Origin of the sequence: Caenimonas sp. SL110, assembly GCF_001044395.1 — a bacterium.
In the GTDB taxonomy this organism is placed as follows: Bacteria; Pseudomonadota; Gammaproteobacteria; order Burkholderiales; family Burkholderiaceae_C; genus Ramlibacter.
In genome coordinates, this window is the sequence record NZ_JANU01000027.1 from 1 (window position 1) to 57,671 (window position 57,671).

Genomic DNA, 57,671 nt, shown 5'->3' on the forward strand with positions numbered 1-57,671 from the left:
GGAGCCGCTCCAGCGGCGGCTCCTACGGCGGCTATTCGGGTGGCGGCGGCCACAAGTAGCTTCATGCAAACACAACGGATTTTTCTGGAGAAGCATCATGGGCATTGAGTGGCTGAAACCGGGCGCCTTCTTCGGCTCCATCCTCTACGCATTGATAGGCGTGGCCATCTTCTGGCTGACCTTCCTCATCATCGACAGGATCACGCCGTACGATTTGTGGAAAGAGATCGTCGACAAGCAGAACGTGGCCCTGGGCATCGTGGTCGGTGCGATGGCGCTGGGCATCTCGATCATCGTTGCTGCGGCTGTGCACGGATAAGCTGGTGAATGCCATGGAGCAGGCGCGGCCCGTGGCCCCGGCCACGCAGCACGCGCGTGGCGCACCGCGTCCGGTTGAAGTTGCCCTGCTCGCCTCGGTGTTCGTCGTCGCGGCCTGCGGGCTCGTGTACGAACTGGCGGCGGGCGCGCTGGCCTCGTATGTGCTGGGCGATTCGGTGCTGCAGTTCTCCACCATCATCGGCACATACCTGTTTGCGATGGGCGTCGGCTCGTGGCTCTCGCGCTACTTCGAGCGACAACTGCCCGCGCACTTCCTTCGAATCGAACTGCTGGTGGCGCTCGTCGGCGGCTTCCTGCCCGCGCTGCTGTTCATCGCCAACGCCTATACGCCGCAAGCCTTCCGCGGCCTGCTCTACGGTCTCGTATTCGCGGTCGGCACGCTGGTGGGGCTGGAGATTCCGCTGGTGATGCGCATCCTCAAGCGCAACGCCCTGCTCAAGGATCTCGTGTCGCAAGTGCTGACCTTCGACTACCTCGGCGCGCTGGCGGTGTCGGTCGCGTTTCCGCTGGTGCTGGTGCCGCACCTGGGGTTGATCCGCACGGGATTGTTGTTCGGCTTGATGAACGCGGCCGTCGCGCTGTGGGCGGTGTGGCTGTTTCGCCATGAGCTGCGCAGGGTCGCGGCGCATGTTGTCGCTTGCGTGGCCACGCTGCTGGTGCTCGTGACGGGCTTTGCCTTCGCGCAGAACATCACCTCGCTGGCCGAAGATCACTTCTACCAGGACCCGATCGTGTTCACCGCGACGTCGCCCTGGCAGCGCATTGTCGTGACGAAGGGGCGTGCGGGGCACCGGCTGTTCCTCAATGGCAACCTGCAGTTTTCCGAGCGCGACGAGTACCGTTATCACGAGGCTCTGGTGCATCCTGCGATGGCTGCCCATGGCGCTGCGCGAAAGGTCGCGGTGCTCGGTGGCGGCGACGGCATGGCCGTGCGGGAGATCCTGCGATATCCCGGCGTGGAAAGCGTGACGCTCGTCGAACTGGACCCGCACATGACGCGGCTTTTCTCGTCGCACGAAACACTGGCGCGGCTCAATGGTGGTGCCCTCGCATCGCCCAAGGTGAAGATCGTCAACGCCGACGCCTTCCAGTGGCTGCAGGAGACGAATGAGACGTTCGATGTGATCGTGGTGGACTTTCCGGATCCGACCAATTTTTCCGTCGGCAAGCTCTACACGACTTCTTTCTACGCGCTGATGGAGCAGCGGCTTGCCGCAAGTGGTTATGCGGTGGTGCAAACGACCTCGCCACTGGTAGCGCGCCAGAGTTTCTGGACGGTGGTGAGCACGCTCGAATCGGTGGGCCTTGTCACCGCGCCGTATCACGCGAATGTGCCGAGCTTCGGCGAATGGGGCTTTGTGATTGCGGGCCGCAGGCCCTACCGCATGCCAACAGAGCTGCCACAGGGCCTGCGCTTCCTGGGCCTTGCCGGCTTGCCCCAGCTCTTTGATTTTCCGAGGGACATGGCGCGCGTTCCTGCTGAAGTCAATCGACTGTCCAACCAGGTACTCGTGACCACCTACGAGCGCGAGTGGGGCAAGGTTACGCCGTGATCGCACGCCGCGCTGTACTCGCGTCTGCGGCGGCGCTTGCATTGCCCGCGTGCGAAACGAAACGAGAAATCACCGGAGCGCTGCTCGGCGCCGACGCTGAACGCGGGCATTGGCTGCGCGACACGAGCGCGCGTCAGCAACCAGCGGCATCCCGGCAGACACGCGTCGTGATCGCCGGCGGCGGCATTGCGGGGCTGGCTGCCGCGCGCGCCCTGCGCAAACGCGGCATCGAAGACTTCGTGATGCTGGAACTCGAAGACGCGCCAGGCGGCAATAGTCGGGGCGGCGAGATCGCCGGGGTTGCTTGTCCGCTCGGCGCGCACTACCTGCCTGTGCCGGGTGACGCTGCGCGCGAGGTGCAGCATTTCCTCGAAGACACGGGGCTGCGCAAACGCGTCGCGGGACGATGGGTGTACGACGAGCGGCATCTGTGCCATGCGCCGCAGGAGCGACTGTTTTTTAACGGTGTATGGCAAGACGGCCTGTTGCCGCTGCAGGACGTGGGCAGTGCAACGCTCGCCCAGTACGAGCGCTTCTCGCAGTTGGTGACACGCGCGCAGCAGCAGAGTCCGTTCAGCATGCCGGTAGCGACGACCACGCCGAGCGCATCGCATCTGTCACTCGATGCAATGACTTTCGATGCATGGCTGCTTCGTGAGGGGCTGACCGATACGCACCTGCGGTGGTACCTGGACTACTCCTGCCGTGATGACTACGGCGCGGGGCTTGCCGCCGTCTCGGCCTGGGCAGGCATTCATTACTTCGCGAGCCGCCACGGCTTCCAGGCACCCGGCCATCAGGCGGAACAGGCGGAACAGGCGGAACAGGCGGATCGGGCGGACCATGCTTCAGCGTCGACCGAAGGTGTTTTGACGTGGCCTGAAGGCAATGCATGGCTGGCGCGCAAGCTGGTCGAAGGACTGGGCGACCGGTTGCAAACGGGCCGCGTCGTGACGCGCATTGAAGAGGGTCGGCACGGCGTCACCGTCGATGCATTCAACGCTGGCGCCAACGTCATGGAGCGTTGGCAGGCCCAGCATTGCATCGTCGCGTTGCCGCTTTTCGTCGCCGCTCGTACGGTCCAGAACGCGCCATCGCTGTTGGTCGAGCGCGCGCGTGCAATACGCTACGCGCCTTGGGCGGTGGTGAACATGCACCTGCGCGAGCCGCTACGCGATCGCCCCGGCGCGCCGCCATCGTGGGACAACGTGGTCTATGGCTCGCGCGGTCTGGGCTACGTTGATGCGCGTCACCAGAGCATGGACCCGCGCCCCGGGCCTACGGTGCTCAGCTGGTACTCGCCGCTGCCCGAAGGTGACCGCGCCTTGCTGCTGTCACGCAGCTGGTCCGACTGGTTGCAGGTGGCACAAGCCGAATTGGCCGCGCCGCATCCGGACCTGCGCGAGCGCGTGACACGCGTGGAGGTGGCCCGCTACGGACATGCGATGGCAATACCTTTGCCCGGGATGCTGGGGCGAACCGCGGCCGGCCTGCCGCAAACAGCCCGCCTGTCCTATGCACACGCTGACTGGGCGGGCTATTCCGTGTTTGAGGAAGCCTTCACCGCCGGCCACCGCGCCGCCATGCGGGTGCGATGAGGCGCGGGTCTCCCCCATTGGTACCCATAGCCTTTTGTTGGATGCCCGCTGCGTGGGTGCATCCGTAGAGTCGGACCGTCTCAGATAACGAAAGGTCCGACCATGCTAGCCAGATGCACAGACACGCCTATTCATCCAGCGCGGTACGCCACGCCGCCGGACATGCCGACGCAGCAACTGGAAGAATGCGTCGGGCCATCTCAGGAGATCGAATCTCCCGATGTCATGGCGGCCCGAATGATGGAAGCTTCGACTGCAACAGCGATCTTCGACAGGATTGCCGAGGCCCGCCACGACCAGGCGCAGGCCATGGCGCTTAGCCAGTCGGTTGCGCGTGGGACGGGCTCTCTCGATGGAATTGACCGTGTGCAACGCCTTGCATTGATCCGCGCGCACACGGACATCTACGTGCGGGTCGCTGACCAGAGCCGCATACTGGAGCAGCAGCGCCTGCTGACCCACTGCATCGCACTCGAGATGGATCGCGGCTCGGTTGCGTGGACAGAATTGGCCGCCCACCTCGGCGCGAGCGAGTCGGCTGTCCGATGGGCTCACGCATGCGGCCAGCCGTGGCCGGAGATCGAAATCCTCCATGAGTCCCCCGCAGGGCAGGCGCTGATTGAAATCCACCGGCAGCGTGAGCGCTTGCAAGCGGAGTTTGAAGCACTTACCGCCGATATTGCGCGGCGGCGCGAGCAGTTGACTGCTGCGCTTCCCGTGAGTTCCTGCGGCCCCGCGCAGGCCGGGGGTCAGCTGCCGCAGCCTCAACCCGAAGGCAAACTCGAAGAGCCTAAAAAAACCGTGGCGCTCGCAGCCGACGATCGCCGCTCAAAGCTTGAAGCCAAGCTCGAGGCCCAGCGGGGGCATTTTGAAGGAGCCAAGCGAAAATTGAACCAGGCCCGTGACAGGGACCTGGAAACTCATCATGAACTGCGCAAGTTTCTCAATTTGAGGTGCCGGGCCGGAGACTTCGAGGATTCAATAGACATCGTTTCCTTCGGCGCGCTGAAGGGCTACTCGAACCTGAGCGACAAGGCCCAGAAGATGTCGGTGGTTTGGGATCGGATGAACGAGGCGGAGAGAGCGTGCCAAAAAACCGAGCGTCAACTGGCGTCGCTACCTTTGTCGCCTGCAGTCATCCACGTCTAGCAACGCAGGAGTGAAGGCCTGATCTCGCTACCCGCGCATCAGCGCTTCAATCTCGTCGGCCTTCACAGGCACGCCGCGCGACACCAGCTCACAGCCGGCATCCGTGACGATCGCGTCGTCCTCGATGCGAATGCCGATGTTGTGGAACTGCTGCGGCACACCCTCACCCGGCCGCACGTAGATGCCGGGCTCGATGGTGAGAACCATGCCGGGTTGGAGGATGCGGCTCGGCCGGTTCTTGATGATCTCGCCCGACAGGGGGTCCTTGCGCTCGCTGACTTCGCCTGCCTGTGACGGCTCGACATAGCTGCCGCAATCGTGCACGTCCATGCCGAGCCAGTGGCCGGTGCGGTGCATGTAGAAGGGGAAGTACGCGCGCTTCTCGATCACGTCTTCCAGCGTGCCGACCTTGTTTTTGTCCAGCAGCCCGACATCGAGCATGCCCTGCGCGAGCACTTTCACGCTCGCATCGTGCGGGTCGTTGAATCGCGCGCCTGCCTTCGTCGCGGCGACGGCTGCTTCCTGCGAAGCCAGCACGATCTCGTACAGCGTGCGCTGGGGTCCGGTGAATTTTCCGTTTGCAGGAAAAGTGCGCGTGATGTCGCTGGCGTAACCGTCGAGCTCGCAGCCTGCATCGATCAACACCAGTTCGCCATCTCGCACCGGCGCCATATCGGCGCGGTAGTGCAGCACGCAGGCATTCGCCCCGGCCGCAACGATGGATGTGTACGCCGGATACTGCGAGCCGCCCATGCGGAACTCGTGAAGCATCTCTGCGTCGAGATGGTACTCACGCACGTCCTTGCCCTCGCGCAGCATTTGCGCGGAGAGCTTCATGGCGCGGATGTGCGCGCGTGCGCTGATCTGTCCGGCGCGACGCATGATGTCCTGCTCGTGCGCATCTTTGACCAGACGCATTTCGTCCAGGATGCTGCACAGGTCGCGTTGCGTCTCGGGGCAGATCGCGCCATAGCGCACGCGGCTGCGAACCTTGTTGAGCCAGCCGCCCACGCGCGCTTCCAGGCCTTCGTGAATCGCGAACGGATACCACACGGCGCTGCGGTTTTCGAGCAGCCTGGGCAGTTGCGCATCGAGTTCGTCGAATGAATACGCCGCCTGCACACCCAGCGCAGCAGGCGCTGCATCCGGCCCGAGGCGATAGCCGTCCCAGATCTCGCGCTCCAGGTCCTTGGGTGCGCAAAACAATGTGCTGCTGCCGTCCCCCGAAATCACCAGCGCTGCATGCGGCTCCGAGAAACCGGTGAGGTAATAGAAGTAGCTGTCGTGCCTGAACAGAAAATCGCTGTCGCGATTGCGCGGACGCTCCTGCGCGGTCGGGATGATCGCGATGTCGTTCTTGCCGAGTTGTTGCGCAACGCGAGCGCGCCGTGCGGCATAGAGGCTGGTCGGGTTCTTGGTCATGCAGAAGCTTTCTGTTGTGCGCCCGGTGATGCCAGGCTTTCCAGTTGCGCCGGCGTGCCCAGGTTGTGCCAATCGCCCCGCCAGACTTCGACGCTGATTCGTCGTTCGCGCATTTTCTCAAACAGCAGCGGACCCAGTGCAGCGCGCTTTCCCTCGGGGATGTGCGCGCAGAGTTCCCTGCGAACCAGGGCGAAGTTCGCGAACGTCCAGCGAAGCCCATCGGGTCCCGCCTCGTCTGCCAATCCGAGCCCGTCTTCACCGATGCCGAAATCACCTTTCAGGTGGAAATCAGGGTTGGGCACCAACCACAAATGCGCCAGCAAATCGCCCTGCGCAAACTGCTCCTGCTTCGCAGGATCAAAAACGAAGTCGGGCGCGAAGATGTCCGCCGACACCACCCAGAACGTGTCGTCCAGCAGCGGCAGCGCCTTGGCAATGCCGCCCGCCGTCTCCAGCGCGCCGCCGTGGTCGCGCCCCTCCATCGAATAGTGAATATGCAAGCCCCAGCGCGAGCCATCGCCCAGCGTGGCCGGGATCTGCTCTTCCAGCCACGCGGTATTGATCACGACGCTCTTGACGCCCGAACGGGCCAGCGCCTCCAGGTGCCATTCGATCAGCGGCTTGCCGCGCACCTTGAGCAGCGGCTTGGGGCATGAGTCCGTCAGCGGCCGCATGCGGTCGCCGCGACCGGCGGCCAGGATCATCGCAGTGGCGCGCATCATGAATCTGCGTCCCCGCGATCGAGCGAGCGCTGCTCCGTCCACTCCGGCTGGAAGCGATTGACCAGTGCGGTCATCACACCGCGCGCCTTGGCCGAATGATCCGCGCCGAAGTTGCACACATAAACATCGATGGTCACTGCGCGCTGCTCCGGCCAGGTATGAAGACACACATGCGATTCGGCCAGCAAGATGGTGGCTGTCACACCACCGGGCCCGCGGTCAGTGCCGGGGAATGTGTGAAACAGGCGATTGACCGCCTGCAACCCGGAGGCTTCGACGACTTTCAGGCACCAGTCGCCCAGTTGCTGCGCGTCGGTCAGCCACAGCGCTTCGCAGCGGCAGCGGTAGAGGTCGGCGGTGAGGTGAAGCCCTTGCATGGCAAGAATGTAGACGAAGCCGGTAGCAGAACTCACCAGAACCCCGTGCAACGGCCGGGTTCGCGCACCTCGTTAAAATCTGGGGTTTCCCCTGATCAACCCTCGGAGCCCTGCCCCCATGGCCAAAGATTCACCCGTGGCGAACGACGATCGCACCAAAGCACCAGCCGATCACGCCAACATGGCCAATGCAATCCGGGCACTCGCCATGGATGCTGTCCAGGCAGCCAATTCCGGCCACCCCGGCGCCCCGATGGGCATGGCCGACATCGCAGTCGCCCTGTGGGGCAACCACCTCAAGCACAACCCCCGCAATCCGCACTGGTTCGACCGCGACCGCTTCGTGCTGTCCAACGGCCACGGCTCGATGCTGCTGTATGCGCTGCTGCACCTCACCGGCTACGACCTGCCGATGCAGGAACTCAAGAACTTCCGCCAGCTGCACAGCAAGACGCCCGGCCACCCCGAAGTGGACGTGACGCCCGGCGTCGAGACCACCACCGGCCCGCTCGGCCAGGGCATCACCAATGCCGTGGGCATGGCACTGGCAGAAAAGCTGATGGCCGCCGAATTCAATCGCGACGGCCACACGGTTGTCGATCACAACACCTACGTGTTCATGGGCGACGGCTGCCTGATGGAAGGCATCAGCCACGAAGCCTGCGCACTGGCTGGCGCGTGGAAGCTGGGCAAGCTCATCGCGGTCTACGACGACAACGGCATCTCCATCGACGGCCAGGTCGCACCCTGGTTCGTGGATGACACCCCCGCCCGTTTCCGTGCCTATGGCTGGAACGTCATCGGCCCGGTGGACGGCCACGACGTCGCTGCTGTCGACAGAGCCATCGGCGATGCGCGCCGCGGCGGTGTCGACAAGCCCACGCTCATCGTCGCCAAGACACACATTGGCAAGGGCAGCCCCAACCGCGCCAATACGGCCAAGGCGCACGGCGAAGCGCTCGGCCTGGAAGAAGTCAAGCTCACGCGTGAAGCCATCGGCTGGCCGCATGAGCCCTTCGTGGTTCCCGCTGGCGTGTACGGCGATTGGGACGCCAAGGCCAAGGGCGCAGAAGCTGAAGCAGCGTGGGACAAGCGTTTTGCGGCCTATCGCAGTGCGCATCCCGAACTGGCCGCTGAGTTCGTGCGTCGCATGAAGGGCGAGTTGCCGAAGAATTTCGCGCAGGTGGCGGTCGATGCGGCCGTGAGCGCGCAGGCCAAGGCCGAGACGGTAGCGTCGCGCAAGGCCTCGCAGATCGCGCTTGAATTCTTCACCGCAGCGCTGCCTGAAATGCTCGGCGGCTCGGCCGACCTCACCGGCTCCAACCTCACCAACACCAAGGCCACGGCGCCGCTGCGCTTTGACCTGGCTGGCGACGTCAAGAAAACCGAAGAAGGCCAGATCGGCCGCCATATCAACTACGGCGTGCGCGAATTCGGCATGGCCGCAGTGATGAACGGCGTTGCACTGCACGGCGGCTACATCCCTTACGGCGGCACCTTCCTGACCTTCAGCGACTACAGCCGCAATGCAATCCGCATGGCTGCACTCATGAAGCGCCGTGTGATCCATGTGTTCACGCACGACTCGATCGGCCTGGGCGAAGACGGCCCGACGCACCAGTCGGTCGAACACGCAGCCAGCCTGAGGCTCATCCCCAACCTGGACGTCTGGCGTCCGGGCGACACGGCCGAAACGGCAGTGGCCTGGGCGGTCGCGCTGCAAAACGCCAATCGCCCCACGGCACTACTCCTTTCGCGGCAAAACCTGCCTTACGCACCCAAGGCCAGCCTGGATGAAATCAGCAAGGGCGCGTACGTCCTGGCCGAGCCCAGCGAAGTCGGCATCTCCAAAAAGGCGCAAGCCGTGATCATCGCGACCGGCTCCGAAGTGCAACTCGCGCTCAAGGCGCAAGAGCAACTCGCGGCCAGCGGCATTGCGGTGCGCGTGGTTTCCATGCCCAGCACCAACGCATTCGACCGCCAGGATGTCGCCTACAAGCAAAGCGTGCTGCCCGCAGGCATCCCGCGCATCGCAGTGGAAATGGGCGTGACCGACGGCTGGTGGAAATACGGCTGCGCGGCAGTCGTCGGCATCGACAGCTTCGGCGAATCGGCTCCGGGCAATGTGCTGTTCAAGCACTTCGGGTTCACGCCCGAGAACGTGGCCGATACGGTGCGGACGGTGCTGCGCAAGTAAAGCGGTGTCATGCCGGACCCGATCCGGCATCCATGAATTTCCGGATTTTTGATTCACAGGAGAATTTTGAAATGACCATCAAGATCGGCATCAACGGCTTCGGCCGCATTGGACGCAACGTGCTGCGTTCCGCCGTGCAGAATTTCAGCGACATCGAAGTCGTCGGCATCAACGACCTGCTGGAGCCGGAGTACCTCGCGTACATGCTGCAGTACGACAGCGTGCATGGCCGTTTCAAGGGCGGCGAGATTTCGGTCGAGGGCAACAACCTGGTCATCAACGGCAAGAAGATTCGCCTGACGCAAGAGCGCGACCCGGCCAACCTCAAGTGGAATGAAGTCGGCGCCGAGGTGGTCATCGAATCCACGGGCCTGTTCCTGGACAAGGAAGGCGCAGGCAAGCACATCGCAGCCGGCGCGAAGAAGGTCATCATCTCCGCGCCGTCAAAAGACGACACGCCGATGTTCGTCTTTGGCGTGAACGACAAGACGTACAAGGGCGAGGCGATCATCTCCAACGCCTCATGCACCACCAACTGCCTGGCGCCGCTGGCCAAGGTGCTCAACGACAAGTGGGGCATCAAGCGCGGCCTGATGACCACGGTGCACGCAGCGACCGCCACCCAGAAGACGGTGGACGGACCTTCCAACAAGGACTGGCGCGGCGGCCGCGGCATCCTGGAAAACATCATTCCGTCTTCGACCGGAGCGGCCAAGGCTGTCGGCGTGGTGATTCCTGAACTGAACAAGAAGCTGACCGGCATGAGCTTCCGGGTGCCGACTTCCGATGTGTCGGTCGTTGACCTGACGGTGGAGCTCGTCAAGGAAGCCAGCTACAAGGAAATCTGCGCCGAGTTCAAGGCGCAATCCGAAGGCGCGCTCAAGGGCGTGCTGGGCTACACCGAAGACAAGGTGGTCGCGACCGACTTCCGTGGCGATGCGCGCACTTCCATCTTCGATGCCGATGCTGGCATCGCGCTCGACGGCACTTTCGTCAAGCTTGTGAGCTGGTACGACAACGAATGGGGCTACTCGAACAAGTGCCTGGAGATGGTGCGGGTGGTGACCCGGTAGCCATGATCGCATGGCAAAAAAAACGCGCCTTTGGCGCGTTTTTTTTTGGCCAGCGTTCGCAATGAAGAACCTACGCCGGCGTCTCTTCCCGCCCACCCGGATGCTTCGCAAACCGCGGCACCTCGCGCCCATGCACCGGCGCGCTGTCGGCAAACGGCCAGCCGCCGAACTGGGTCCGACGGTAATCCTGCATCGCCTGCATGATCTCGGCCTGCGTGTTCATCACGAAGGGGCCGTACTGCGCGACCGGCTCGGCAATCGGACGGCCCTGCAGCAGCAGGAACTCGCCGACTGTTTCGCCGTTGAACAATTCCACAGACGCATCGGCCCGCAACTCGATCGCGCTCGGGCTGTTCACAGTCTGGCCCGCCACCTGCGCGCTCGTGCCCTTGAAGAAGTAAAGCGTGCGCTTCGTTCCCTTGCCCAGCGCGGCAGGCAGGGTCCAGCGCGCGCCCGGCGTCATCCGGACGGTCCAGATAGCCACGTCGGATTCAGGCTGCGCCGCCCATGAATCAGGCGGCGGTGGCAAGGGATCGGCAGCGCCAGCCAGGCGTCCGGCAACCACGGACACCTTGGTCTCCAGACCCGCCTCGTCCTTCGTGACGAGCTGCGGAATATCCTGCGACCAGAACATCGTGAAGTGCGCAGGCGCCATCTTGTTCTTCGCGGGCAGGTTCAGCCAGATCTGGAACAGCTCCAGCGGGTTGTCCTGAGCCTGCTCCAGCAGCGGAAACATCTCGCTGTGGACGATGCCCTTGCCTGCAGTGACCCATTGCGCATCGCCTTGACCGAAGCGCGCCGTCGCGCCAAGCGAGTCGGAGTGGTCGATCAGCCCCTTGCGCACGACAGTGACGGTCTCGAAGCCGCGATGCGGGTGCGCGGGAAAGCCCGGCACGGTGTCGCCGTGGTACATGCTCCAGCCGTCCTTGCGGCTGAAGTCCTGGCCGATGTCGCGGCCCGCGAGCGTGGCGTCCGGTCCCATCGCGGCATTGCCCTGGGGGTAGGCATCGTCGTGGTAAGCGCAAAAAAGAAATGGGTCCTGGGTCGCCCAGGGAAAGCCGAGCGGCTGGACAGAGACGACAGCGGAAGGGGTGGTTGCAGTGTTCATGGTCGTCAGTTGGGGGCGCGAGCGCCCATCAGAAGTCGCACCAGCAGGACGGTGAGTTTCACGGCGCCACAGCTGCGCTCAATGATGATGACCGTGCTCGCCATGCACATGGCGATGCGCGATTTCTTCTGCACTCGCTGCACGCACGCCCAGTACCTTCAGCACGAACTTGAGTGACTTGCCTGCCAGCGGGTGGTTGCCGTCCAGCAGCACCGTGTCGCCCTTGATCTTCGTGACATGAAAGACATGCGGATCGCCGCCATCGGTGCGGCCTTCCAGCTGGCCGCCCACCTTCACGCCGGGTGGGAATTCTTTCTTGGGGATGGTGCGCAGCAGCGATTCGTCGCGCTGGCCAAAGGCATCGTCGGGCTCCAGGTTGAGCGTGACTTCGTAGCCCGCTTCACGCCCGTCCAGCGCCGCTTCGATCTTGGGCAAGGTGTTCTCGTACCCACCGTGCAGGTAAACCATGGGCTCCTTGCTTTGCTCGATGAGCTTGCCGGTGGTTTCGGCAACTTTGAAGCGCAGGGTCACCACAGTGTCTTTTTCGATTTTCATGGGATGGATTTTGCCCAAAGAAATTGCGTACAGTCCTAGGATGACCGAGAGCCCCACCGAAATCGAAACGACCCAGGCGCAGCAACCCGCGCCTGCCGAGACAAAACCCGCCGCCCCCACCCGGGCGCCCCGCAACATGCAAGCCGCTCACGCCGTGCTGGAGCGGCTGTTCCAGCTGTATCCGAAAATGTTCGGCGCGAAGTTCCTGCCGCTCAAGCTGGGCGCGTTCCAGGACATCCTGGCGCGGCATCCGGATGACTTCGCCAAGGAAGACCTGAAGCTTGCCATGGGTCTTCATGCGCGATCGACCCGCTACCTGGAGAGCGTCGCTGCAGGAAACCCGCGCCACGACCTGGACGGCAATCCGCTGGAGCCGGTGGCGCCTGAGCATGTGCACCATGCCATCTGCGAGATCTTCCGGCGCAAGTCGGGCCGCAATCTCGAAGAGGCACAGGCCTGGCGCAAGAAGCGGCTGGTAGCCGCCATCGCGGCGTCGGGCCTCTCGCGGGAAGACTACGAAGCCCGCACAGGGATCAAGGACGAGGCATCGCAGGCGGCAGTCGACGAGGCGTTTGCCGATATCGCCGAGCGGGCGGCCCGGCATGAAGCCCTCAAGCGCGCCTTTGCCGCCAGCGGCCAGACGGTCGAGCAATTTGCAGACACCTACGGCATGAAGGTGGGCGCCGTCCGCGAGGCGCTGGGACCTGATGCCACGACCCACGCAGCAAACGTTCCAGACCCGACGCCAGCCCCGGTCTGACGGCACGGCCGCGACCTTGCCAAAGCCGCCGTCACAGTCATCGCCACAGTGTCATCGCCACAGAAGGGCCGCCCGTCATGCTGAGTTTTGTCACCGTCTGCCGCAGCCGGCTTCATCACCTGAAGCTCTCCCTGCCCAAAATGGTGGCCCAGCCGGGGGCTTCGGTTTTCGTCGTGGACTACGGCTGCCCGGACGGCACGGGCGACTGGGTCCGGGCGAATTTTCCGCAGGTGACGGTGGTCGCGCCGCAAGACGCGTCGAAGTTCGAACTGGCGCGCGCCCGTAATCTTGGCGCAGCGGCTGCCATCGCAGCCGGGGGGGAGTGGCTGTGCTTTGTCGACGCCGACACGCTTCTTGCGCCGGACTTCACGCACACCGCCATGCCTTTCCTGGAGCGCGGCGCGTTCTACCGGCCCAACAGTGGAATCGGCGACAGCGTCGGGATGTGCATCTGCCATCGCGACGACTTCAGCAAGGTTGGCGGCTACGATGAAGTGCTGCAGGGCTGGGGCATGGAAGATCGCGACCTCTACACCCGGTTCGTGATCGAGGGGCTGCCCCGTCGGCGCTTTCCGGGGCATGCGTTCGAGATGATCCGGCACAGCGTTGACCTGCGCGTGCAGCACTACGACATCAAGACGCCTGAGCTCAGCAGCACGCTCAACCTCGTTTACTGCACAGCCAAGTGGGATCTGATGCGCCTGGAGCTTGCCAAGCTCAACCTGCAGCGGCGCAAGTCGCTGTATCGCCAGGTCTCCAGGCTGGTGCTGGATGCGCACGAAAGGAATGCGCCGTTCGTCATGCGGCTATCCGTCTCGTCCAGAAAGAGCGTCGCCGGTGTGACGCTGACCTCGCAACTGGTCTACCGGATGGACAAGACCACCGACGAGTCCGGACAGCCCCTCATTGCAGACAGCGGCCACATCCGCAGTTACGGCGACGACGATTTCACCGTCGCAGGGGAAACAGCGCAAGACGTAGGGAGCGCAAACCGGGCGCCAGCCTAGGCTTCTTCCTTGATCCGGTACTGCGAGGCCAGCTGCGCCTGCACGCCGGGCGGCACGGCCTCATAGTGGCTGAACGCCAGGGTGTACCGGCCCTGCCCGCCTGTCAGTGCATTGAGCCTTGACTGGTAGCTCGCCAGCTCCGACAGCGGCGCCTGCGCCAGCACAGCCAGCCCGGTGGCAACCGTCGCCGTGCCGCTCACCTGCCCTCTGCGTGAAGCCAGGTCGCCGGTGATGTCGCCGATGTTGTCCTGTGGCGCCGCGATCTCGACATTGACGATGGGCTCCAGCACGCTGGGCCGAGCAGCTTGCACGGCTGCGATCAACGCCCGCTTGCCCGCCTGGATGAACGCGATCTCCTTGCTGTCGACGCTGTGGTGCTTGCCGTCGTACACGATCACGCGAAGATCGGTCACCGGGTAGCCGGCCACCACGCCTGATTCGAGCGCCTGCCGCACGCCCTTCTCGACGGCGGGCATGAAGTTGTACGGAATCGCGCCGCCCTTGACCTGGTCGATGAACTCGAACCCCGAGCCGCGCGGCAAGGGCTCGACCTTCAGGAACACTTCGCCAAACTGCCCGGCACCACCGGTCTGCTTCTTGTGGCGATGATGCCCTTCGGCTGGCGATGTGATCGTCTCGCGATAGGCAATGCGCGGCGGACGTGTGAGCACCTCGCACTTGTGTACCTCGGTGAGCCGGTCGAGCAAGGTGCGCAGGTGCAAATCGCCCAGGCCGTAGACGACGGTTTCATTGGTCGTTGCAGCATGCTCCAGCCGCAGGCAGGGATCCTCGCTCACGAGCTTGAGCAGGATGTCGTGCAGCCGCTGCTCATCGCCCCTTCGCCGGGGCTCGATCGCAAGGCCGTGCACAGGTACCGGAAACTCCAGCGGCATCAGGTGAATGTGGTCATCTTCGGCCGCGTCATGCAGCACGGCATCGAAATGCAGTTCCTCCACTTTGGCGATGGCGCAGATGTCACCGGGCAGCGCGCGTGGAATCTCCTTGAACTCTCGGCCTTGCAAGCTGAACAGGTGGCCGACCTTGAACGGCCTTCGCGCATCGCCGACATAGAGCTGGCTGTCGCGCGTGAGCGTGCCCTGGTGCACACGAATCACGCCCATCTTGCCGACGTACGGGTCCTGCGTGACCTTGAACACATGAGCCAGCACATGCTTGCTGGCGTCGGGCAGCGCGTGCATGGGTTTGGCACCGGGACCTTCGCCGTTCAGGAACTGCGGCGGGTTGCTCTCGGTCGGATCGGGCAAGAGGCGGGTGATGACATCCAGCAATTCCGGCACGCCCGCGCCGGTGCGCGCCGATACAAAACAGATGGGAATCAGGTGCCCCTCGCGCAGCGCCTGCTCCAGTGGCGCATGCAGCTCCTGCGGATCGACGTCGCCATCATTGAGGTAGCGCTCGACGAACGCCGCATCCACCTCCACGACCTGCTCGACCAGCGCGCGATGCGCTGCTTCCACCGATGAGAAATCCGTGCCGGCATCGTCCTGCGACCGATTGAAAAAACAGTCGACAACTCTCGTGCCGTTGTGCGCCGGCAGATTCACCGGCAGGCATTCGCGCCCGAAGGCGGCCTGAATCTGTGCGACAAGCGTTTCCAGGTTCACACCCTGCGCGTCGATCTTGTTGACGATGATGATGCGGTCGCGCTCGCGCTGCGCAGCCCACGTCATCATGCGGTGCGCCATTGGCTCCACGCCGGCCTGCGCGCTGATGACGACAGCGGCTGTCTCCACCGCTTCCAGTGCAGGCAGTGACTGGCCCAGGAAATCTGGCGCGCCGGGTGTGTCGATCAGGTAAGCGTGAACACCGTTGTGCCGCAACCCCAGCACCGACGAGTTGAGCGATCGCTGGGCCTTCTTTTCAAGCGGGTCGTGATCGCTGACCGTCGAGCCGCGCTCGACCTGACCCGGCGCACCGATGGCGCCGGACTTCCACAAGAGCGCCTCCACCAGGCTGGTCTTGCCCGACGTCGCAGGGCCGACCAAGGCCAGCGTGCGAAGCGAGGCGATATCGACATTGGCCACGGATGTGGGCATCGCGATCTCCTGTGCAGGGATGAACGCGCATGTTAAGCCCGGGGCCAGCGATCGTGCAACGTCACCTCTACCGTGTCACCCCACAGGTCGATCTGCGCGGGACTCGCGTCGTGTGCGACGTTCGCTGCCGCGCCGCGCACATAGCCCAGCGCAACGCATGCGCCTGCGAGCGGGCTGTAACCGGCAGACGAAATTTCGCCGACAGTGACGCCATCGACAAGAATCGTCTCGCCACCCCACACGTAGACATCGGGCGGCAGCAGCAAGCTCACCAGCTTCTTGCGAAGCGGCAAGCCGTGGCTTTTGCGCAGGGCCGCCTGGCCGATGAATGAAGACGGCTTGTCGAGCTTGACGCTGAAACCCAGACCTGCTTCCCACGGTGACTCATCGGGGCCGAGCTCCGCGCCCCATGCACGGCGACCCTGTTCGATGCGCAGGGCGTCCAGCGCGTAGTAGCCCGCGTCGCGCAGGCCCAGGTCCTTGCCGGCTTCGCACAGCGCGAGGTAGACATGGCGACACATCTCCACCGGCACATACAACTCGAATCCCGGCCCGCCGACGTAAGCCATGCGCGCGGCTCGAACACGCGCAAGTCCCAGATCAATCTCTTTGGTCCACGAGAACTTCAACGCTTCGGGCGAAAGATCGTCCGGGCTGACGCGCGCCAGCAGTTCGCGCGCCTTCGGACCCATGAGTCCCAGCACGCAATACATGGTTGATACGTCGGTGAGTACGACATGCTGGTCGCCAGTGATGTGACGATTGATCCAGTCTGCGTCGCGGGTCGCCTGCGCCGAGCCTGTGATGATGAGGAAGCGATCGCTCGCCTGCCGGATGACGGTGAGATCGCTCTCGATGCCGCCGCGCTCGTCGAGCATCGGCGTGTAGACCATGCGGCCCGTGGGCACGTCCATCTCGTTGGCGCACAGGCGCTGGAGCAGCGCGAGTGCATCGCGGCCTTGCAGCAGCAGCTTGGAGAATGAACTCTGGTCGTAGATGGCGACGGCTTCGCGGGTGGCGCGCTGTTCTTCGATCATCCAGGGGAGCCAGCCCGGTGTGCCGAGTGTGTGGTCGGGTCGGGGAGCCCTCACCCCCGCCCTCTCCCGCAAGCGGGAGAGGGAGTCGTCCAGGCCCAGAGTCCCGTGTGCAGACGAAGAGTCTTGATTGCTCCCTCTCCCGCTTGCGGGAGAGGGTTGGGGTGAGGGTGCCAGCGGCCTGAAATAATTCGCCCGCTCCCACCCGTTCTTGCTGCCAAACTCCGCGCCCTTGTCCTTGAGCAGGTCATACAGCGGCGATGTGCGCAGCGGCCGCGCCGTCTGCAGTTCCTGCCGGGGCCAGCGCATCGCGTAGTGCAATCCCAGCGTCTCCGCCGTGCGCTCGGACAGCGCCTTGCGATTGCCGGTGAAGCTGCCAAAGCGGCGAATATCCACATCCCACACATCGGTGCTCGGCTCGCCGCCGATGATCCATTCGGCGATCAACCGCCCCGCTCCACCGCTGTTGGCAATACCTGCCGAATTGAAGCCCGCGCACACGAAGTAATTGCGCAACTCCGGCGCTTCACCCAATATGAAGTTTCCATCGGGCGTGAAGCTCTCGGGTCCGTTGAGCAGCATCTTCACCTCGGCCGTCTCCAGGCAAGGCGTGCGATGCATCGCGTGGGTCATCAGGATCTCGAACTGGTCCCAGTCTTCATCCAGCAACTGGAACTGGAAGTCGCTCGGAACCGGGTCCATCTTCCACGGCTTGGCATGTGGCTCGAAGCCGCCCATCACCAGGCCGCCGACTTCTTCCTTGTAGTAGATGAAGCCGTCGGGGTCGCGCATGACCGGCAGCATCGGATGCACGCCGGGGATCTTGCCGGTGACGATGTAGAAATGCTCTGCAGAAAACAGCGGCACATTCACACCCGCCAGCACGCCGAACTGGCGCGCCCATTGCCCCGCGCAATTGACCAGCGTCTCGCACTTCACGAGGCCCTGCGCAGTCTGCACACCGGCTACGCGGCCCTGCTCGATCACCACGCCGGTCACTTCGATGTCTTCAATGATCTTCACGCCGCGATTACGCGCGCCCTTGGCCAGTGACATGCACAGGTCCGCCGGATTCGCCTTGCCATCACCGGGCAGCCACAGCGCGCCCTGCAGGTCGTCGATGCGAAGGATGGGGTATTTCTCCAGCGCTTGTGCAGGCGATATCTCATGGCACTCCACACCGAAACTGCGCGCCATCGCGAGTTGCTTTCGCAGCACCTTCATGCGCTCGGGCGTCTTGGCGACGTTGACGCTTCCGCACTGCTTCCAGCCGGTTGCAAGACTGGTCTCGGCTTCGAGCGTGGCGTACAGCTCGATGCCGTACTTGCTCATCTGCGTCATCGTGCGGTTGGGGCGCATCTGGCCGACCAGCCCCGCCGCGTGCCATGTCGTGCCGCTGGTGAGCTTGCCCTGCTCCAGCAGCAGCACATCGGTGATGCCCATCTTTGCCAGGTGATACGCAGTCGAGCAACCTGCGATGCCGCCGCCGACGATCACAACCTGCGCCGATGAAGGCAGTGCCATGAGAAACCTCCTGATGTTGAGCGGCCTACGCGATTCGAAGCGCCATCACGCCCGCGACGATGATGGCCGTGGCCGTTGCGCGCCGCGCGGTAAACGGCTCTTTGAGAAACCATGCACCGAGCAGCGCGGCGAACAGCACGGACGTCTCGCGCAAGGCCGCCACGGTCGCAACCGGCGCACGCGTCATCGCCCACAGCGCAATGCCGTACGAGCCAAATGAAGCCAGCGCGCCCATCAGGCCTACCGGCCAGCGCGCGCGCGCATAGGGCCAGACGACCGATCCGCCCCGACGCACGAACACGATGAGCGCGAACGACCAGCCATCGAGTGCGAACAAGGCGATGACGTACTGCAGCGCATTGCCGCTCTCGCGCACACCCAGTCCATCGACGACGGTGTACATGGCAATCACCACCGCGTTGCTAAGCGCGAACGCAACCGCGCGTGGCGATTCGAGCGCATGGCGCGACAGGCCCAGCGCCAGCACGCCGCAACTGATGCCCAGGATGCCTGCCCATGCCATTGGCGTCAGCGTCTCGCCCAACGTGAACGAGGCTGTCAACGCCACGAGCAGCGGCGCCGTGCCGCGCATCAGCGGATAGGTCAGGCCCAGGTCGCCGTGCTTGTACGCGCCGGTCAGCGCGATGTAGTAAGCGATATGAATCACCGTCGATGCGATCACATAAGGCCACGCGGCGACAGGCGGCAGTCCGACGATGAACACCACCGGGATGGCGACAAGGGAGCCGATCAGGTGGATCAACGCGGTGTCGAGCGCCTTGTCCTTGCTCGACTTGACCAGCGCATTCCAGCTCGCATGCAACAGGGCTCCCAAGAGCACGGCCGCAACGACCGGCCATGTCAGCGTCATTGGGCTGTGCCCGCGGGCAGCGCGCAGCGGCGGGCGCGTTCAAGAAAGTGAGTCAGGGGTGGTGTGGGTAGCCCTGCCGTCTTGGCCAGGTCATCCCAGATGCGCAGTCGCACCGCGTCCGCTGCGCCGCCTTGCGAGATGAAGGCCTGCGCCTGTTCTTCGTTGTAGATGCCGCCCTGCAAGCCCAGCGAACGTTTGGAGTCGTCGGACAGCTCGGCGAAATAACCGGGGCGCACGGCGCACAGGTAACGCTTGGCATCGACATGCAGCTTGATCGGCTCGATCACGTCGTCGCCAAAGAGTCCGCGCAAAAATGGCAGCGCGCGGTATTGATGAACGTCGTCAATGCCTTGCAGCGTCGGCGACGGCCCGAGGTCATGGAGCAGATGGCCCAGATCGTGCAGCAATGCTGCGGTGACAAGCGCGTCGCTCGCGCCTTCCTGCTCGGCGAGCAGCGCGCTTTGCAGCGCGTGCTCCAGCTGCGTCACGGGCTCGCCCGTGTACTGCTCTGCGCCGCGATCGGCGAACAGCTTCTCGATATCGGACAGTGTCAGGGCCACGGTGACGGCTCCAGGCTCACTGCCAGGGCAGCGAGTAGGTCTTGAGGTTGGTGAAGCTCTTCATCGCTTCCTGCACGCCTTCCTTGTAGCCCAGGCCCGAGTCCTTGATGCCGCCGAAGGGCGTCAGTTCGAGCCGGTAGCCCGGCACCTCGCGCACGTTGACCGAGCCGACATGCATCTCGTTGATAAAGCGCGTGATGTAGTCGAGCCGGTTGGTGCAGACCGAGCTGGAAAGGCCGTACGCGGTTCCGTTCGAAATCGCGATTGCTTCATCGATGCTGCTGAACGTGATGATGGGCGAGACCGGCCCGAAGGTTTCTTCGCGCACGACGGTCATCTCGGGCCGTACCGCGCCGAGCACGGTCGGTGAATACAGCGCGCCATCGCGCACATTGCCGGCCAGCAGCTTCGCGCCCTGCGCCACCGCTTCATCGACGCGCGCTGCAAATGATTGCGCAGCGGCTTCATCGATGACCGTGCCCATGTCGCTCGACTTGTCCTGCGGGTCGCCGTGCTTCCACGCTTTTGTCTTGTCGACAACCATGTCTGTGAAGCGCGCCGCAACGGACTCGTGCACCAGCATGCGCTTGACGGCGGTGCAGCGCTGCCCGGAGTTCTTGTAGGAGCCCTGCACCGCGAGCGACGACGCTTCGTCGAGGTCGGCATCTTCCATCACGATGATGGGATCGTTGCCGCCGAGTTCCAGCACCACGCGCCGATAGCCCGCCTTCGATGCGATGTACTTGCCGATCGCGACGCCGCCGGTGAAGGTGACCAGATCGACACGCGGATTGGTGATCAGCTCGTCGGCGATCTCGCGCGGGTCGCCGGTGATGATGCTGAGCATCTCGGGTGGCAGCCCCGCTTCATACAGGATGTCGGCAAACAAGATCGCGGAAAACGGCACCTTCTCTGACGGCTTGAGCACCATGCGGTTGTTGGTCGCGATGCTGGGAACCACCTTGTGCGCCACCTGGTTCATCGGATGGTTGAAGGGCGTGATGGCGCTGATGACCCCCAGCAGTGGCGAGCGCTGCGTGTACACGCGCCGCTTCTTGCCGTGCGGCGTCAGGTCGCAGCTGAAGATCTGGCCGTCGTCCTTGAGGACTTCATTCGCGCCGAACAGCAGCACGTCGCTCACGCGGCCCGCTTCGTAGAGCGAGTCTTTCACGCACAGGCCGGACTCGGCGGTGATGAGTTGGGACACCTCGCCCAGCCGCTCGCGGATGATGGCTGCGGCCTTGTTCAGGATGGCAGCGCGTTCGTAGCGCGTGAGTCTGGGCTGGTACGCGTGGGCCGCTTCAAATGCGGACTTCACTTCTTCGAGCGTCGCCTTCGGAACGCTGCCGATGCGCTCGCGGGTGAAAGGATTGAAAACCTCGATGACGCGTTCGCGCCCCGCGCCTACTTTGGCGCCCGCAATGCGCATCGCGTCGAGTTGATGCGTGCGTATGAAGTCAGCAATCATTGCAGAACCCCTCCCCCGTCTGTCATGCCGGACTCGATCCGACATCCACCGCGAAGCGGCTGCGGCCGTCGAAGACATGGATTGCGGATCAAGTCCGCAATGACAGCCTCCTCGTTGGCAAGGACGGCCCTCTTGTTGGCAATGACAGCCTTATGGTTGGCCAGTCTGTCACTGCGCATAGTTCAACGCCAGGTCAAACGCATCGAAATTGCGGAACCTGCGCGTCATGTCCAGCCCGGGCAGCTTGCGATTCAAAATCAGCGGCACGCGTTGCTCGCTGATACCGCCGTGCGAACGCAGCGGTGCATCCAGGCCCGACAGATCGTGACGGCTTGCAGAAGTGCCGATCACGGTGAAGCGCTCCGACACGCACACGATGTCCCCGATGCGATCGGCAGGCAACTCGAATCGTTCGGCCGCCGCTGCCCGGTCCAGCACGACTTCCATCCCCTTGAGCGCCTGCAGTTGGGCAACCACCGGTGCCGCGGCCATGCCCTCGGGCAGATAGATCGTTGCGAACGACCCCAGCGCGCCGTGATGCACGACATACGGATCGGTGATGGGAAGGATTACCCGTGCCTTTACAGCGCCCAGCGTCCTGTCGCACCAGTCCTGCAGATAGATCACGTCGGGCGTGCCGTCCATCGCGACCTTGGCGTTCATGCCGTGGTCGGCGGTGAGTGCGATCACGCAACCCAGCTCGTCGAGCTGGCCGAGGTAGCCATCCATCATCGAATAGAAATCGTTGGCGCCTTCAGTGCCCGGGGCGTGCTTGTGCTGCACGTAGTCGGTCGTCGAGAGATACATCACGTCCGGGCGATTGCGCTGCATCAGCTTCACACCGGCGGCGAACACGAACTCCGAAAGATCGGCGCTGTAAACACTCGGCACCGGCAGGCCGACGATGGAGAGCACATCGTCGATGCCGTTCTCATCCATCGTCACCTCGTTGGACTTCTCCGATGAAAAGCAGATGCCGCCTTTCATGCCGTGGCCGAGCAAACGGCGCAGCTTGTCCTTGGCGGTGATGATGGTGATCGATTTGCCCGCCTCGGCCAGCGCCGCGAAGATGGTCGGTGCGCGCAGCCACTTCGGATCGTTCATCATCACTTCGGTCCCCGTTGCGGTATCGAAGAGATAGTTGCCGCAGATGCCGTGCACCGAAGGCGGCACCCCGGTCACGATGGACAGGTTGTTGGGGTTGGTGAAGCTGGGCACCACGCAGTCGGCGACCAGGCCGGTGCCGCCCGCCAGCGTGCGCTTGAGCCACGGCATGCGGCCATTGGCCACGGCCTGCGCGAGGTAGTCGGGTTCGCATCCATCGACGCAGACGATCACGGTGGGCCGCGTGGGCAACTTGTATTGGCGTTTATTGACTGTCAGCACTGCGGGCTTTCGTGGGTTGGGCGCTTTCACCGGCATCGGCTCGCGACTGGCGGCGCAGGTCGTTTTCGATGGTGCGTTCCTTGCTGTCCATCGCGTGGTCGAACATCGCCTTGCCTGCGGCGTCCGGGTCGCCCGAAGCGATGGCTTTCAAAATGGCGCGGTGCTCACCGGCCGAGATCGGCAGCAGCCATCCGTCCGCCAGGTTCAGCCGCCTGAACAGCGACAGCTCCTTGATCAGCTTGCGGTAGATGGAAGTGAGCTTGCTGTTGCCCGCCATCTCGACCAGCCGGTCGTGGAACTTGAGGTTGAGCAGGTGGTAGTTGTAGGCGTCTTCGGCCTTGACAGCCTTTTCCATGGAGTCGACCAGCGCCTTGACTTCCTTGAGCTGCGCAGGCGTGATGTGCTCGGCCAGACGCCGGCCTACCAGCTGGTCCATCGTGGCGCGCAGGTCGAAGATCTCGACTGCTTCATCGATCGGAATATCGCGAACGAAGACGCCGCGATTTTTCTCGTTGCGAACCAGGCCCGCCTCTTCGAGCATGCGAAAGGCCTCGCGCACCGGCCCGCGCGACACGCCCATCTTCTGGGCGAGCGTCGCCTCGATCAACTTGCTGCCGGGCGCGTATTCGCCCTGGAGGATGGCGCGCTCGATCTCGTGTTGCACCACTGTGGTCAGAGAGCTGCTTTGAAGCAGCGCTATGGTGGGGTGCAGGGCGGCATTCATGCCCCGCATTAGAGCAGCATCACGCCGATTGTCAACAATCTGCAAAAAACAATTGACAAGGTTTTACACCGGGCGTCAAATGAATCTCATCGGCGAGGGGCCGGTCACGTCATGTCATCAAAGAAGCGGGGCGTCACGAAACCGTCACCCGCGGTCCGCAGTATCGAAACCTTTTGTCCTTGAGGAGTTCACCCATGCGCACCCGTTTTGTCCTGAAGTCCGTCCTGCTCGCCGGCCTCGCAGCCTGCGCCGGCCTGGCCTTCGCCCAGAAGACCCAGTTGCTGGTTTACACGGCGCTGGAGACCGACCAGCTCAAGGCCTACCAGGAGGGCTTCAACAAGTCCAACCCGGACATCGAAATCAAGTGGGTGCGCGATTCGACCGGCGTCATCACCGCCAAGCTGCTCGCCGAAAAGGGCAACCCGCAAGCCGACGCCGTGATGGGTGTGGCCGCTTCCAGCCTTGCGTTGCTCGACAAGAACGGCATGCTCGAGCCCTATGCGCCGATCAACCTCGACGCCATCATGAGCCAGTACCGCGACAAGAAGAAGGTGCCGGCATGGTTCGGCATGGACGTGTGGGGCGCGACCATCTGCTTCAACACGGTTGAAGCGCAAAAGAAAAACATCCCCAAGCCAGAGACCTGGAAAGACCTGACCAAGCCCGTCTACAAGGGCCAGATCGTGATGCCCAACCCGGCATCGAGCGGCACCGGCTACTTTGACGTGACGGCATGGCTCACGCTCTTTGGCGATGACAAGGGCAAGGGCGGCGGCTGGAAATACATGGACGGCCTGCACGAGAACATCGCGCAGTACACGCACTCGGGCTCCAAGCCCTGCAACATGGCTGCCGCTGGTGAATACGTGATGGGCATCTCGTTCGAATACCGTGGCAACGCCAACAAGGCCAAGGGCGCACCGATCGATCTCGTGTTCCCCAAGGAAGGCCTCGGCTGGGACCTGGAAGCATTCGCAATCCACAAGGGCACCAAGAAACTCGCTGCTGCGAAGAAGCTGGCTGACTGGGCTTCGAGCAAGGATGCGATGCTGCTGTACGGCAAGAACTTCGCGATCACCGCGCAGCCCGGCATTGCACCGCCGCTGGCCAATGTGCCCAAGGACTACGAAGCACGTCTGGTCAAGATGGACTTCAGCTGGGCTGCGGAAAATCGCGAGCGCATTCTTGAAGAGTGGACCAAGCGCTACAACGCGAAGTCGGAGAAGCGCTGAGCGAATTGATGCGGCCTCCAGCGGCTGTCATCGCGAGTCCCACTGGTTGTCATCGCGGCCCCACTGGCTGTCATTGCGGACTTGATCCGCAATCCATGCGGGCGACGAGTCAAGCGCCGTCGTCGCTTCGCGATGGATGCCGGATCAAGTCCGGCATGACAGCCGGGTACAGCGCCCGCGTGACAGCCGGGTAAATGCCCGCATGACAACCCGGTACAGGTCCGGCATGACAGCCCCAGTTGCAGTACAGCGTTTTAAATGACCCCCAATCTCTTTCTCGACCTGCGCCACATCCGCAAGGAGTTCGGCGCTTTCACTGCACTGCACGACGTCAGCCTGGGCATACAGAAGGGCGAGTTTGTCTGTTTTCTCGGGCCGTCGGGCTGCGGCAAGACGACGCTCTTGCGAATCATCGCGGGGCTCGAAGTGCAGACGGCCGGCGAGGTGTGGCAGGCCGGACGCGACATCTCGCGCCTGCCGCCCGCCGAGCGCGATTACGGCATCGTCTTTCAAAGCTATGCCCTTTTTCCCAACCTCAGCGTCGCCGATAACGTGGCCTACGGCCTGGTCAATCGCAAGACGCCTCGCGCGGACATCGCCAAACGCGTCACCGAACTGGTGAAGCTGGTGGGACTGCCGGGCAGTGAAGGCAAGTACCCCGCGCAACTGTCGGGCGGCCAGCAGCAACGCATTGCATTGGCGCGGGCGCTCGCCACCTCGCCGAGCCTGCTGCTGCTGGACGAGCCGCTTTCAGCGCTCGATGCGCTGGAGCGTGTGCGGCTGCGCCAGGAAATCCGCGCGTTGCAGCAAAAAGTCGGCGTGACCACCATCATGGTGACGCACGACCAGGAAGAGGCGCTGTCGGTTGCCGATCGCATCGTGGTGATGAACCACGGCTCGATCGAGCAGGTCGGAACGCCACTCGATATCTACCGCGAACCGGCGTCGCCGTTCGTCGCCGATTTTGTCGGCAAGGTCAACACGATCTCGGCCCGGGTGCGCTCCGGCGCGCTGGAGTTCGGCAGCCTGAGCATTCCGTGCGAAGGCGCCGATCGCGATGCGCGCATTTACCTGCGGCCCGAAGATGTGCTCGCGCGCCCGATCAACGACGGCGACCTGCATGTGTTCGACGCGAACATCGAAAAGATCGAGTTCCTGGGTTCCTACTGCCACGTGCGGGTGGCTTCGCCTGCGCTGGACGGCAATCCGCTCACGGTGTACCTGTCGCTCAATTTCCTGTCGGAGCAGTCGCTGGAAGTGGGCTCACCGCTGCGCCTGAAGCTGCTGCCCGAACGCATCAAGGTGTTCTGATCATGAGTGCCGTGTTGCCAGCCGCAATTCGCGCACCGGTGAGGCAGTCGTCCCACTGGACCGACCGGGTGGCCCACCTCGCCTTGCTGGTGGTGGCGCTGCTGCTGGTTGCGTTCCTCGCGCTACCGCTGCTCACCATCTTGCTGCAGGCGCTACAGGGCAAGTCCGAAGAGTTCGTCGGGCTGCGCAACTTCATTGAATACGCACAGACGCCTTCGCTGCTCACCAGCTTGTGGAACAGCATCTGGGTGTCCTCGCTTGTCACGGTGATTGCGGTGCCGCTCGCGTTTGGCTTCGCTTACGCGCTCACGCGTTCGTGCATGCCGCTCAAGCCGCTGTTTCGCGGCATCACGCTCATCCCGCTGCTTGCGCCGTCGCTGCTGGCCGCCATCTCGCTGATCTACTGGTTCGGCAACCAGGGCGTGCTCAAGAGCTGGACCACGTTCTTTGGCTGGGGCGAAATCTACGGCGCACCGGGCATCGTCATCGCCGAATGCTTTGCCGTTTTTCCGCACGCGCTGATGATTCTGGTGACGGCGCTCAGCCTGGCAGATGCCCGCCTGTATGAGGCGGCCGACGCCATGGGCACGAGCAGCGCACGCAAGTTCTTCACCATCACCTTGCCGGGCGCGAAGTACGGTTTGATCTCGGCGGCGCTCGTCACCTTCACGCTGGTCATCACCGACTTCGGCATTCCCAAGGTGATCGGCGGCAGCTTCAACGTGCTGGCAACCGATGTGTTCAAACTGGTCATCGGCCAGCAGGACTTTTCCAAGGGCGCGGTCGTCGCCATCTTGCTGCTCGCGCCGGCCATCATCACGTTCGCAGTCGATGGCTACGTCAGCCGCAGGCAGACCGCGATGCTCACCGCGCGCGCTGTGCCGTACCGCCCAAAGCCCTCGCGCGGCTATGACGCCCTGATGACGCTGTACTGCTCGTTCATCGCATTCCTGGTGCTGGCGATGCTGGGCATGGCGGTGTTCGCATCGTTTGCCAGCTTCTGGCCCTACAACCTGTCGCCGAGCCTGCGCCACTACGTGATGGGCCTGGTCGATGCAGAGGTGAGCGTTGGTTTCGTCAACAGCCTGAAGATGGCGGCGGGCACTGCGTTGTTCGGAACGGCGCTGGTGTTCTGCGGCGCCTACCTGCTCGAAAAAACCAAGGGCATGCAGGGCCTGCGCGGCATCGTGAAGCTGCTCGCGATGCTGCCGATGGCGGTGCCGGGCCTCGTGCTCGGGCTGGGCTACATCTTCTTTTTCAACGAGCCGGGCAATCCGCTCAACGGCCTGTATCACACCGTCGCGCTGCTCACCATCTGCACCATCGTGCACTTCTATACGACCGGGCACCTCACCGCGGTGACAGCGCTCAAGTCGCTCGATGGCGAGTTCGAGGCAGTGAGTGCATCGCTCAAGGTGCCCTTCTTCAAGACCTTCTGGCGCGTCACGTTGCCGATCTGCACGCCCGCGCTGGTGGATATCGCGCGCTACTTCTTCATCAATGCGATGACGACGATTTCTGCCGTGGTGTTTCTCTATTCGCCCGAGACCAAGGTGGCATCGATCGCCATCCTCAACCTCGACGAGGCCGGGGAGATCGGCGCGGCTGCCGCGATGGCCGTGCTGATCGGCGTCGCATCGACGATTGCCACGCTGATCTTCATGGCGCTGGCGTGGTGGGTGAACCGGCGCACGCAGGCCTGGCGCACCACGGACCGATAAGAACGACGGAGACACATTCATGGACCGCGACAAGATCCTCCTCACCCCAGGGCCGCTCACCACCACGCTGCGCACCAAGCTCGCCATGCTGCGCGACTGGGGATCGTGGGACAGCGACTTCAACGAAGTCACCGCGAAACTTCGCGCCAGCCTCCTGAAGATCGTCCACGGCGAAGATACGCACGTTGTCGTGCCGCTGCAAGGCAGCGGCACCTTCAGCGTGGAAGCCGCGATTGCAACCCTGGTGCCGCGCGACGGCCACGTGCTGGTGCTGGACAACGGCGCGTACTGCAAGCGCGCGGGCAAGCTCACGTCGATGATGGGCCGCAACAGCACGCTCATGCCTTTCGATGAGGCCGGGCAGGTGTCGCCTGTCGCGCTCGAAGAAAAGCTCAAGTCCGACCAGAGCATCACCCATGTGGTGCTGATCCATTGCGAGACGGGCGCTGGCGTATGGAACCCGCTGGAGGCCGTGGCTGAGGTTTGCGCACGTCACGGCAGGGGCCTGATCGTGGACGCGATGAGTTCGTTCGGCGCACTGCCCATCGACGCGCGCGAGACACGATTCGACGCGCTCATCGCGGCCAGCGGCAAGTGCCTGGAAGGTGTGCCCGGCATGGGATTCGTGCTGGTGCGCAAGTCGGTGCTGGAGCAATGCGCGGGCCGCAGCCAGTCGCTGGCGATGGACCTGCACGACCAGTATGTCTACATGGAAAAGACCGGGCAGTGGCGCTTCACGCCGCCGACCCATGTGGTGGTCGCGCTGTGGGAAGCTGTGCAGCAGTTCGAGGCCGAAGGCGGTCAGCCCGCGCGCCTGGCCCGCTACACGAGCAACTACCAGACGCTCATTGACGGCATGTCACGGCTGGGCTTCATGCCCTTCCTGGACCCTTCGATACAGGCGCCCATCATCGTGACGTTCAACGCGCCGGGCGATGCGCGCTATGACTTCAAGACCTTCTACCAGGCAGCGCGTGCACGCGGTTTCATCCTTTATCCCGGCAAGCTCACACAGGTGGAAACTTTTCGCGTAGGCTGTATCGGCGCGATCGGCCCCAATGAAATGGAGCAGGCCGTGAACGCGGTAGCGCTGGCGCTCCAGGACATGGGTATTGCATCGGGTGAGCCGGCGATCTGATCTTTTCATTGCTCTGAGGACAACAAGAAGATGGCAACCAAGGTCCACCCCGCGCTCGCCGCAATCAAGAAGTCCGGTGCCCGCAAGGTCAAGGTCGCCTGCAGCGACATCGACGGCGTGCTGCGCGGCAAGTACCTGCACAGTTCCAAGTTCGAAGGCGCGGCCCAACAGGGGCCCGGTGGCGGCTTCGGCTTCTGCGATGTGGTGTTCGGCTGGGACTCCAGCGACAACGTCTACGACAACACGCAGGTCACCGGCTGGCAGCACGGCTTTCCTGACGCGCTCGCGCGAATCGACCTGGACACGCACCGCAATGTTCCCTGGGACGGTGGCATCGATTTCTTCCTCGGCGAATTCATCAACGCAGACGGCACGCCCTATGCCGTGTGTCCCCGCCAGACGCTCAAGCGCGTGCTGGCACGCGCAAAGAAGCTCGGCTTCGACGTGATGACGGGCATGGAATACGAGTGGTTCAACTTCCTGGAGACGCCGCAAAGCTGGGCGGCCAAGAAGGGTGTAGCACCCGAGACACTGACGCCGGGCATGTTTGGCTATTCGCTGCTTCGCGTGAACCAGAACCGCGAGTTCTTCAACGCGATCATGGATGAGATGCAGGCCTTTGATGTGCCCATCGAGGGCCTGCATACCGAGACCGGCCCCGGCGTCTACGAAGCCGCCCTGGGCTTTTCGGAAGCGTTGAAGCAGGCCGACCGCGCCATCCTCTTCAAGACCGGCACCAAGGAGATAGCCGCGCGCTTTGGCATCATGCCCAGCTTCATGGCCAAGTGGAATGCGCAGCTGCCGGGCTGCAGCGGTCACATCCACCAGAGCTTGTCGGATGGCAAGACCAACCTCTTTTATGACGCGAAGAGCCCGCGCAAGATGAGCAAGCTCTTCGAGAGCTATGTGGCCGGACAGGTCGCCTGCCTGATGGAGTTCGCTCCCATGTTCTGGCCGACGATCAACAGCTACAAGCGGCTGGTCGATGGCTTCTGGGCGCCGGTCAAGCCGACCTGGGGCATCGACAACCGCACCGCAAGTTTTCGCGTGATTGCAGGCAGTCCCAAAGGCACACGGCTGGAGACGCGGTGTCCGGGTGCCGATGTGAATCCGTACCTCGCGATGGCGGCTGTCATTGCGGCAGGCCTGTATGGCGTCGAGAAGGGCCTGAAGCTGACGGCGCCGCCGATCACCGGGACCAACCAGGGCGCAGACGACATTCCCCGCGCGCCGCGCACCTTGATCGAGACCACGCGCAACTTCAGCAATTCGAAGATCGCGCGCGACATGCTGGGCGACACCTTCGTCGAGCACTTTGCGGCGACACGCGACTGGGAGTGGCGCCAGTGGCTCGATGGCGTGACGGACTGGGAAATGAAGCGCTACTTCGAGATCATCTAGCCGCCAGCTCTTATGAAGCGGTTTGCCGTCGTCCTTGCCAGCGCCTTGCTTGTTGCGGGTGCAGCGCAGGCGCAGCTCAGCGATGTCGAGCAGCGCATCGTCGCGGCTGTGAAGCAGCGATCCGCGCAAGCGGTGGACCTGCTGGAGAAAATGGTTCGCGTCAACAGCGGCACATTGAACGTCGAAGGTGTGCGCGAGGTGGGCCACATCACCCGCGCCGAACTCGATGCCATCGGCATGACCACCCGCTGGGAAGAGATGCCTGCAAGCATGCAACGCGCAGGCCATCTTGTCGCCACGGTGGACGGTGGCAAGGGCCAGCGTGTGCTGCTGCTCGGCCATCTCGACACCGTGTTCGAGAAAAACAGCAGCGTCGCCTTGTGGGAGCGGCGCGGTGACCGCGTGCGCGGCCAGGGCGTGGGCGACATGAAGGGCGGCAACGTCGTCATCCTCGAAGCCCTGCGTGCGCTGCACAGCGTGGGCGCCCTGCGTGAAGCACGCATCGCCGTGCTGTTCACCGGCGATGAAGAGCGAACCGGTGCACCGCTGGAGCGTTCGCGCGCGACGCTTGTCGAACTGGCAAAGCAAAGCGATGCGGCTTTGTCGTTCGAGGCGAGCACGCGGCTGGGCGGCAACTACGCAGCAAGCATTGCGCGGCGGTCATCGGGCGGCTGGACGCTGTCCGTCAGGGGCCGGCCCGGTCACAGCGCTGGGGTGTTCGCACCGGGGCAAGGCTACGGCGCGATCTATGAAGCTGCGCGCATTCTCAATGCGTTTCGCGAGCAGGTGGCCGAACCCAACCTCACCTTCAATCCAGGTCTCGTCATGGGTGGCACCAGCATTTCCTATTCCGACGAGACCGCAACGGGCGCCGCCTTCGGCAAGACCAACGTGATCGCGCGCGATGTGATGGTGCGCGGCGACCTGCGATTTCTCTCACCGGAACAAGGCGAGCGGGCCAAGCAGCGCATGCGCGAGATCGTGGCCGCGAACCTGCCAGGCACCACGGCGACGATAGAGTTTCGCGACAGCTATCCGCCGATGCCGCCGACCGAGGCGGGACAGCGATTGCTCGGTGCCTATTCAAGGGTCAGTGTCGATGCGGGCTTCGGTCCTGTGGTTGCATTCGACCCGGGCATGCGCGGCGCAGGCGATATTCAATTCGCTGCCCCCTATGTGCCGGGTGTGGATGGCCTGGGCGCACTCGGCTCGGGTTCGCACACCGACGACGAAGACCTGGAAGTCGCCTCGATCGAGCGCGGAGCGATTCGCGCCGCATTGATGATCTATCGATTGACCCGGCCCTGATGGCCCGCCAACCCACATAAACGTATCTCGACCTCAACACATTCATCATGAGCATCAACGGATTTGCATTTCCCACACCCATTCGTTTTGGACCCGGCGCCCGCAAGGAAGTCGCAAAACACCTGCTGGACAAGGGCTTCAAGCGGCCCCTGATCGTCACCGACAAGGCGCTCGGCGCACTGCCGGTGCTCGCGGAGTTCAGGAGCCACTTGCAGGGGCTGGATGTCGCGGTGTACGCGGGCGTCTTTGGCAACCCGGTGGCCAGCCAGGTGATGGATGGCGCTGCGGCCTACAAGGCGCACAACGCCGATTGCGTGATCGGCTTTGGCGGCGGCGCGGCGCTGGACGTCGCAAAGGTTGTCGGGCTCGCGGCGACGCATGAAGGCAACATACTCGAATACGCGTGGGACCATCCGCAGGTGCGCGCCATCGACAAGGCGTTGCCGTATTTCGTCGCGCTCCCCACCACGTCTGGCACCGGTTCCGAAGTCGGTCGCTCATCGGTCATCAGCGAAGACGACACGCACCTCAAGAAGATCATCTTCAGCGCCAAGGTGCTGGCGCGCTGCGTGTTCGCCGACCCCGAGCTCACCCTGGGCCTGCCGCCGCATGTGACGGCAGCCACCGGCATCGATGCCCTCACGCACAACATCGAAAGCTACCTGTCGCCGGCCTACCACCCGCTGTGCGATGGCATCGCGCTGGAGGGCACGCGCATTGCAGCACGCTCGCTCGAAAAAGCCGTGAAGGAGCCATCGAACATCGAGGCGCGCGGCGACATGATGATGTCTTCGATGATGGGCGCCATCGCGTTCCAGAAAGATCTGGGCGCAGTCCATTCGTGCGCGCATGCGCTGGGCGCGGTATGCGATCTGCATCACGGCCTGGCCAACGCATTGATGATCGACACGGTGCTCGCGTGGAACTACGAATCCGCGCCCGCCAAGTTCGATGAGCTGGCGCATGTGTGCGGCGTGCAAGGTGGCGGCACGCAGTTCGTGCCGTGGCTGCGCGCGTTGAAAGCCCGCATCGGCTTGACCGGCAAGCTGGGCGCGCATGGCGTCAAGCCAGAGCAGATTCCCCGCCTCGTCGAGATCGCCGTCGCGGACATCTGCCACCAGACCAATTCCCGGCCCGTCACCGCGCAGGACTTCCAGCGGCTGTTCGAGGAGGCCATGTGACCGGACAGGCCGATCGGCTCAAGATCGGCATCTCGGCGTGCTTCATGCATGCCGATCCGACGCGGCCGCTTTTCACCGGCAAGACGCTGCAGTACGTCGAGCAGTCGATTGCGCATTGGGTCATGTCAACCGGTGCGCTGGCCGTCATGATCCCCAGCCCCACAGGAGCCACGCAGCGCGGCGATGTCACGCTCGACCACTATGCGCAGTGGCTCGATGGCCTTGTGCTGCATGGTGGAGCCGACGTCTCTCCGCTCAGTTACGGCGAACAGCCGCTGCAGGAAAAGTGGTCGGGCGACAAGATTCGCGACGAATACGAGATCGATCTTGTTGCTGCATTCGAGCGCGCAGGCAAACCGGTCTTTGGCGTGTGCCGGGGCTTGCAGCTGCTGAACGTCGCGTTTGGCGGAACGCTCTACCAGGACATCGCCACGCAGCTGCCCGATGCGCTGACGCATCGCGATGCCACCACTTACGACAACAACTTCCACACCGTGGACATCAGGCGCGATTCGCGGCTGGGCCAGTTGTATCCCCAGCTCACCCGCGCCAGGGTCAACAGCATTCACCACCAGGCCATCAAGGATCTCGCTTGCGGTTTCGTCGTGGAAGCGGTGAGCAACGAAGATGGCATGGTCGAGGCCATCCGGCGCAGCGATGCCGGCAAGTCCTACATCGCGGCGGTGCAATGGCATCCTGAATTCCATCGCGCCGATTCAGACACCATCGATGATGCAGCGCTGCTGGCGGACTTTCTCGCCGCTGCAGCCGCTGCCAGAAAAGACACGACAACATCATGACCACGCTAGCCATTTACAACCCCGCAACCGGCGAGAAGATCACAGACCTGCCCGCTGATGACGCTGCCAGCGTCGCAGACAAGGCACGCGCCGCACGCGCCGCACAAGGACCGTGGGCCGCGCGTGCGCTGGACGAACGCAAGCTGTGCATCGACAGGTTTCGCGCCCTGGTGGTGCGTGACCTGGAGCAGCTCGCCATCACGATGACCCGCGAGACCGGCAAGCCGATCAGGATGTCGCGCAACGAACTCAATGGCCTGCTCGCGCGGCTCGACTTTTTTGTCGGCATGGTCGAGCCGGTGACTGCGACGGAGACTGTGTACGACGAAGGCGGCATGAAGGAGCGGATCGAGCATGTGCCGCTGGGCGTCATTGCCAATATCTCGGCCTGGAACTACCCCTGGTTCGTCGGCTGCAACGTGATCGTGCCTGCGCTGCTCACCGGCAATGCAGTCTTGTACAAGCCCTCGGAATTCGCAACCATGACCGGGCTGGAGATCGCACGCCTGCTGCATGAAGCCGGTGTGCCCAGGGACGTATTCACCGCGCTGGTGGGTGCGGGTGATGTGGGCGCAGCCCTGCTGGAGCAACCCATCGACGGCCTGTTTTTCACAGGCTCCCATGCCACCGGCTCACGAATCGCCAAGGCAGTCGGATCGCGCTTCATCAAGCTGCAGCTCGAACTCGGCGGCAAGGACCCGACTTACGTTTGCGACGATGCTGAGCCGAAGGCGGCAGCCGAGTCGCTCGCCGATGGCGCGATGTACAACACCGGTCAGAGCTGCTGCTCGGTCGAGCGCATTTACGTGCACGAGCGTATCTACGATGCATTCGTTGCTGCGTTCGTGGAGACGGTGAAGGGTTTCAAGTCGGGCGACCCGATGAGCGAGGACACCTACATCGGCGCGATCACGCGCGCGCCCCAGCTCGATGTGCTGGACGCGCAGGTGGCTGACGCCAAGGCGCGAGGCGCGACGCTGCACACCGGCGGTCATAGAGGCAAGGGGCCGGGCAACTGGTACGAAGCCACCGTGTTCAGCGATGTGAATCACGACATGGAACTGATGCAGGAAGAAAGCTTCGGGCCGCTCATCGGCATCCAGAAGGTGTCCAGCGACGAAGAGGCGGTTCGCCTGATGAACGACACGCGTTACGGCCTCACCGCTGGCGTCTACACACCCGACGCCGACCGGGCCCACAGCGTGCTGTCGCGCGTGAATGCAGGCAGCCTCTACTGGAACTGCTGCGACCGTGTCAGTCCGCGCTTGCCGTGGAGCGGCTTTGGTGATTCGGGTGTCGGCCTCACGCTATCGACGTACGGCATTCAGGGGTTCACCCGGCCGCGCGCCTGGCACCTTCGTTCGTGAACTGCCGCAACTGCCGCCCGTGATGCTTCGCACGATCGCTTTCTTCGACCTGGACCACACGCTGCTGTCCGGGGACAGCGACGTGTTGTGGTGCGAGTTCCTGATGGAAAAACGCATCCTGGAGCGCGAGTCTTTTGCCGCGCGCAATGCGGACATGGAGGCGCGCTACAAGTCAGGCACTGTGGGTGTGGAGGAGTTTGCGCAGTTCTACGTGAGTACCTTGGCCGGTCGCACCGCTGCGCAATGGGAGCCGGCCCGGCGTGAGTTTCTCGAAACGATTGTGGTGCCGCGCATTCCGGCTGCTGCCGTCCAGCTCGTCGAGCGGCACCGCCAGGCAGGCGATGTGCTGGTGATGACCACCGCCACCAACCGCTTCATCACCGAACTCACCGCACGGCATTTCGGCATCGACCATCTGCTCGCAACCGAGACGCAGATGCAGGACGGCGTGTTCACCGGCAATCCCGAGGGCACCTTGAACATGCGCGGCGGCAAGGTCGACCGGATCGAGGCGTGGCTCGCCGCCCGAGGTGAGTTGCTCGAAGATTATCGAAGTGCCGCGTACAGCGATTCGATGAATGACCTGCCGCTGCTGGAGGCGGTGGATGACCCGGTGGCTGTCGACCCCGACCCGCGGTTAGCGGATCTGGCCCTGGCGCGTGGCTGGCCGATCCTGAAGCTGCATGGGCGCTGAACCATGGCTGTCATTGCGGGCTCGACCCGCAATCCATCGTTGATCAGCCACCGTCGCCGTTTCGCGGTCGATGCCGGATCGAGTCCGGCATGACAGTTTTCTTTCGCTGAATAATGCACATAGCACCAGGAGCCTCCAGATGTCCGCACGAGACCCGAAACCCAACTCGCTCGCCGATCGGATCGACGCGGCAGCGCAGGCGATCGAACAGCGCGTGATCGCCTGGCGGCGTGACCTGCACGAACACCCGGAACTGGGCAATCGCGAATTTCGTACCGCCGGCATCGTTGCTGAACACCTCAAGGCGCTCGGCTTCGATGAGGTCCGGGAGAAGGTTGCGCACACGGGCGTCGTCGGGCTTCTGAAGGGCGGCCTCCCCGGCCCGGTGGTGGCGCTTCGCGCGGACATGGACGGCTTGCCGGTCACCGAGGAAGTCGACGTGCCTTTCGCATCCAGGGTGCGCACGAAATGGAACGGCGAAGAAGTCGGCGTGATGCACGCCTGCGGCCACGACTGCCATGTCTCCATCCTGATGGGCGTTGCAGAAATTCTGGCCGGGATGCGCGCCGAACTGCGCGGCTCGGTCAAGTTCATCTTCCAGCCGGCCGAGGAGATGCCGCCCGAAGGCGAGGAAGGCGGCGCCAAACAGATGATCCTGGAAGGTGCGCTGCAAAACCCGGTGCCCCAGGCGATCTTCGGCCTGCACGTCACCTCGCGCCTGAACGTCGGCAAGGTGGGCTACCGTCCCGGCCCGACGATGGCGAGTTCGGATCGCTTTCGCATCACGGTGCACGGCAAGCAGACGCACGGTGCGGCGCCGTGGCTCGGGGTTGATCCCATCGTCACGTCAGCCCAGATCATCATGGGCCTGCAGACGGTGGTGAGCCGCGGCATCGATATCGCACGCGAACCGGCGGTGGTTACCGTGGGCATGATCAAGGGCGGCGTTCGCGAGAACATCATTCCCAACGAAGTCGAGATGCGCGGCACGATCCGCAGCTTTGACGAGGGGATGCGAGACGAGATTCACGAGCGCGTGACGACGCTTGCCGAAGCGGTCGCCCGTGGCTCGCGTGCGAGCTGCTCTTGCGTGATCCAGAAGAACTATCCGGTAACGGTGAACGATCCGGCGCTGACCGCGCAAATGGTGCCGACGCTGCAGCGTGTCGCTGGCCCCGGTGCGCTGGAACTGGTGCCCAAGGTCACGGGTGCGGAGGACTTCTCGTTCTTCCAGCAGCTCATCCCGGGCCTGTTTTTCTTTGTCGGTGTCACCCAACCGGGCATCGACCCTGCGAAAGCGTTTTCCAATCACTCGCCGAAGTTCTTTGCAGACGAGCGCGGCCTGCTCATCGGGGTGCGGGCGCTGGCGCAGTTGACCTGCGACTACCTGGAAGCGGAAAGCTGACTTTCGTACCAGCGTGTCCCTGCGGCTTGTAAACTAGCCGCCAGATCGGGCGCGGCCAAGAAGGCGTCCGAAAAAAACAAGGACGTCAAAAACAATGGCCCTGATCGTCGTCATGGAAGACGATGCCGGAACACGGATGCTCGTGGCGTCCGTCCTGCGCAAGGACGGCCACGAGGTGCTGACGGCTGAAGACGGGCAAACCGGCCTGGAGCTGGTGATTGCCAATCGGCCGAACCTCATCATCAGCGATGTGCAGATGCCCAGGATGAACGGCTTTGACATGCTGGCTGCCGTTCGCAAGGACCCCGTCACAGCCGCCACTCCGGTCATCCTGCTCACCTCGCTGCAAGAGCGCGCGCACATGCGCATCGGCATGACCACCGGCGCCGACGACTACATCACCAAGCCGTTTCGCGCCGCCGAACTGCGCGAGGCCGTCTCGGCGCAGTTGAACAAGCGCTCCGTGCAGGCCACCCTGCAGGCGATGGCGGTCGATGCGGCCGTTCAGCAGGCGCTGGTGGACCAGAAGCATGAGCTGGCCAGGCTCTACGAAGAGCGGCTGGCGGCAGAACTGAGCGAGCGGTGGCCCACCGGCAGCGAGGGTGATGAGCAGATCCACAACGCCACGGTGCTGTTCGTCGATATCCCCAACTATGCGGCGCTCGCGCAGCGGCTCGATGCGCAGGAGCTGGCCGATCTGGTGCGAAAGCTCTACGGCAATGCCAACGACACGGTGCATCTGTTTGGCGCGCGCCACATGCGCTTTGTGGGCGAAGGATTGCTCGCGATCTTCGCCGAGCACAGCGACACCAAGACAGTGAGCCATTCACTTCGCGCAGCGCGTGCGGCGCTGGGGCTGGTCGATTCATCCCGGGGTTTGCAGGAGTACCTGGACAAGCGATTTCCAGGGCGCGGCCTTGCGAAGTTCGAAGTGAATGTCGCACTGCATTCGGGAGATGTGGCGCTCACGCTCCTGCAGGATCCGCTGCACGGCACCGCCTCGCAGCTGCTGCCGGTCGGTGATGCGGTCAGCGCGACCATCCAGCTGCAAAAGGCCGCGCGCACCCACGGCTGGCATATCGTCATCAGCGCTTCGGCGCTCAGGCCCATCACAGGCGCTGTCGTGACCGGTGGGCGGGCCCTGGTCAATCTGCCAGGCCGCGCCGCGCCTATCGACGCGGTGGAACTGCTGGGCCTGGCGATATGACTTTTCAGGGGAGCTTTCGCAGGTGAAGTTCTCGCTGCGCCGAATCCTGGCGGCCAGCCTGGTGCCGCTGGCGATCGTGCCGGCGCTGATGGTCGCCTGGATCATGACGCGAAGCAGCCTGGAGGCCGCCGAGGAACTGGCCGGCGGCATCCTGTCCAACGTGGCTGCGAAGGTGCAACTGGGCACGGAGGTCCATCTGGGACAGGCCCATGCTGCGCTCGACGGCCTTTTGCCTGAGCGCATGGATGCGCAGCAGCGCGAGCTGGCGCGGCAACTGCTGGCGACGCCGGCGCAGTTCGAGCCGATGGCGTTTGCGCTGGTGCGCCAGTCGCCCAACGTGCCCAATGTTTACATGGGCAACAAGCGCGGCGAATACCTGGGTGTCGAGCAGACATCGCAGGGCCTGCGCGTGCATGTCAGGGGTGACCAGGGTGGGCCGAGACTGTCTTTTGCAGCGATGAAGCCCGGCGATCGCAACTCACCCCTGCCCGCCGGGACGGACAACTTCGAGCCGCGTACCCGCCCCTGGTATCAGGGCGCCATGACCGCCAAGGGACGCGTCTTTTCTGCAGTGCAGCTGGTGCCCGGCAAGCGGCAACTCTTCGTCACCTTGTCGCAACCGGTGTATGACGATGACAGCGGTGCTGCTGGTGTGTTTGGCGTGGACCTGTACCTGCAGCAGCTGGCCGACCTCTTGCAGACACAAAGGATCAGTGCGCGAGGCGGGGCGTTCGTGGTCGATGAAGCCGGGTTGCTCGTGGCGGGATCGGCCGGCGATCCGTTGTTTCGGGAGGTTGATGGCAAGCTCGTTCGCCGCAGCCCGCGCGATAGCGCCAACGCCGTCATCCGACAGGGCTTTGCCGCACTGGAAGCAGAACGTGCCGCCCGGCGCGAAGACACGGTTGCCGGCAACACGGCCCTGCAACGCCTGCCGCTGGCCGGCGATTCGCTGCTGATGATGCAGCGCCCGTTCGGGGAGGCGCTGGGTCTGCGCTGGACACTCGTCGTCGCCGCCCCGGAGAGCGATTTCACCGGCAACATCTCGCGAGCCTGGAAGGTGTCACTGGTCGTCATTGGCGCATTGGTGCTTCTGTCCGCCCTGCTCGGATTTTTTGCTGCGCACATGATCGGCCGGCGCCTGCAGCGCCTGAGCCAGGCCGCCGAGCAACTCGGGCGCGGTGAGGTGCCTGCCATCGACGATGCGACCCGCATCCGCGAAGTGCATCAGCTGTCTCGGGTGCTGCACGACAGCGCCGGGCAGTTGCAGGTGTACCGCCAGCAGGTCGAAGCCGATGCCCGTGCCTTGCAGGAAGCCAACGAGACACTCGAAGCACGCGTCGAACGTCGCACCGAGCAGCTGGCCGCCTCGCGTGAAGAAGCCTTGTCCGCCGCGCGCGCCAAGGCTGCGTTCCTGGCGACCATGAGCCATGAGATCCGCACGCCGCTCAACGGTGTCGTGGGCATGAGTACGCTGCTGGCCGAGACGCCGCTGGACGCCGAGCAGCGCGACTACCTGCAGACGATTCGCCTTTCGAGCGACCAGTTGCTGGCGGTGATCAACGACGTGCTCGATTTTTCAAAGATCGAGTCGGGCAAGCTCGAGCTGGAGATCGAGCCGGTCAGCATTCGCGGCGCTATCGAGGAGGCATGCGACATCGCCGCGCCACGTGCCCGCGAGAAGGGGCTCGAGCTCATCATCGATGTGCCTGACGCCGGCACGATGCCAGAGGCGATCAAGGGCGATGTCACGCGCCTGCGGCAAGTGCTCATCAACCTGATCAACAACGCCGTGAAGTTCACGGCCAGCGGCGAAGTGGCGGTTCATGCCCGGCAGCTCAAGGCAGACGACGGCCAGGGTCGCAGCGTGATCGAGTTCCGGGTGACTGACAGCGGCATCGGCATACCGCCCGAGCGCGTCGGCCAGCTCTTCCAGGCATTCACGCAGGTGGATGCATCGACGACACGCAAGTACGGCGGCACCGGGCTGGGCCTTGCCATCTGCAAGCGTCTGGTGGAACTGATGGACGGCGAGATCGGCGTCGAGAGCGAGCTGGGCAAGGGTTCGACGTTCTGGTTCACGGTGGCAGCGCCGGTGACGCAGCTCTCGCCGGCGTTCAGCGTCAGTGATGCGGGCCTGCTGGATGCAAAGCGCATCCTGGTCGTGGACGACAACGCAACCAACGTGCGCATCCTCACGCGCCAACTGGAGATGTGGGGCATCGCGGTGACGCAGGCGAACTCGGGCAAGGAAGCGCTTGCCTGGATAGCCGGTGCGAGCGAGGCCGCGCAGATCATCATCACCGACATGCACATGCCCGAGATGGACGGCGTTGCTTTCGCGCGGGCCGTGAAGGAGCGGGCGGCCTGGCGCGAGGTGCCTGTCGTGCTGCTGAGTTCGGGCTTCATGCCGGCGGCGGATGAAAGCGCATCGCTCTTCGCTGCGCGCCTGCTCAAACCGGCGCGGCAAAACCAGCTCTTTGAAACGCTGCTTCGATGCCTGTCGCCTCAAGGCAGTGCGCGCGCGCAATCCGTTGCTGTTGCAGCGGACGCGAAGAAACACATCACGGTGCTGGTGGCCGATGACAACGCAGTGAACCTCAAGGTCGCCTGCGCGATGCTGATGAAGCTCGGCTATGAGTACGTCACCGCCAACGACGGCCGCGAAGCGGTGCAGGCCATTGCGCAGGCGCATGCCAGCGACCGCAAGTTCGGCGCCGTGCTGATGGATGTGAACATGCCCGATGTCGATGGCCTGGAAGCGACGCGGCAAATTCACGCGGCCTGGGGTGCGAACGCACCGCCCATCATTGCGCTGACGGCAGGCGCCTCGGCGGACGACCGGACGCGCTGCGAGGCGGCCGGCATGGACGACTACCTGACCAAGCCCCTGCATGTGGCGGCGCTCGCACAGGCGCTGGAGCGCTGGACGACCGGTGAGGGCGGCACGAGCGCGAAGACAAGACCGTCACAGGCCGCAGCCGACCAGGACGTCCCGCTGCTTGATCCGGCGCGGCTGGAAGAATTCAAGGAGTTCGACGACGAAGAACTGACGATGACAAAGGAGGTTGTCGCGTTGTTCGTCAGTGATGCGCCGCGGCGTCTCGATGCGATCGAGGAGGCGATTGTCGCGGGCGACGCATCCGCCATAGCCACAGCCGCGCACGCACTGAAAGGCGCGTCGAGCAACGTCGGCGCGACGGCGATGCAAGAGGCGGCTGCGCACCTGGAATCGGAAGCCAGCGGCGGCAGCGTGAACGGCGCAGCTACTCGCCTCACGCACCTGCGCGACCTGTGGAGCAGGACGCGCGTGAAGCTGGCTGAGTGGGGTTGAGGCGTCCCCGCTGCTCCTAGACCTTCGCGCCTTTGCGCGCGGTCGCCGCGTGGAGCAAGAGACCCAGGCCTTTCGCAAGTTCTGGATGGCTGACCGCCATGTGCTTTAGGCCGGTCGAGTCAGCTCGAAACGTGCACTTCGTCCTTGCGTCCGGAGATCGTGGGCAGGTCGATGCGAATGTCTTTTTATACTGCCAAATTGAATTTGTGCAGGATAAAAAAACTGCTGCGCCCCCTCAGCGATTCGCTGCAATCAGGCCTGATCGCAAGTCCGATAACGGCCAGTGGGCACTGGCCGCGCGAGGCATGATCGCTGCCAGATGACATCCCACCCGCACTCCCGGCTTCCGCCCGCGTTCAACCGTCTCGCCTGGTCCAACCTGGCGGCGCAATCGGCCGAGCAACTGAGCCTGGCTGCGGTGCCTCTTGTGGCCGTGCTGCTGCTGGGCGCTGGCCCGGGCGAGATCGGCACCCTGGCGGCCGTGCAGACATTGCCTTTCCTTCTTTTGGCGATCCCATTGGGCGTGATGGCTGACCGCGTGGCGCGGCGCCAGTTGATGGTGTGGTGCGAGGTGGCGCGCGCCTTGTCTCTGCTGGCGCTGTTGGCCATGGTGTGGACGGGCCAGTTGTCGATCGCAGGCCTGGGCGTGCTGGGCTTCATCGGCGCGGTCGGCACCGTCGGCTACAGCGTGGCAGCGCCTGCTCTGGTGCCCGGTCTCGTGCCCCGTGAGATGCTGGCGCGGGCCAATGGGCGGCTGGAACTGGCTCGCAGCATGGCCTATGCCGCAGGCCCGGCGATCGCCGGGGCGATGGTCGCGTGGGCAGGCGCATCGGCTGCGTTTGTCGTTGCCGCAGTGCTGTCGTGTGCGGCGGTTGGGTTGTTGCTGCGATTGAATGAACCGGTGCGCCCCGCCGCGCCCGCGCGTCACCCGCTGCTGGAGATCCGCGATGGTGCGCAATTCGTGTGGCGCCATCCATTCCTGCGGCCCATCCTGGTCACGGGCATGGCCTGGAATATTTCATGGTTCGTGTTGCAGGCTGCCTATGTGCCTTACGCGGTGCGCGCCCTCGGGTTGAGTGCGCAGGCAGTGGGCATCACGCTCGCCTGCTACGGCGCGGGCATGGTGGTGGGGGCTTTGCTCGCGCCGCGCATCGTCGGCGCGATGTCATTTGGCCGCGCAATTCAACTCGGCCCTGCCGTGTCGGTGTTGGCCATCAGTGCGATCGTTGCCACGCTGCTGGTGCCCCGTGGCTGGCTGGCTGCGTTCGGATTTTTCCTGTTTGGCGTGGGACCGATCATCTGGACGATCACCACCACGACGCTGCGCCAGAACATCACCCCTGGCGCGATGATGGGTCGCGTGTCCTCGGTGTTCCTCACGGTGAACGCCGGCGCGCGGCCTGTTGGGGCTGCCCTCGGCGGCATTGTCGGCTCAGTGTGGGGTGAGCCCGCCTGCCTGGTGCTGGCCGGCGTGGGATTCGCCTTCCAGGCGGCCCTGATCTTCGGTTCGCGCCTGCGGGATCTCAGGGAGATTCCGCAGGCAGCGCCGGCCTAAAGCGCGACGAGCTGATCATCGTTTGATGTTTGATGCTAGTACATCAAACATCAAAAGCATGCCGTTCAGGTGAGGTGCTTGCCCACGATCCCCGCCAGTTCAAACATCGTCGCCTGCGGCTTGCCGAACACCGGCAATAGCTTGGCGTCGGCGTTGATCGAGCGCTTGTCCTTGGTGTCCTGCAAGTTGTTGGCCTTGATGTAGTCCCACAGCTTCTTGATGACTTCGGTGCGGGCGAAGGGGCCGTCGCCGATGACGGCAGACAGTTGTGCGCTCGGGACCAGCGTGCCGGTCTTGGGCACCTTGGGTGCAGCTGCTTTCTTTGCGGGCGCCGCCTTTTTGGCGGGCACGGCCTTCTTTGCAGCAGTTGCACCCGCAGCCTTGGTCGCCGTCTTGCCTGCGGTTTTTCCCGCAGCCTTTGCGGGGAAGGCGCTCCTGGCAGCCGTCTTCCTGGGCGGGAACTTGCTGGTGCGCGGCTCGAACTCGAAGTTCACCTTGCCCGCTTCCTTGTCCCAGGCCAGGAACGCCTTGAACGCACGGCGCGTGCGCATGGAGACGAACTTGTCCATCAGGTCGGTCTTGCCGGTGGCCAGCAACTTCTCCATCTGGTCGCGCGCGATCGGCTGCTGCAGGATCACCTGGCCGCTCTTGAAGTCGCAGCTCGGCACGGCTTGCGTGGCAGTCGGGACTGTGCGCTCGCAGATGTAGTTCTTGCCGAACTCGAAAACCCGCGCCCCGCATTTCGGGCAATTGCCCAGCGGCTGCTGCGCGCTGAAGTCGATGACCTCGCCAGTCTCGGCCGGGTCCTGCTCGTTGCCGAAGTCGAACTCCAGCTTCCAGTTCTTGTCTTCGTCGTTGAACTTCAGCACGATCTCGGAGGTGAACGGCCAGCCCGCCTTGGAGCGGAAACCTTCCAGCGGCCCGACGTGCTTGTCGCGCAGCAACTCCTCGACTTCTGCGATCTCAAAGGTGCGACCGGCGGGCGTCTTGCCGAACGAAAAACCGCAGGCGTCTTCGCCGGTGCCCGACTTGCCGGTGCAGGTGTAACGTCGATAGTTCTCGCGCACGATGCCGTTGCAGTTCGGGCAGGGGGTCTTGAGCGTGACGTAGTCGCCCGGAACGGTGTCCCGGTCGTATTCCTTGGCCTTCTTGACGATGTGCTTCGTCATCTCGGCGATTTCGAGCATGAAGGCGTCTCGCGACAGCTTGCCGTGCTCCATCTGCGAGAGCTTGTATTCCCATTCGCCCGTCAGGTCGGGACGCGAAAGTTCTTCCACACCCAGGCCGCGCAGCAGCGTCATGAGCTGGAACGCCTTGGCGGTCGGTATCAGCTCGCGCCCTTCGCGGTACATGTACTTTTCGTTCAGCAGCCCTTCGATGATGGCCGCGCGCGTGGCTGGCGTGCCCAGGCCCTTCTCCTGCATGGCTTCGCGCAATTCGTCATCTTCGACCTGCTTGCCCGCGCCTTCCATCGCACCGAGCAAGGTGGCCTCCGAATAGCGCGCCGGAGGCCTGGTCTTCAGGCCCTTGGGCTCGACGGTTTCTGCGCGCACCATCTCGCCGGGCTTGACCGGCACGAGCGTCTTGCTGTCTTCGCCTTCGGGCTTGTCGGCATCGGCTTCCTTGCCCCAGATCGCGAGCCAGCCCGGCTTGACCAGCACCTTGCCGTCGGTGCGGAAGCTGTGTCCCACGGCCTGCGTGATGCGCGTCGTGACCATGTATTCGGCGCTCGGGAAGAACACCGACAGAAAGCGCCGGACCACCAGGTCGTAGACGCGCTGCTCGGCATCCGACAGGCCGCTGGGTGCCTGCAATGTCGGGATGATCGCAAAGTGATCGCTGACCTTGGCGTTGTCGAAAATCTTCTTGGTCGGCTTGACGTAGTTCTGGTCAATCGCCTGCTGCGCAAACGGCGCCAGGTGCTTCATGCCGCTGGCCGCCAGCGTGCCCATGGTGTTCTTCACCACCGCGAGATAGTCCTCGGGCAGGTGGCGCGAATCGGTACGCGGGTAGGTCAGCGCCTTGTGACGCTCATAGAGGCTTTGCGCCAGCGCGAGCGTGGTCTTGGCCGAGTAGCCGAAGCGACCGTTGGCCTCGCGTTGCAGCGAAGTGAGGTCGAACAGCATCGGCGATGCCTGCGTGGTCGGCTTCGATTCTTCGGTGACGGTGGCGGCCTTGCCACGCACGGCGTCGGCGATCGCACGCGCCTCTTTTTCGGACCAGACGCGGTCGGCGCGCAGCTCGGCGTCTTCGGCATCCTTCTTCCACTTCGGGTCGAACCATTTGCCGGGGTATTCGCCGGCTTCCGCGAGGAACGACGCATGCACTTCCCAGTAGTCGCGGCTCACGAACTTGCGAATCTGCTCTTCGCGCACCACGACAACGGCCAGCGTCGGCGTCTGCACGCGGCCGACGGTGGTGAGAAAGAACCCGCCGTCGCGCGAATTGAACGCCGTCATCGCGCGCGTGCCGTTGATGCCCACCAGCCAGTCGGCTTCCGAGCGCGAACGCGCCGCATCGGCCAGGCCCGCCATCTGCTTTTCGCTGCGCAGCGACTCGAAACCCTCGCGGATGGCTTGCGGTGTCATCGACTGCAGCCACAGCCGCTTGACCGGCTTGCCCAGCGACTGGGCCTTGCCGGCCTTGTTGCCGGCTGCGAACTGCTCGATGAGCCGGAAGATCAGCTCGCCCTCGCGGCCCGCGTCACAGGCATTCACGAGATCGGTGATGTCCTTGCGCTTGGCCAGCTTCACCACCGCGTTCAGGCGCGACTTGGTTTTGTCCACCGGCTTCAGGTCGAAGTACGGCGGGATCACCGGCAGGTTCGCAAAGCTCCACTTGCCGCGTTTCACGTCGAATTCTTCGGGCGCCTGGATTTCAACCAGGTGGCCCACTGCACTCGTGACGACGTACTTCTCGCTCTCGAAGTGATCGTCGTGCTTGTCGAATTTGCCGGCCACGGGCGTGAGTGCGCGAACGATGTCCTGCGCCACCGATGGCTTCTCGGCAATTACCAGTGTCTTTCCCATATCAATACAATCGTCTTTCCTTACGCGCGCGGATGCGCGCGCGTGTGTGCATATTCAAATTAACAGAGTTTTGCGTAATGGGTGAAAAAGCATCGAAAAGTGGCGGCAAGCCCGCGAAGGCCGACAAGCCCGGCAAGCCTGAAAAGGCGGACAAGCAAAACAAACCGGAGTCGGGCCGACGCATCCAGGTGCGCAAATCCGGCGTCCATGGCAAAGGCGTTTTCGCCCTCCAGCGGATAGCCGAAGGCGAAACCATCATTGAGTACGTCGGCGAAATCATCAGCTGGAAGAAGGCCCAAAAGCGCCATCCGCACAACCCCGAAGACCCGAACCATACCTTTTATTTTCACGTCGACGAAAAAAGGGTGATCGATGCGGCCTTTGGCGGTAATGCCTCGCGCTGGATCAACCACTCGTGCAAGCCCAATTGCGAGGCCGACGAAGAAGACGGCCGCGTCTTCATCAAGGCGCTGCGCAATATCAAGGAAGGCGAAGAGCTCAGCTACGACTACGGGCTGATCATCGACGAGAAGTACACCAAGAAACTCAAGGCCGAGTATCCGTGCTGGTGCGGCGCCAAGAAGTGCCGGGGCACCTTGCTGGCACCCAAGCGCCCTCGATGAGCCCCTGGCCCGGCCAAGCCCTGCAGCTGGCGCTGGAGCCGCTGGTGCCGGGCTTTTCGGTGGCCGTGCTGGACGAAGTCGATTCCACCAACAGCGAGCTCATGCGCCGTGCTCGCGCCGGCCGGCTGGAGCCCGTGCTGCTGGTGGCCGAGCAGCAGACCGCTGGACGGGGCCGGCTCGGCCGCCAATGGCAAAGCAATGCTGGTGAGTCGCTGACGTTTTCATTGGGCTTGCCGCTCGCTCCCAGGGACTGGTCGGGTCTTTCGCTGGCAGTGGGCGTGAGCCTCGCGCAAAGCCTGCACCCCGCCATCGGCCTCAAATGGCCCAACGATCTCTGGTTTGACATGCGCAAGCTCGGCGGCATCCTGATCGAGACCGCCAGCACCGGTGAAGGGCGCGAGCCGTCCCGGTACGCCGTGATTGGCGTGGGCATCAATATTGCCGAGCGCCCGGCGTCCGGGCTTTCCACAGCACCGGCCTTTCTTCGCGAAATGTTTCCGGATATCGATGCCGCCCAGACACTCGCGCGCATCGCCGAGCCGCTGGTGCGAACGGTGCAGGCCTTCGAGCATTCCGGCTTCAGTGCATTCCGGGCGCGGTTCGACGCACGCGATGTGCTGCGCGATCGTGCCGTCGTGCTGAGCGATGGCACTGCTGGCACGGCGCATGGCACCACCGAAGGCGGCGCACTGCTGGTGCATACTGCCGCTGGCATGGTCCCTGTCACCAGCTCCGAAGTGAGCGTACGCCCCGCCGCCTGATGCCGCAAATCCTTCCATGTTGAGATTACTGGTCCTCGTTCTCCTGCTCGGTAACGCGATTTATTTCAGCTGGACCCAGGGCGCGCTCGCGGGGCTGGGGTTCGCTCCGACGCAGCAGGCCGAGCCGCAGCGCCTTGCCCAGCAGATCCGGCCGGAGGCCGTGCGAGTCATTGCCACCGATGAAGCGCGGCGCATCGAGGCGCAGGCATCAGCACCGGCTCGCGAGGCGGAGTGCCTGCAGGCTGGACTGTTCGACGACACGCAAGCCGGCGCAGTCAAGGCCGTGCTGGAGCCGTGGCCGGTCGGCTCATGGGCGATGGAGCCCGCCTCCGAGCCGGGACGATGGATCGTCTACATGGGCAAATACGCGAACGCCGAATATGTCGCCAGGAAGCGGGCCGAGTTGCGCAACATCGGCATCTCCTTCGAGCAACTGGGCAATCCGGCGCTGGAGCCCGGGCTTTCGCTGGGCGGTCATACGACGCAGGCCGCGGCGCAGCAGCAACTCGAAGCGCTGGCGCTGCGTGGCGTGCGTACAGCCAAGGTGGTCCAGGAGCGGCCCGAGACCAGAGGCCAGCTGCTCAAGCTTCCCATCGTTGACGACAGCCTGCGACCCCGCCTGGAAGACCTGAAGAACGTGCTGGGCACGAAGACCTTCCGCCAGTGCCGCTGAAACCTTTGCATTTCCCTGGAGAAACACCATGACGATCAAGCTCTATTACGCATCAGGCGCCTGCAGTTTCGTGCCGCACACGCTGCTCGAAGCGATCGGCGAACCGTTCGAGCCGATGCTCGTCAAGCTGCACAGGGGTGAAAACCAGACGCCGGAGTACCTGGCCCTCAATCCACGCGCCCAGGTGCCGGTGCTCGACGACAACGGCGAGATCGTGACGCAGATCGTGGCGATCATCAGTCACCTCGACCGGCGTTTTCCGCAAGCCGGTTTGCTGCCGCGCGAGACGCTCGCCAGGACGCGCGCGCTCGAAACGCTCATGTGGATGAACAACACGGTGCATCCCACGTTTACCCATTGCTTCATGCCCGGAAAGTTCGCCGGCAGCCCCGAGGCGCAAGCCGAGATCAAGGCCTTCAATGCGCCCATCTACGGCAAGCATCTCGCGCAGATCGAAGCGATGGCGCAAGCTGCTTCGGCTGCGGGGCGCCAGTGGCTGGTGGGCGATTCATTCGGCCCGGTCGATGCCTATGCCTTGACGCTGCTGCGTTGGGGCGGTTTCGCGGGACACGATCCAGTGAGTTTCCCCGCGCTGTGGGCGCATGTGCAGCGAGTGGCACTGCATCCACCGGTGGCGCGCGCGGTCGAGCGCGAGCGCCTGCAGTTGAACGTCTACAAGCCGGCGGCCTGAGACTCGCGGAATTCAGCGGCTGTCGGCGGATCGGTCAAAACGAAGCGCACGACCACGCGAATCCCCGGCGGCGTGTGTCCGGGATGGGCATCTTCCAGCGTGATTTCGGCGCCGTGCTGGCGCGCAATCTCTCGCACGATGGGCAGGCCGAGTCCCGAGCCATCCACGTTCGTGCCGAGTGCGCGGTAGAACGGCTGAAACACGAGTTCGCGCTCTCCCGGTGGAATGCCGGGCCCGGAATCTTCAACCTCCAGCACCAGCACGCCTGCTGACGGATTGGGCAGGACGCGCGCTGTGATCACGCCCGGGTGTTCGATGCTCGACGGTGTGTAGCCCACAGCGTTGTCCAGCAGGTTGCGCACCATTTCCTTGAGCAGCGTCGGATTGCCTTCCAGCTGCACGCCGGCATCGCCGGGCTGCGCGCCGTCGTAGCCCAGGTCCAGCTTTTTATCCATGGCGCGGGGCACGGTGTCCTGCACGGCTTCCATCGTGATCTGCGCCATGTCGCAGGGCTGGAACGCGATCGTCTGCCCGCTGCTTTCAGCGCGTGCCAGGGCCAGCAGTTGATTGACCGTGTGGGTGGCGCGGATGCTGGATCGCCCGATCTGCTTGAGCGACTGCTTGAGCTCTTCAGCGTTGAAGCCCTCGCGTTGCGCGAGATCTGCCTGCATGCGCAATCCGGCCAGCGGCGTCTTGAGCTGATGCGCAGCGTCGGCCAGGAATCGCTTTTGCGTGGCGATCGAATCCTTCAGCCGCGTGAGCAGGTCATTGACCGACGAGACGAGCGGCGCGACTTCGAGCGGCACCGCCTTGTCATCGAGCGGTGACAGGTCGTCAGGCTTGCGCGCGCGGATGCGTTCTTCCAGCTGCGACAGCGGCTTGATGCCGCGCACGAGCGCAAGCCACACCAGCAACACCGCCAGCGGCAGGATCACGAACTGCGGCAGCATCACGCCCTTGATGATTTCCGTGGCCAGCACGGATCGCTTCTCGCGTGTTTCGGCCACCTGCACCAGCGACGATTGCGCGCCCGGGATGTCGAGGTTCACCCAGGTGTAGGCCACGCGCACCTCGTGGCCGCGCATCTCGGCATCGCGCAGTCGCACCTCGCCGGGCTTGGGCGTTTCGTCTTCCGGCGGTTGAGGAAAATCGCGCTCGCCCGAGAGAAATTCGCTGTGCGGCCCCAGCACCTGGTAGTACACAAGGTCGGAGTCGTCGGCGCGAAGAATCTCCCGTGCGGGCTGGGGCAGGTTGAAAGTGACCCGCTGGTTATTCACGGTGATGAGCTGCGCGAGTGCCTGCACGTTGTATTCGAGCGCGCGGTCGAACGGCTTGCCGGCAATGCTCTGCGCGACGAGCCAGGTGAGCGCCAGGCTCACCGGCCACAGCAGCAGCAGGGGCGTGAGCATCCAGTCGAGGATTTCCCCGAACAGGGAGCGCTGCTCACGTTTGAATATTTTCAAGCCGGAATCTTCTCCAGGCAGTAGCCCAGGCCGCGCACGGTGGCAATGCGGATCGGTCCCTTTTCGATCTTCTTGCGAAGCCGGTGGATGTAGACCTCGATCGCGTTGTTGCTCACTTCCTCGCCCCATTCACACAGGCGCTCGACCAGCTGGTCCTTGCTGACGAGGCGGCCTGCACGCTGGAGAAGCACTTCGAGCAGGCCCAGTTCGCGCGCGGACAGTTCGACCATCTTGCCGTCGATGGTCGCCACGCGACCCGCCTGGTCATAGACGAGCGGGCCGTGCTTGATGGTGCTGCTCGCGCCGCCCATGCCGCGGCGCGTGAGGGCGCGCACACGCGCTTCGAGTTCCTGCAGGCTGAACGGCTTGGCCATGTAGTCGTCGGCGCCGTAGTCCAGGCCCTTGACGCGTTCCTCGATGGCGTCTGCGGCCGTGAGGATGAGAACCGGCAGCGAAGAGCCGCGTCCCCGCAACTTGCGCAGCACTTCCAGGCCGTGCATCTTGGGCAAGCCCAGATCGAGGATCAACAGGTCGAACTCGTTGTTGGTCATCAGGGCCGCATCGGCCTCGGTGCCGCTGGCGACGTGGTCGACCGCCGCACCCGATGCGCGCAGGGATCGCAGCAAGCCGTCGGCCAACACCTGGTCGTCCTCGGCGATGAGAATCCGCATGGCTGTCTCCTCGTGTTTGAAATCATTTTAGGCTTCGGGATTGCCGGGGCTGCCTGGGCATGTCAGCGCCCCAGGAGCCGGCATAGGCCTCCAGCCCGATGAGCACGACGGTGGCCACGTCCTTGCCGACCTCGCTGCGAAATTCGTCTTCGGCCAGCTTCACCGCACTGCGGAAACCTTCGAGCCATGACAGGCCGGTCGGCGTGAATTTCACCAGTCGCGCACGGGTGTCGTTGGGGTCGCTCTCTCGCAGCACGAGTCCCCACGCCTCGCACTGGTCCACCAGGTCGCCCATCGCCTGCTTGGTCATGCCCGCCCGCGCTGCCAGGTCCGTCAGGCGCGATCCATCCAGCGAGAGATGGCGCGTGATGTGGATGTGCGCTGCGCTGACTTGCTGGCGCGCGGCCAGGTTGGACAAGGCGAGCGGCACATCCACCGCTTGCGCCATCAGGGCCAGCACGCGTTCGTCGAACCGGCGCATGGCGTGGCCCAGCAGGCGGCCCAGATGGGTGAGGCGCCAGGCGTCGCCGGGTTCGGGTAGTTCAGCCATTGTTTTATCGTAAGGCAAACTGACAAAAAAAGGCGTTTACTTATTTCAACCGCGCGCTACATTACTGGTCAGGCATCCAGCCTGTTTGTAAAAACACTGGATCAGATTGACACCTAACCGATAGCTAAACCGTTGAAAACCAAGGAGATTTCCAAAATGGATGCCCAAGTCAAAGGAACCCGGATCGCAGGCGCAGACACCGAAAAGAGCAAGGCTCTCCAGGCGGCGCTGGCCCAGATCGAAAAGCAGTTCGGCAAGGGCACCATCATGCGGCTGGGCGAAGGCGAGAAGCTGGAAGACATCCAGGTTGTCTCCACCGGTTCGCTCGGCCTCGATATCGCCTTGGGCGTGGGCGGCCTGCCGCGCGGCCGCGTGATTGAAATCTACGGCCCGGAATCGTCGGGCAAGACCACGCTCACGCTGCAGGTGATCGCCGAGATGCAGCGGCAGGCCGGCACCTGCGCTTTCGTCGATGCAGAGCACGCCCTTGATGTGCAATACGCGCAGAAGCTGGGCGTGAACCTGTCGGACCTGCTGATCAGCCAGCCGGACACCGGCGAGCAGGCATTGGAAATCGTGGATAGCCTGGTGCGCTCCGGCGCGGTGGACCTGATCGTGATCGACTCGGTCGCCGCACTCACCCCGCGCGCCGAAATCGAAGGCGAGATGGGCGACTCGCTGCCCGGCCTGCAGGCCCGCCTGATGAGCCAGGCGCTTCGCAAGCTCACAGCCACCATCAAGAAGACCAACTGCATGGTCATCTTCATCAACCAGATCCGCATGAAGATCGGCGTGATGTTCGGCAGCCCCGAAACCACCACTGGCGGCAATGCGCTGAAGTTCTACGCATCGGTGCGACTGGACATCCGTCGTACCGGCACGATCAAGAAGGGCGAGGAAGCCATCGGCAACGAGACCAAGGTCAAGGTGGTCAAGAACAAGGTGGCGTCTCCATTCAAGACGGCCGAGTTCGATATCCTCTTTGGCGAAGGTATCAGCCGCCACGGCGAAATCATCGACATGGGCGTGACGGCGCGTGTGCTTGAAAAGTCCGGCGCGTGGTACGCCTATGCGGGAGAAAAGATCGGCCAGGGCCGCGACAACGCCCGTGAATTCCTGCGCGAAAACCCGGTGCTGGCGCGCGAAATCGAGAACAAGGTGCGTGACTCGCTGGGCATCCCCTTGCTGCCGGCAGACGTCACCGCTGAGTGATTGCCTCCATAGCCTGAGGAAGCGCGAGTGATGCAGCGGCCGCCGCTTTCCCTGAAGGGGCGCGCCCTGCGCCTGCTCAGCGGCCGCGAGCATTCGCGCGCCGAACTCGAGCGCAAGCTGGCCGAGCACGAGGCAGAGCCGGGTCAGCTCAAGCGCATCCTCGATGAGCTGCAGGCGAAGGATTTCATCAACGAACAGCGCGTTGCTGATTCAGTGCTTCATCGCCGTGCGGGCAAGCTCGGTGCGATGCGCATCCGGCAGGAGCTGCAGGCCAAGGGCCTGGACGATGAACTGGTCAGCAGTGCGCTTGAAAGCCTGAAGGCGACTGAACTGGCGCGAGCGCGGGAGGTTTGGGCGCGCAGGTTTGGCGAGCAGGCCAGCGACGCAGCGCAGCGCGCGAAGCAGGCGCGGTTTCTTGTCGCACGCGGATTCAGCGGCGAAGTGGTCAGGCGCGTGGTCTCCGGCGCAGGGTTTGAATCGGGATAATCGGCGGACCTTGGGCACACACACCAACACCGAAACCAACGCGGGCCTGCGCAGCCAGGGCAACGCACTGCTTGCAGAGGGCAGGATCGCAGAGGCGACGCAGTGCTATGAGAGGGCCTGCAACAACGACCCCACCGATTCGCTGGCATGGCTCAATCAGGGCTATGGCCGACTGGTCATGGGCGAGGTCGAGCGAGCGAGCCAATGTCTGCGCCGCGCACTGACGCTCGATGGCGCGCTGACCGACGCGCACTTCCTGCTGGGACAGATTGACTCCGGGCAGCCTGAAGCGGCCCTCGTCCATTTCGAAGCTGCGCTGGTCATCGACCCCGCACATGCCGGCGCATTGCAGGGCGCATCGCGTGCGCTGTACATGATGGGGCGTCATGTGCAGGCACTGGACCATCTGGACCGATGGCTGGCAGTCGTGCCGGGGGACTTCGACGCCTTGCAGGGCCGTGCGGCCGTGCTGCTGGAATTGGGACGAAACGAAGAGGCGCTTGCCGCTGCTTCCCAGGTGTTGGCAAGCCAACCCGATTCGATCGACGCCCTCGATCACGCCAGTGCTGCCTGCCTGCGGCTTGGCGGGTTCGACGAAGGGCTTTCGTTACTGAGGCACGGCCTTGCCGTTGATCCGCAACATGCGGGAATGCACTGGAACCGGGGGCTCGCGCTCCTGACCCTGGGCCGCCTTGAGGAAGGCTGGCCGGAATTCGAGTGGCGCTGGCAGGCGACGGTGCTTGCACATGCGCGCCCCTCGTTCATGTCAACGCATCCGGCATGGCGCGGCGAAGACCTTCGCGGCAAGAGCCTGCTGCTACACGCCGAACAGGGATTGGGCGACACCATCCAGTTTGTCCGGTTTGCGCCGCTGCTCGCCGCCAGGGGTGCGCGTGTCCTGTTGCTGGTACCCGAGTCGCTCAGGGACCTCTGCTCGCGCATGCCCGGATGCGAGGTCTTTGCCGACGAACGCGCATTGCCGCCTTTCGACTTTCATTGCCCGATGATGAGCGTGCCAGCGGTGTGGCAGATGACGATGCAGGCGATTGCCGCCCCCCTTCAATATTTGCGCAGCGATGCGGTCAAGCGTGAGCTGTGGGACACACGCCTTGGCCGACGTCACGGCCTGCGCATCGGCCTGGTCTGGTCGGGAGGAACGCTGCACAGGAACGATGCAAATCGATCCATGTCCCTTTCGACCCTGTTGCCTGCACTTCCTCCCGGCAACCAGCTCGTGAGCCTGCAAAAAGAAGTGCGGGACGCCGACCGTGGAGCATTGACGGCCAGCGGAATTCTGGACTTTTCGGGTGAGCTGCGCACGTTCGACGACACGGCCGCGCTGGCGGACTGCATGGACGTGATCGTGAGTGTGGACACCAGCGTGGCGCATCTTGCGGGCGCGCTCGGCAAGCCCCTGATCCTGATGCTGTCGGACGTGCCGGACTGGCGCTGGATGCTGGAGCGCGGCGACAGCCCCTGGTATCCGACGGCGCGCCTGTTCAGGCAGGACGAGCGCAGCAAGTGGCACCGCGTCATCCAGAACGTCAGGGCCGCGCTGACGCGGCTCGCCGTTTAAATTCCCAGCATCAACTTCAGGTTCTGCACGGCCGCGCCGCTGGCGCCCTTGCCGAGATTGTCCAGCCGCGCGATCAGCACCGCCTGCCTGAAGTCGTCATTGCCGAACACCCGCAATTCCATCTTGTTGGTGTCATTGAGCGCCATCGCCTCGATCTTGCCGCCTTCGGTGGGCGGCTCGACCGTCACCCATTCGCTGCCTGCGTAGTGCTTTGCAAGGGCAGCGTGCAGGTCGGCAATCTTCGGTTGACCCGGCAGCGTGTCCAGGTGCAACGGCAGTTCGACGAGCATGCCCTGCTTGAAGTTGCCGACGGCCGGAATGAAGATCGGCCGCCGCGTGAGACCCGTGTACTTCACGATCTCGGGCAGATGCTTGTGTTTCATGCCCAGGCCGTACACCTCGAAGAGCGGCGCGGTGCCGCCTTCATGTGCTTCGATCATGCTGCGTCCGCCGCCCGAATAGCCGCTGACCGCAGGCAAGACGACCGGGTAATCCTTTGGCAGGATGCCGGCATCGACGAGCGGGCGCAGGAGCGCGATCGCGCCGGTCGAATAGCAGCCGGGATTGCTCACGCGCCTTGCGCTGGCAACAGCGTTTCGCTGACCCGCGGCCAGCTCGGGAAACCCGAAGACCCAGCCATCGGCCGTGCGATGCGCCGTGGATGCATCAATGACTCGCGGGCCGCTGCCCTGCGTGCGCTCGATGTCATCGACCATGGCGACCGACTCACGTGCAGCGTCGTCGTGAAGGCACAGGATCACCAGGTCCACGCCCGCCATCAGCTCTCGCTTGGCGTTCGGGTCCTTGCGCAGCTCGGGCGCAATGCTCACGAGCTCGATCTGCGGCATCTTTTCGAGCCGCTCGCGGATTTGCAGGCCGGTTGTGCCGGCCTCGCCATCGATGAAGACTTTTGGCATCTCGGTTTCCTGTGCAAACTACCCGCACCACTGTAAGGCAGAACGAAAAGTTGGTGCGTTGCAGCATGATACAGTTGGCGGCTGTTCCCCGTGGGCTCAACCGCCTGCCGCCGGTGACATTTCTACCCCGTTCCTCGAGAGACAACTCATGAAGATCCACGAGTACCAAGGCAAGGACATCTTGCGCAACTTCGGAGTGCCAGTGCCTCGCGGCATCCCGGCATATACCGTTCAGGAAGCAGTGGAGGCGGCGCAGAAACTCGGCGGCTCCATCTGGGTGGTCAAGGCCCAGATCCACGCGGGTGGCCGCGGCAAGGGCGGTGGCGTGAAGCTCGCCCGCTCCATCGATGAGGTCAAGAGCCTGGCCGGCGAAATCCTGGGCATGCAGCTCAAGACGCACCAGACCGGGCCCGAAGGCCAGAAGGTCCGGCGCCTGCTGATCGAGGAAGGCGCCGACATCAAGAAGGAATACTACGTTTCCGCCGTGACCGACCGTGCAACGCAAAAGGTTGCGTTCATGGCCTCCAGCGAAGGCGGCATGGACATCGAGGAAGTGGCGCACGCCACGCCCGAAAAAATCATCAAGGTGTTTGTCGATCCGGCCGTGGGCCTGACCGATGCGCAGGCCACTGAGCTGGCCGGTGGCATCGGCGTCCCGGCGGCTTCGACCGCCCAGGCAACCGATGTCTTCAAGAAGCTCTACAAGGTGTACATGGACACCGACGCCAGCCTTGTCGAGATCAACCCGTTGATCCTCGAAGGCAATGGCAACATCAAGGCGCTCGACGCGAAGTTCAACTTCGACGCCAACGCACTCTTCCGGCATCCCGAAATCGTCGCGCTGCGCGACCTCGACGAGGAAGATCCCGCCGAAGTCGAAGCCAGCAAATTCGACCTTGCGTACATCTCGCTCGACGGCAACATCGGCTGCCTGGTCAACGGCGCAGGCCTGGCCATGGCCACCATGGACACCATCAAGCTCTTCGGCGCGGAGCCGGCGAACTTCCTGGACGTGGGCGGCGGCGCAACGCCGGAGAAGGTGACCGAAGCCTTCAAGATCATGCTGAAGAACAAGAAGGTCAAGGCCATCCTGGTCAACATCTTCGGCGGCATCATGAAGTGCGACACCATCGCGACCGGTGTCATCACCGCTTGCAAGGCCGTGAACCTCTCGGTCCCGCTCGTTGTGCGCATGAAGGGCACCAATGAAGAGCTGGGCAAGAAGATGCTGGCCGAAAGCGGCCTGCCCATCATCAGCGCAGACACCATGGCAGAGGCGGCACAGAAAGTTGTTGCCGCAGTGAACGCTGCATAGGAACCGATATGTCGATCTACATCAACAAAGATACGCGCGTCATCACGCAGGGCATCACCGGCAAGACCGGCCAGTTCCACACTGAGAAGTGCCAGGAATACGCCAACGGAAAGAACTGCTTCGTTGCAGGCGTCAATCCCAAGAAGGCCGGTGAGTCGATCTTCAATATCCCGATCTATGCATCGGTGAAGGAAGCCAAGTCCGAGACCGGCGCCAATGTCTCCGTGATCTACGTGCCGCCAGCGGGCGCTGCCGCCGCAATCTGGGAAGCCGTGGAAGCCGAACTCGACATGGCCATCTGCATCACCGAGGGCATCCCGGTGCGCGACATGCTCGAAGTGCGCAGCAAGATGAAGGTCCGCGAAGCGGCCACCGGCAAGAAGACGCTGCTCCTCGGCCCCAACTGCCCTGGTCTCATCACGCCCGACGAAATCAAGATCGGCATCATGCCCGGCCACATCCATCGCAAGGGCCGCATCGGTGTCGTGAGCCGATCCGGCACGCTGACTTACGAAGCTGTCGCCCAACTCACCGAGATCGGCCTGGGCCAGTCGTCGGCTGTGGGCATT

The 57,671-nt window shown here is 63.8% G+C and carries 48 protein-coding genes (1 of these 48 running past the window's edge); 31 read left to right on the forward strand and 17 right to left on the reverse strand.

The window, feature by feature from the left end:
* The first annotated feature begins 97 nt into the window (after positions 1–97).
* From AQ12_RS13260 to AQ12_RS13275, 4 genes are all read left to right on the forward strand, one after another.
* Positions 98–319, forward strand: coding sequence for a DUF350 domain-containing protein (locus AQ12_RS13260; protein ID WP_048440410.1), 222 nt, complete (start codon positions 98–100; stop codon positions 317–319).
* Between the two features lie 13 nt (positions 320–332).
* Positions 333–1,892, forward strand: coding sequence for a polyamine aminopropyltransferase (locus tag AQ12_RS13265; protein ID WP_152682793.1), 1,560 nt, complete (start codon positions 333–335; stop codon positions 1,890–1,892).
* Positions 1,889–3,490 (forward strand): FAD-dependent oxidoreductase, encoded by a 1,602-nt coding sequence (locus tag AQ12_RS13270; RefSeq protein WP_238587718.1) that lies wholly within the window; start codon positions 1,889–1,891, stop codon positions 3,488–3,490. The genes AQ12_RS13265 and AQ12_RS13270 overlap by 4 nt, the downstream gene beginning before the upstream one ends.
* Before the next feature lie 162 nt (positions 3,491–3,652).
* The gene (locus AQ12_RS13275) at positions 3,653–4,639 is read left to right on the forward strand and encodes a hypothetical protein (RefSeq protein ID WP_048440411.1); all 987 of its coding nucleotides are present in this window, start codon (positions 3,653–3,655) and stop codon (positions 4,637–4,639) included.
* A 27-nt stretch (positions 4,640–4,666) separates the two neighbouring features.
* Here AQ12_RS13275 and AQ12_RS13280 read toward each other — a convergent pair whose 3' ends face one another.
* The 3 genes from AQ12_RS13280 to speD are packed head-to-tail and all read right to left on the reverse strand — an operon-like array spanning position 4,667 to position 7,160.
* Complete coding sequence (locus tag AQ12_RS13280) at positions 4,667–6,061, reverse strand: aminopeptidase P N-terminal domain-containing protein (protein WP_048440412.1); 1,395 nt, start codon at positions 6,059–6,061, stop codon at positions 4,667–4,669.
* Complete coding sequence (murU, locus tag AQ12_RS13285) at positions 6,058–6,783, reverse strand: N-acetylmuramate alpha-1-phosphate uridylyltransferase MurU (protein ID WP_048440413.1); 726 nt, start codon at positions 6,781–6,783, stop codon at positions 6,058–6,060. The genes AQ12_RS13280 and murU overlap by 4 nt, the downstream gene beginning before the upstream one ends.
* On the reverse strand, positions 6,780–7,160 hold the full coding sequence (speD, locus tag AQ12_RS13290) for an adenosylmethionine decarboxylase (RefSeq protein WP_048440460.1): 381 nt from the start codon (positions 7,158–7,160) through the stop codon (positions 6,780–6,782). Before speD ends, murU begins: the two co-directional genes overlap by 4 nt.
* Before the next feature lie 118 nt (positions 7,161–7,278).
* On the opposite strand from speD, the gene tkt reads away from it, so the two are divergent.
* A complete protein-coding gene (gene tkt, locus AQ12_RS13295; protein WP_048440414.1) occupies positions 7,279–9,357 on the forward strand; it encodes a transketolase in 2,079 nt (692 codons plus the stop codon).
* A 71-nt stretch (positions 9,358–9,428) separates the two neighbouring features.
* Positions 9,429–10,430, forward strand: coding sequence for a type I glyceraldehyde-3-phosphate dehydrogenase (gene gap, locus AQ12_RS13300; RefSeq protein WP_048440415.1), 1,002 nt, complete (start codon positions 9,429–9,431; stop codon positions 10,428–10,430).
* 70 nt (positions 10,431–10,500) lie between these two features.
* On the opposite strand, the gene AQ12_RS13305 is transcribed toward gap, so the two are convergent.
* The gene (locus AQ12_RS13305) at positions 10,501–11,538 is read right to left on the reverse strand and encodes a pirin family protein (RefSeq protein ID WP_048440416.1); all 1,038 of its coding nucleotides are present in this window, start codon (positions 11,536–11,538) and stop codon (positions 10,501–10,503) included.
* A 78-nt stretch (positions 11,539–11,616) separates the two neighbouring features.
* Positions 11,617–12,093: a peptidylprolyl isomerase gene (locus AQ12_RS13310; RefSeq protein ID WP_048440417.1), complete on the reverse strand. Its 477-nt coding sequence runs from the start codon at positions 12,091–12,093 to the stop codon at positions 11,617–11,619.
* A gap of 40 nt (positions 12,094–12,133) precedes the next feature.
* On the opposite strand from AQ12_RS13310, the gene AQ12_RS13315 reads away from it, so the two are divergent.
* Positions 12,134–12,853, forward strand: a complete 720-nt coding sequence (locus AQ12_RS13315) for a ProQ/FINO family protein (RefSeq protein ID WP_048440418.1) — start codon at positions 12,134–12,136, stop codon at positions 12,851–12,853.
* 77 nt (positions 12,854–12,930) lie between these two features.
* Positions 12,931–13,860: a glycosyltransferase family 2 protein gene (locus tag AQ12_RS13320; protein ID WP_048440419.1), complete on the forward strand. Its 930-nt coding sequence runs from the start codon at positions 12,931–12,933 to the stop codon at positions 13,858–13,860.
* Here the strand turns inward: AQ12_RS13320 and fusA are convergent.
* The 7 genes from fusA to AQ12_RS13355 form a co-directional block, all read right to left on the reverse strand.
* Positions 13,857–15,917: an elongation factor G gene (gene fusA / locus AQ12_RS13325; RefSeq protein WP_048440420.1), complete on the reverse strand. Its 2,061-nt coding sequence runs from the start codon at positions 15,915–15,917 to the stop codon at positions 13,857–13,859. The two genes, AQ12_RS13320 and fusA, sit on opposite strands and share 4 nt — an antisense overlap.
* Positions 15,918–15,949: 32 nt before the next feature.
* A complete protein-coding gene (locus AQ12_RS13330; RefSeq protein ID WP_048440421.1) occupies positions 15,950–18,475 on the reverse strand; it encodes an FAD-dependent oxidoreductase in 2,526 nt (841 codons plus the stop codon).
* Positions 18,476–18,500: 25 nt separating this feature from the next.
* A complete protein-coding gene (locus tag AQ12_RS13335; RefSeq protein WP_048440422.1) occupies positions 18,501–19,346 on the reverse strand; it encodes an EamA family transporter in 846 nt (281 codons plus the stop codon).
* Positions 19,343–19,906, reverse strand: coding sequence for a phosphonate degradation HD-domain oxygenase (locus AQ12_RS13340; RefSeq protein ID WP_048440423.1), 564 nt, complete (start codon positions 19,904–19,906; stop codon positions 19,343–19,345). Before AQ12_RS13340 ends, AQ12_RS13335 begins: the two co-directional genes overlap by 4 nt.
* A gap of 16 nt (positions 19,907–19,922) precedes the next feature.
* Positions 19,923–21,374 carry a phosphonoacetaldehyde dehydrogenase gene (phnY, locus tag AQ12_RS13345; protein ID WP_048440424.1) on the reverse strand — a complete coding sequence of 484 codons (1,452 nt, stop codon included), beginning with the start codon at positions 21,372–21,374 and terminating at the stop codon, positions 19,923–19,925.
* Between the two features lie 168 nt (positions 21,375–21,542).
* Complete coding sequence (gene phnA, locus AQ12_RS13350) at positions 21,543–22,796, reverse strand: phosphonoacetate hydrolase (protein WP_048440425.1); 1,254 nt, start codon at positions 22,794–22,796, stop codon at positions 21,543–21,545.
* Positions 22,744–23,484, reverse strand: a complete 741-nt coding sequence (locus AQ12_RS13355) for a phosphonate utilization associated transcriptional regulator (protein ID WP_238587719.1) — start codon at positions 23,482–23,484, stop codon at positions 22,744–22,746. Before AQ12_RS13355 ends, phnA begins: the two co-directional genes overlap by 53 nt.
* A gap of 194 nt (positions 23,485–23,678) precedes the next feature.
* On the opposite strand from AQ12_RS13355, the gene AQ12_RS13360 reads away from it, so the two are divergent.
* From AQ12_RS13360 to AQ12_RS13425, 14 genes are all read left to right on the forward strand, one after another.
* Positions 23,679–24,716, forward strand: coding sequence for a putative 2-aminoethylphosphonate ABC transporter substrate-binding protein (locus AQ12_RS13360; RefSeq protein ID WP_048440427.1), 1,038 nt, complete (start codon positions 23,679–23,681; stop codon positions 24,714–24,716).
* Between the two features lie 258 nt (positions 24,717–24,974).
* Complete coding sequence (locus AQ12_RS13365) at positions 24,975–26,027, forward strand: putative 2-aminoethylphosphonate ABC transporter ATP-binding protein (RefSeq protein WP_048440428.1); 1,053 nt, start codon at positions 24,975–24,977, stop codon at positions 26,025–26,027.
* A gap of 2 nt (positions 26,028–26,029) precedes the next feature.
* Entirely contained in the window at positions 26,030–27,748 is a 1,719-nt protein-coding gene (locus AQ12_RS13370; protein WP_048440429.1) for a putative 2-aminoethylphosphonate ABC transporter permease subunit, read from the forward strand.
* 19 nt (positions 27,749–27,767) lie between these two features.
* The gene (locus AQ12_RS13375; RefSeq protein ID WP_048440430.1) at positions 27,768–28,886 is read left to right on the forward strand and encodes a 2-aminoethylphosphonate--pyruvate transaminase; all 1,119 of its coding nucleotides are present in this window, start codon (positions 27,768–27,770) and stop codon (positions 28,884–28,886) included.
* Between the two features lie 30 nt (positions 28,887–28,916).
* Positions 28,917–30,287: a glutamine synthetase family protein gene (locus tag AQ12_RS13380; RefSeq protein ID WP_048440431.1), complete on the forward strand. Its 1,371-nt coding sequence runs from the start codon at positions 28,917–28,919 to the stop codon at positions 30,285–30,287.
* 12 nt (positions 30,288–30,299) lie between these two features.
* Entirely contained in the window at positions 30,300–31,595 is a 1,296-nt protein-coding gene (locus AQ12_RS13385; protein WP_048440432.1) for a M20/M25/M40 family metallo-hydrolase, read from the forward strand.
* Between the two features lie 47 nt (positions 31,596–31,642).
* The gene (locus AQ12_RS13390; protein WP_048440433.1) at positions 31,643–32,776 is read left to right on the forward strand and encodes an iron-containing alcohol dehydrogenase; all 1,134 of its coding nucleotides are present in this window, start codon (positions 31,643–31,645) and stop codon (positions 32,774–32,776) included.
* Positions 32,773–33,576, forward strand: coding sequence for a gamma-glutamyl-gamma-aminobutyrate hydrolase family protein (locus AQ12_RS13395; protein WP_369799022.1), 804 nt, complete (start codon positions 32,773–32,775; stop codon positions 33,574–33,576). Before AQ12_RS13390 ends, AQ12_RS13395 begins: the two co-directional genes overlap by 4 nt.
* A complete protein-coding gene (locus tag AQ12_RS13400; protein WP_048440434.1) occupies positions 33,573–34,943 on the forward strand; it encodes an aldehyde dehydrogenase family protein in 1,371 nt (456 codons plus the stop codon). The genes AQ12_RS13395 and AQ12_RS13400 overlap by 4 nt, the downstream gene beginning before the upstream one ends.
* 22 nt (positions 34,944–34,965) lie before the next feature.
* On the forward strand, positions 34,966–35,637 hold the full coding sequence (locus AQ12_RS13405; RefSeq protein WP_048440435.1) for an HAD family phosphatase: 672 nt from the start codon (positions 34,966–34,968) through the stop codon (positions 35,635–35,637).
* A 139-nt stretch (positions 35,638–35,776) separates the two neighbouring features.
* Complete coding sequence (locus tag AQ12_RS13410) at positions 35,777–37,042, forward strand: amidohydrolase (RefSeq protein ID WP_048440436.1); 1,266 nt, start codon at positions 35,777–35,779, stop codon at positions 37,040–37,042.
* 94 nt (positions 37,043–37,136) lie between these two features.
* Positions 37,137–38,249, forward strand: a complete 1,113-nt coding sequence (locus AQ12_RS13415; protein WP_048440437.1) for a response regulator — start codon at positions 37,137–37,139, stop codon at positions 38,247–38,249.
* A 22-nt stretch (positions 38,250–38,271) separates the two neighbouring features.
* The gene (locus AQ12_RS13420) at positions 38,272–41,580 is read left to right on the forward strand and encodes a response regulator (RefSeq protein ID WP_048440438.1); all 3,309 of its coding nucleotides are present in this window, start codon (positions 38,272–38,274) and stop codon (positions 41,578–41,580) included.
* Positions 41,581–41,899: 319 nt separating this feature from the next.
* Positions 41,900–43,135, forward strand: coding sequence for an MFS transporter (locus AQ12_RS13425; protein WP_048440439.1), 1,236 nt, complete (start codon positions 41,900–41,902; stop codon positions 43,133–43,135).
* Positions 43,136–43,200: 65 nt separating this feature from the next.
* Here the strand turns inward: AQ12_RS13425 and AQ12_RS13430 are convergent, their stop codons facing one another.
* On the reverse strand, positions 43,201–46,164 hold the full coding sequence (locus AQ12_RS13430) for a DNA topoisomerase III (RefSeq protein WP_048440440.1): 2,964 nt from the start codon (positions 46,162–46,164) through the stop codon (positions 43,201–43,203).
* Between the two features lie 32 nt (positions 46,165–46,196).
* Here AQ12_RS13430 and AQ12_RS13435 point away from each other — a divergent pair, with 32 nt between their 5' ends.
* The 4 genes from AQ12_RS13435 to AQ12_RS23540 are packed head-to-tail and all read left to right on the forward strand — an operon-like array spanning position 46,197 to position 48,912.
* Positions 46,197–46,787, forward strand: a complete 591-nt coding sequence (locus tag AQ12_RS13435; protein WP_238587720.1) for an SET domain-containing protein — start codon at positions 46,197–46,199, stop codon at positions 46,785–46,787.
* Positions 46,784–47,548 (forward strand): biotin--[acetyl-CoA-carboxylase] ligase, encoded by a 765-nt coding sequence (locus tag AQ12_RS13440; RefSeq protein WP_048440441.1) that lies wholly within the window; start codon positions 46,784–46,786, stop codon positions 47,546–47,548. Before AQ12_RS13435 ends, AQ12_RS13440 begins: the two co-directional genes overlap by 4 nt.
* 16 nt (positions 47,549–47,564) lie before the next feature.
* Entirely contained in the window at positions 47,565–48,221 is a 657-nt protein-coding gene (locus AQ12_RS13445) for a hypothetical protein (RefSeq protein WP_048440442.1), read from the forward strand.
* Between the two features lie 28 nt (positions 48,222–48,249).
* The gene (locus tag AQ12_RS23540; protein ID WP_048440443.1) at positions 48,250–48,912 is read left to right on the forward strand and encodes a glutathione S-transferase family protein; all 663 of its coding nucleotides are present in this window, start codon (positions 48,250–48,252) and stop codon (positions 48,910–48,912) included.
* Here AQ12_RS23540 and AQ12_RS13455 read toward each other — a convergent pair.
* From AQ12_RS13455 to AQ12_RS13465, 3 genes are read right to left on the reverse strand one after another with little or no spacing between them, the layout of a single operon-like run.
* Positions 48,894–50,375: a sensor histidine kinase gene (locus AQ12_RS13455; protein ID WP_048440444.1), complete on the reverse strand. Its 1,482-nt coding sequence runs from the start codon at positions 50,373–50,375 to the stop codon at positions 48,894–48,896. The two genes, AQ12_RS23540 and AQ12_RS13455, sit on opposite strands and share 19 nt — an antisense overlap.
* Entirely contained in the window at positions 50,372–51,046 is a 675-nt protein-coding gene (locus AQ12_RS13460) for a response regulator transcription factor (protein ID WP_048440445.1), read from the reverse strand. The genes AQ12_RS13455 and AQ12_RS13460 overlap by 4 nt, the downstream gene beginning before the upstream one ends.
* A gap of 22 nt (positions 51,047–51,068) precedes the next feature.
* Positions 51,069–51,596, reverse strand: a complete 528-nt coding sequence (locus AQ12_RS13465) for a MarR family winged helix-turn-helix transcriptional regulator (RefSeq protein ID WP_048440446.1) — start codon at positions 51,594–51,596, stop codon at positions 51,069–51,071.
* 156 nt (positions 51,597–51,752) lie between these two features.
* Here AQ12_RS13465 and recA point away from each other — a divergent pair, with 156 nt between their 5' ends.
* From recA to AQ12_RS13480, 3 genes are read left to right on the forward strand one after another with little or no spacing between them, the layout of a single operon-like run.
* The gene (gene recA, locus AQ12_RS13470) at positions 51,753–52,808 is read left to right on the forward strand and encodes a recombinase RecA (protein ID WP_048440463.1); all 1,056 of its coding nucleotides are present in this window, start codon (positions 51,753–51,755) and stop codon (positions 52,806–52,808) included.
* Positions 52,809–52,838: 30 nt separating this feature from the next.
* Positions 52,839–53,294, forward strand: a complete 456-nt coding sequence (gene recX / locus AQ12_RS13475; RefSeq protein WP_048440447.1) for a recombination regulator RecX — start codon at positions 52,839–52,841, stop codon at positions 53,292–53,294.
* Between the two features lie 10 nt (positions 53,295–53,304).
* Positions 53,305–54,870: a tetratricopeptide repeat protein gene (locus AQ12_RS13480; protein WP_053076721.1), complete on the forward strand. Its 1,566-nt coding sequence runs from the start codon at positions 53,305–53,307 to the stop codon at positions 54,868–54,870.
* Here the strand turns inward: AQ12_RS13480 and argC are convergent.
* On the reverse strand, positions 54,867–55,787 hold the full coding sequence (gene argC / locus AQ12_RS13485; protein ID WP_048440448.1) for an N-acetyl-gamma-glutamyl-phosphate reductase: 921 nt from the start codon (positions 55,785–55,787) through the stop codon (positions 54,867–54,869). The two genes, AQ12_RS13480 and argC, sit on opposite strands and share 4 nt — an antisense overlap.
* A 148-nt stretch (positions 55,788–55,935) precedes the next feature.
* Between argC and sucC the strand changes: the two genes are divergently transcribed.
* Positions 55,936–57,102 carry an ADP-forming succinate--CoA ligase subunit beta gene (sucC, locus tag AQ12_RS13490; protein WP_048440449.1) on the forward strand — a complete coding sequence of 389 codons (1,167 nt, stop codon included), beginning with the start codon at positions 55,936–55,938 and terminating at the stop codon, positions 57,100–57,102.
* An 8-nt stretch (positions 57,103–57,110) separates the two neighbouring features.
* Positions 57,111–57,671, forward strand: partial view of a succinate--CoA ligase subunit alpha gene (sucD, locus tag AQ12_RS13495; protein WP_048440450.1) — the 5' portion only. 333 nt of this gene lie beyond the right edge of the window; only the first 561 of its 894 coding nucleotides appear in the window; its start codon is at positions 57,111–57,113; the stop codon falls past the right edge of the window.

Bases quoted from the DNA above. Each gene is read 5' to 3' on its own strand.
- AQ12_RS13465 (WP_048440446.1), bottom strand. From the start codon at position 51,596: ATGGCTGAACTACCCGAACCCGGCGACGCCTGGCGCCTCACCCATCTG.
- AQ12_RS13405 (WP_048440435.1), top strand. From the start codon at position 34,966: ATGCTTCGCACGATCGCTTTCTTCGACCTGGACCACACGCTGCTGTCC.
- recX (WP_048440447.1), top strand. From the start codon at position 52,839: ATGCAGCGGCCGCCGCTTTCCCTGAAGGGGCGCGCCCTGCGCCTGCTC.
- AQ12_RS13265 (WP_152682793.1), top strand. From the start codon at position 333: ATGGAGCAGGCGCGGCCCGTGGCCCCGGCCACGCAGCACGCGCGTGGC.
- AQ12_RS13370 (WP_048440429.1), top strand. From the start codon at position 26,030: ATGAGTGCCGTGTTGCCAGCCGCAATTCGCGCACCGGTGAGGCAGTCG.
- AQ12_RS13425 (WP_048440439.1), top strand. From the start codon at position 41,900: ATGACATCCCACCCGCACTCCCGGCTTCCGCCCGCGTTCAACCGTCTC.
- AQ12_RS13330 (WP_048440421.1), bottom strand. From the start codon at position 18,475: ATGGCACTGCCTTCATCGGCGCAGGTTGTGATCGTCGGCGGCGGCATC.
- AQ12_RS13440 (WP_048440441.1), top strand. From the start codon at position 46,784: ATGAGCCCCTGGCCCGGCCAAGCCCTGCAGCTGGCGCTGGAGCCGCTG.
- AQ12_RS13400 (WP_048440434.1), top strand. From the start codon at position 33,573: ATGACCACGCTAGCCATTTACAACCCCGCAACCGGCGAGAAGATCACA.
- AQ12_RS13435 (WP_238587720.1), top strand. From the start codon at position 46,197: ATGCGCGCGCGTGTGTGCATATTCAAATTAACAGAGTTTTGCGTAATG.
- AQ12_RS13380 (WP_048440431.1), top strand. From the start codon at position 28,917: ATGGCAACCAAGGTCCACCCCGCGCTCGCCGCAATCAAGAAGTCCGGT.
- phnY (WP_048440424.1), bottom strand. From the start codon at position 21,374: ATGATTGCTGACTTCATACGCACGCATCAACTCGACGCGATGCGCATT.
- argC (WP_048440448.1), bottom strand. From the start codon at position 55,787: ATGCCAAAAGTCTTCATCGATGGCGAGGCCGGCACAACCGGCCTGCAA.
- AQ12_RS13260 (WP_048440410.1), top strand. From the start codon at position 98: ATGGGCATTGAGTGGCTGAAACCGGGCGCCTTCTTCGGCTCCATCCTC.
- tkt (WP_048440414.1), top strand. From the start codon at position 7,279: ATGGCCAAAGATTCACCCGTGGCGAACGACGATCGCACCAAAGCACCA.
- speD (WP_048440460.1), bottom strand. From the start codon at position 7,160: ATGCAAGGGCTTCACCTCACCGCCGACCTCTACCGCTGCCGCTGCGAA.
- AQ12_RS13360 (WP_048440427.1), top strand. From the start codon at position 23,679: ATGCGCACCCGTTTTGTCCTGAAGTCCGTCCTGCTCGCCGGCCTCGCA.
- AQ12_RS13385 (WP_048440432.1), top strand. From the start codon at position 30,300: ATGAAGCGGTTTGCCGTCGTCCTTGCCAGCGCCTTGCTTGTTGCGGGT.
- phnA (WP_048440425.1), bottom strand. From the start codon at position 22,796: ATGCCGGTGAAAGCGCCCAACCCACGAAAGCCCGCAGTGCTGACAGTC.
- AQ12_RS13320 (WP_048440419.1), top strand. From the start codon at position 12,931: ATGCTGAGTTTTGTCACCGTCTGCCGCAGCCGGCTTCATCACCTGAAG.
- recA (WP_048440463.1), top strand. From the start codon at position 51,753: ATGGATGCCCAAGTCAAAGGAACCCGGATCGCAGGCGCAGACACCGAA.
- AQ12_RS13410 (WP_048440436.1), top strand. From the start codon at position 35,777: ATGTCCGCACGAGACCCGAAACCCAACTCGCTCGCCGATCGGATCGAC.
- AQ12_RS13460 (WP_048440445.1), bottom strand. From the start codon at position 51,046: ATGCGGATTCTCATCGCCGAGGACGACCAGGTGTTGGCCGACGGCTTG.
- sucC (WP_048440449.1), top strand. From the start codon at position 55,936: ATGAAGATCCACGAGTACCAAGGCAAGGACATCTTGCGCAACTTCGGA.
- fusA (WP_048440420.1), bottom strand. From the start codon at position 15,917: ATGCCCACATCCGTGGCCAATGTCGATATCGCCTCGCTTCGCACGCTG.
- AQ12_RS13430 (WP_048440440.1), bottom strand. From the start codon at position 46,164: ATGGGAAAGACACTGGTAATTGCCGAGAAGCCATCGGTGGCGCAGGAC.
- AQ12_RS13415 (WP_048440437.1), top strand. From the start codon at position 37,137: ATGGCCCTGATCGTCGTCATGGAAGACGATGCCGGAACACGGATGCTC.
- AQ12_RS13445 (WP_048440442.1), top strand. From the start codon at position 47,565: ATGTTGAGATTACTGGTCCTCGTTCTCCTGCTCGGTAACGCGATTTAT.
- AQ12_RS13275 (WP_048440411.1), top strand. From the start codon at position 3,653: ATGCCGACGCAGCAACTGGAAGAATGCGTCGGGCCATCTCAGGAGATC.
- AQ12_RS13305 (WP_048440416.1), bottom strand. From the start codon at position 11,538: ATGAACACTGCAACCACCCCTTCCGCTGTCGTCTCTGTCCAGCCGCTC.
- AQ12_RS23540 (WP_048440443.1), top strand. From the start codon at position 48,250: ATGACGATCAAGCTCTATTACGCATCAGGCGCCTGCAGTTTCGTGCCG.
- AQ12_RS13315 (WP_048440418.1), top strand. From the start codon at position 12,134: ATGACCGAGAGCCCCACCGAAATCGAAACGACCCAGGCGCAGCAACCC.
- AQ12_RS13335 (WP_048440422.1), bottom strand. From the start codon at position 19,346: ATGACGCTGACATGGCCGGTCGTTGCGGCCGTGCTCTTGGGAGCCCTG.
- AQ12_RS13310 (WP_048440417.1), bottom strand. From the start codon at position 12,093: ATGAAAATCGAAAAAGACACTGTGGTGACCCTGCGCTTCAAAGTTGCC.
- AQ12_RS13375 (WP_048440430.1), top strand. From the start codon at position 27,768: ATGGACCGCGACAAGATCCTCCTCACCCCAGGGCCGCTCACCACCACG.
- murU (WP_048440413.1), bottom strand. From the start codon at position 6,783: ATGATGCGCGCCACTGCGATGATCCTGGCCGCCGGTCGCGGCGACCGC.
- AQ12_RS13355 (WP_238587719.1), bottom strand. From the start codon at position 23,484: ATGAATGCCGCCCTGCACCCCACCATAGCGCTGCTTCAAAGCAGCTCT.
- AQ12_RS13365 (WP_048440428.1), top strand. From the start codon at position 24,975: ATGACCCCCAATCTCTTTCTCGACCTGCGCCACATCCGCAAGGAGTTC.
- AQ12_RS13280 (WP_048440412.1), bottom strand. From the start codon at position 6,061: ATGACCAAGAACCCGACCAGCCTCTATGCCGCACGGCGCGCTCGCGTT.
- AQ12_RS13390 (WP_048440433.1), top strand. From the start codon at position 31,643: ATGAGCATCAACGGATTTGCATTTCCCACACCCATTCGTTTTGGACCC.
- gap (WP_048440415.1), top strand. From the start codon at position 9,429: ATGACCATCAAGATCGGCATCAACGGCTTCGGCCGCATTGGACGCAAC.